Source organism: uncultured Veillonella sp. (assembly GCF_963522475.1).
Classification (GTDB): domain Bacteria; phylum Bacillota; class Negativicutes; order Veillonellales; family Veillonellaceae; genus Veillonella.
In genome coordinates, this window is the sequence record NZ_CAUQYW010000006.1 from 1 (window position 1) to 57,671 (window position 57,671).

At 39.0% G+C, this 57,671-nt stretch carries 57 protein-coding genes (1 of these 57 running past the window's edge); 3 read left to right on the forward strand and 54 right to left on the reverse strand.

What is annotated here, in order from left to right; all coding sequences use genetic code 11:
• Positions 1 to 720: 720 nt before the first annotated feature.
• The 25 genes from secF to ylxM form a co-directional block, all read right to left on the reverse strand.
• The gene (secF, locus tag RWP19_RS04690; RefSeq protein ID WP_314356664.1) at positions 721 to 1,617 is read right to left on the reverse strand and encodes a protein translocase subunit SecF; all 897 of its coding nucleotides are present in this window, start codon (positions 1,615 to 1,617) and stop codon (positions 721 to 723) included.
• A complete protein-coding gene (gene secD / locus RWP19_RS04695) occupies positions 1,614 to 2,888 on the reverse strand; it encodes a protein translocase subunit SecD (RefSeq protein ID WP_105086237.1) in 1,275 nt (424 codons plus the stop codon). Before secD ends, secF begins: the two co-directional genes overlap by 4 nt.
• 21 nt (positions 2,889 to 2,909) lie before the next feature.
• The gene (locus tag RWP19_RS04700) at positions 2,910 to 3,476 is read right to left on the reverse strand and encodes a 5-formyltetrahydrofolate cyclo-ligase (RefSeq protein ID WP_314356665.1); all 567 of its coding nucleotides are present in this window, start codon (positions 3,474 to 3,476) and stop codon (positions 2,910 to 2,912) included.
• A complete protein-coding gene (gene yajC, locus RWP19_RS04705) occupies positions 3,476 to 3,766 on the reverse strand; it encodes a preprotein translocase subunit YajC (RefSeq protein WP_314356666.1) in 291 nt (96 codons plus the stop codon). The genes RWP19_RS04700 and yajC overlap by 1 nt, the downstream gene beginning before the upstream one ends.
• A 73-nt stretch (positions 3,767 to 3,839) precedes the next feature.
• Positions 3,840 to 4,955, reverse strand: coding sequence for a tRNA guanosine(34) transglycosylase Tgt (gene tgt / locus RWP19_RS04710; RefSeq protein WP_105086235.1), 1,116 nt, complete (start codon positions 4,953 to 4,955; stop codon positions 3,840 to 3,842).
• 8 nt (positions 4,956 to 4,963) lie between these two features.
• Positions 4,964 to 5,989 (reverse strand): tRNA preQ1(34) S-adenosylmethionine ribosyltransferase-isomerase QueA, encoded by a 1,026-nt coding sequence (gene queA / locus RWP19_RS04715; RefSeq protein WP_314356667.1) that lies wholly within the window; start codon positions 5,987 to 5,989, stop codon positions 4,964 to 4,966.
• 11 nt (positions 5,990 to 6,000) lie between these two features.
• Positions 6,001 to 7,605, reverse strand: a complete 1,605-nt coding sequence (locus RWP19_RS04720; RefSeq protein WP_314356668.1) for a SpoIID/LytB domain-containing protein — start codon at positions 7,603 to 7,605, stop codon at positions 6,001 to 6,003.
• Between the two features lie 2 nt (positions 7,606 to 7,607).
• Positions 7,608 to 8,612 carry a Holliday junction branch migration DNA helicase RuvB gene (gene ruvB, locus RWP19_RS04725; protein WP_314356669.1) on the reverse strand — a complete coding sequence of 335 codons (1,005 nt, stop codon included), beginning with the start codon at positions 8,610 to 8,612 and terminating at the stop codon, positions 7,608 to 7,610.
• 2 nt (positions 8,613 to 8,614) lie between these two features.
• Positions 8,615 to 9,223: a Holliday junction branch migration protein RuvA gene (gene ruvA / locus RWP19_RS04730; protein WP_314356670.1), complete on the reverse strand. Its 609-nt coding sequence runs from the start codon at positions 9,221 to 9,223 to the stop codon at positions 8,615 to 8,617.
• Positions 9,223 to 9,717 carry a crossover junction endodeoxyribonuclease RuvC gene (gene ruvC, locus RWP19_RS04735; RefSeq protein WP_314356671.1) on the reverse strand — a complete coding sequence of 165 codons (495 nt, stop codon included), beginning with the start codon at positions 9,715 to 9,717 and terminating at the stop codon, positions 9,223 to 9,225. The genes ruvA and ruvC overlap by 1 nt, the downstream gene beginning before the upstream one ends.
• Positions 9,718 to 9,921: 204 nt before the next feature.
• Positions 9,922 to 10,659, reverse strand: coding sequence for a YebC/PmpR family DNA-binding transcriptional regulator (locus RWP19_RS04740; protein WP_314356672.1), 738 nt, complete (start codon positions 10,657 to 10,659; stop codon positions 9,922 to 9,924).
• A gap of 9 nt (positions 10,660 to 10,668) precedes the next feature.
• Positions 10,669 to 11,241: an RNA methyltransferase gene (locus tag RWP19_RS04745; protein WP_314356673.1), complete on the reverse strand. Its 573-nt coding sequence runs from the start codon at positions 11,239 to 11,241 to the stop codon at positions 10,669 to 10,671.
• Positions 11,242 to 11,298: 57 nt separating this feature from the next.
• Positions 11,299 to 11,859 (reverse strand): hypothetical protein, encoded by a 561-nt coding sequence (locus tag RWP19_RS04750; protein ID WP_119206522.1) that lies wholly within the window; start codon positions 11,857 to 11,859, stop codon positions 11,299 to 11,301.
• Between the two features lie 11 nt (positions 11,860 to 11,870).
• Positions 11,871 to 12,302 carry a DUF350 domain-containing protein gene (locus tag RWP19_RS04755; protein ID WP_005377920.1) on the reverse strand — a complete coding sequence of 144 codons (432 nt, stop codon included), beginning with the start codon at positions 12,300 to 12,302 and terminating at the stop codon, positions 11,871 to 11,873.
• A 10-nt stretch (positions 12,303 to 12,312) separates the two neighbouring features.
• On the reverse strand, positions 12,313 to 13,383 hold the full coding sequence (locus RWP19_RS04760; RefSeq protein ID WP_314356674.1) for a hypothetical protein: 1,071 nt from the start codon (positions 13,381 to 13,383) through the stop codon (positions 12,313 to 12,315).
• A gap of 104 nt (positions 13,384 to 13,487) precedes the next feature.
• Positions 13,488 to 14,795, reverse strand: coding sequence for a glutathionylspermidine synthase family protein (locus RWP19_RS04765; RefSeq protein WP_314356675.1), 1,308 nt, complete (start codon positions 14,793 to 14,795; stop codon positions 13,488 to 13,490).
• A gap of 14 nt (positions 14,796 to 14,809) precedes the next feature.
• Entirely contained in the window at positions 14,810 to 15,382 is a 573-nt protein-coding gene (locus tag RWP19_RS04770; RefSeq protein ID WP_314356676.1) for a hypothetical protein, read from the reverse strand.
• A gap of 44 nt (positions 15,383 to 15,426) precedes the next feature.
• Positions 15,427 to 16,473: a DUF4178 domain-containing protein gene (locus RWP19_RS04775; RefSeq protein ID WP_314356677.1), complete on the reverse strand. Its 1,047-nt coding sequence runs from the start codon at positions 16,471 to 16,473 to the stop codon at positions 15,427 to 15,429.
• The gene (gene trmD / locus RWP19_RS04780; protein WP_314356678.1) at positions 16,470 to 17,285 is read right to left on the reverse strand and encodes a tRNA (guanosine(37)-N1)-methyltransferase TrmD; all 816 of its coding nucleotides are present in this window, start codon (positions 17,283 to 17,285) and stop codon (positions 16,470 to 16,472) included. Before trmD ends, RWP19_RS04775 begins: the two co-directional genes overlap by 4 nt.
• Before the next feature lie 120 nt (positions 17,286 to 17,405).
• Positions 17,406 to 17,903: a ribosome maturation factor RimM gene (gene rimM, locus RWP19_RS04785; protein WP_314356679.1), complete on the reverse strand. Its 498-nt coding sequence runs from the start codon at positions 17,901 to 17,903 to the stop codon at positions 17,406 to 17,408.
• Positions 17,903 to 18,310, reverse strand: a complete 408-nt coding sequence (locus RWP19_RS04790) for a YlqD family protein (protein WP_105086221.1) — start codon at positions 18,308 to 18,310, stop codon at positions 17,903 to 17,905. The genes rimM and RWP19_RS04790 overlap by 1 nt, the downstream gene beginning before the upstream one ends.
• Before the next feature lie 14 nt (positions 18,311 to 18,324).
• A complete protein-coding gene (locus RWP19_RS04795) occupies positions 18,325 to 18,552 on the reverse strand; it encodes a KH domain-containing protein (RefSeq protein ID WP_009352618.1) in 228 nt (75 codons plus the stop codon).
• A gap of 21 nt (positions 18,553 to 18,573) precedes the next feature.
• Positions 18,574 to 18,837 carry a 30S ribosomal protein S16 gene (rpsP, locus tag RWP19_RS04800; RefSeq protein WP_004695565.1) on the reverse strand — a complete coding sequence of 88 codons (264 nt, stop codon included), beginning with the start codon at positions 18,835 to 18,837 and terminating at the stop codon, positions 18,574 to 18,576.
• Between the two features lie 59 nt (positions 18,838 to 18,896).
• Positions 18,897 to 20,249, reverse strand: a complete 1,353-nt coding sequence (ffh, locus tag RWP19_RS04805; RefSeq protein ID WP_105090322.1) for a signal recognition particle protein — start codon at positions 20,247 to 20,249, stop codon at positions 18,897 to 18,899.
• Positions 20,239 to 20,574 (reverse strand): YlxM family DNA-binding protein, encoded by a 336-nt coding sequence (gene ylxM, locus RWP19_RS04810; RefSeq protein WP_295210781.1) that lies wholly within the window; start codon positions 20,572 to 20,574, stop codon positions 20,239 to 20,241. Before ylxM ends, ffh begins: the two co-directional genes overlap by 11 nt.
• A gap of 188 nt (positions 20,575 to 20,762) precedes the next feature.
• Here ylxM and RWP19_RS04815 point away from each other — a divergent pair, with 188 nt between their 5' ends.
• Complete coding sequence (locus tag RWP19_RS04815; RefSeq protein WP_314356680.1) at positions 20,763 to 22,088, forward strand: FAD-containing oxidoreductase; 1,326 nt, start codon at positions 20,763 to 20,765, stop codon at positions 22,086 to 22,088.
• 195 nt (positions 22,089 to 22,283) lie between these two features.
• Here the strand turns inward: RWP19_RS04815 and RWP19_RS04820 are convergent, their stop codons facing one another.
• Positions 22,284 to 22,811: an ECF transporter S component gene (locus RWP19_RS04820; RefSeq protein ID WP_314356681.1), complete on the reverse strand. Its 528-nt coding sequence runs from the start codon at positions 22,809 to 22,811 to the stop codon at positions 22,284 to 22,286.
• 175 nt (positions 22,812 to 22,986) lie between these two features.
• Positions 22,987 to 25,161 (reverse strand): heavy metal translocating P-type ATPase, encoded by a 2,175-nt coding sequence (locus RWP19_RS04825; RefSeq protein WP_314356682.1) that lies wholly within the window; start codon positions 25,159 to 25,161, stop codon positions 22,987 to 22,989.
• 337 nt (positions 25,162 to 25,498) lie between these two features.
• Between RWP19_RS04825 and RWP19_RS04830 the strand changes: the two genes are divergently transcribed.
• Positions 25,499 to 26,152 (forward strand): YigZ family protein, encoded by a 654-nt coding sequence (locus RWP19_RS04830; protein WP_314356683.1) that lies wholly within the window; start codon positions 25,499 to 25,501, stop codon positions 26,150 to 26,152.
• 23 nt (positions 26,153 to 26,175) lie between these two features.
• Here the strand turns inward: RWP19_RS04830 and RWP19_RS04835 are convergent, their stop codons facing one another.
• Positions 26,176 to 26,364 (reverse strand): hypothetical protein, encoded by a 189-nt coding sequence (locus tag RWP19_RS04835; protein ID WP_295209091.1) that lies wholly within the window; start codon positions 26,362 to 26,364, stop codon positions 26,176 to 26,178.
• 196 nt (positions 26,365 to 26,560) lie between these two features.
• Here RWP19_RS04835 and RWP19_RS04840 point away from each other — a divergent pair, with 196 nt between their 5' ends.
• Positions 26,561 to 27,451, forward strand: coding sequence for a LysR family transcriptional regulator (locus RWP19_RS04840; protein ID WP_295209092.1), 891 nt, complete (start codon positions 26,561 to 26,563; stop codon positions 27,449 to 27,451).
• A 207-nt stretch (positions 27,452 to 27,658) separates the two neighbouring features.
• On the opposite strand, the gene RWP19_RS04845 is transcribed toward RWP19_RS04840, so the two are convergent.
• From RWP19_RS04845 to kdsB, 26 genes are all read right to left on the reverse strand, one after another.
• Positions 27,659 to 28,609, reverse strand: a complete 951-nt coding sequence (locus RWP19_RS04845; protein ID WP_314356684.1) for a dihydroorotate dehydrogenase — start codon at positions 28,607 to 28,609, stop codon at positions 27,659 to 27,661.
• Complete coding sequence (locus RWP19_RS04850; protein ID WP_314356685.1) at positions 28,609 to 29,376, reverse strand: dihydroorotate dehydrogenase electron transfer subunit; 768 nt, start codon at positions 29,374 to 29,376, stop codon at positions 28,609 to 28,611. Before RWP19_RS04850 ends, RWP19_RS04845 begins: the two co-directional genes overlap by 1 nt.
• A gap of 4 nt (positions 29,377 to 29,380) precedes the next feature.
• Complete coding sequence (carB, locus tag RWP19_RS04855) at positions 29,381 to 32,581, reverse strand: carbamoyl-phosphate synthase large subunit (RefSeq protein WP_314356686.1); 3,201 nt, start codon at positions 32,579 to 32,581, stop codon at positions 29,381 to 29,383.
• Position 32,582: 1 nt separating this feature from the next.
• Positions 32,583 to 33,650: a glutamine-hydrolyzing carbamoyl-phosphate synthase small subunit gene (gene carA / locus RWP19_RS04860; RefSeq protein WP_314356687.1), complete on the reverse strand. Its 1,068-nt coding sequence runs from the start codon at positions 33,648 to 33,650 to the stop codon at positions 32,583 to 32,585.
• Entirely contained in the window at positions 33,647 to 34,936 is a 1,290-nt protein-coding gene (locus RWP19_RS04865) for a dihydroorotase (RefSeq protein ID WP_314356688.1), read from the reverse strand. Before RWP19_RS04865 ends, carA begins: the two co-directional genes overlap by 4 nt.
• Positions 34,920 to 35,870 carry an aspartate carbamoyltransferase catalytic subunit gene (locus RWP19_RS04870; RefSeq protein ID WP_295209109.1) on the reverse strand — a complete coding sequence of 317 codons (951 nt, stop codon included), beginning with the start codon at positions 35,868 to 35,870 and terminating at the stop codon, positions 34,920 to 34,922. Before RWP19_RS04870 ends, RWP19_RS04865 begins: the two co-directional genes overlap by 17 nt.
• A 354-nt stretch (positions 35,871 to 36,224) precedes the next feature.
• The gene (locus RWP19_RS04875; protein ID WP_314356689.1) at positions 36,225 to 39,272 is read right to left on the reverse strand and encodes an ATPase; all 3,048 of its coding nucleotides are present in this window, start codon (positions 39,270 to 39,272) and stop codon (positions 36,225 to 36,227) included.
• A gap of 12 nt (positions 39,273 to 39,284) precedes the next feature.
• Complete coding sequence (whiA, locus tag RWP19_RS04880) at positions 39,285 to 40,232, reverse strand: DNA-binding protein WhiA (RefSeq protein WP_295209112.1); 948 nt, start codon at positions 40,230 to 40,232, stop codon at positions 39,285 to 39,287.
• Between the two features lie 15 nt (positions 40,233 to 40,247).
• Complete coding sequence (yvcK, locus tag RWP19_RS04885; RefSeq protein ID WP_314356690.1) at positions 40,248 to 41,597, reverse strand: uridine diphosphate-N-acetylglucosamine-binding protein YvcK; 1,350 nt, start codon at positions 41,595 to 41,597, stop codon at positions 40,248 to 40,250.
• A 12-nt stretch (positions 41,598 to 41,609) separates the two neighbouring features.
• Positions 41,610 to 42,524 carry an RNase adapter RapZ gene (rapZ, locus tag RWP19_RS04890; protein WP_295257978.1) on the reverse strand — a complete coding sequence of 305 codons (915 nt, stop codon included), beginning with the start codon at positions 42,522 to 42,524 and terminating at the stop codon, positions 41,610 to 41,612.
• Positions 42,525 to 42,536: 12 nt separating this feature from the next.
• Positions 42,537 to 43,349, reverse strand: coding sequence for a Cof-type HAD-IIB family hydrolase (locus RWP19_RS04895; RefSeq protein WP_314356691.1), 813 nt, complete (start codon positions 43,347 to 43,349; stop codon positions 42,537 to 42,539).
• Positions 43,350 to 43,637: 288 nt separating this feature from the next.
• Positions 43,638 to 44,849 carry a putative porin gene (locus tag RWP19_RS04900; protein ID WP_314356692.1) on the reverse strand — a complete coding sequence of 404 codons (1,212 nt, stop codon included), beginning with the start codon at positions 44,847 to 44,849 and terminating at the stop codon, positions 43,638 to 43,640.
• 605 nt (positions 44,850 to 45,454) lie between these two features.
• Positions 45,455 to 46,717, reverse strand: a complete 1,263-nt coding sequence (locus RWP19_RS04905; RefSeq protein ID WP_314356693.1) for an S-layer homology domain-containing protein — start codon at positions 46,715 to 46,717, stop codon at positions 45,455 to 45,457.
• A 611-nt stretch (positions 46,718 to 47,328) separates the two neighbouring features.
• Entirely contained in the window at positions 47,329 to 47,901 is a 573-nt protein-coding gene (lepB, locus tag RWP19_RS04910; RefSeq protein ID WP_314356694.1) for a signal peptidase I, read from the reverse strand.
• Between the two features lie 9 nt (positions 47,902 to 47,910).
• Positions 47,911 to 48,780 carry a YitT family protein gene (locus tag RWP19_RS04915; RefSeq protein WP_314356695.1) on the reverse strand — a complete coding sequence of 290 codons (870 nt, stop codon included), beginning with the start codon at positions 48,778 to 48,780 and terminating at the stop codon, positions 47,911 to 47,913.
• A complete protein-coding gene (locus RWP19_RS04920) occupies positions 48,770 to 49,297 on the reverse strand; it encodes a hypothetical protein (protein ID WP_314356696.1) in 528 nt (175 codons plus the stop codon). Before RWP19_RS04920 ends, RWP19_RS04915 begins: the two co-directional genes overlap by 11 nt.
• 115 nt (positions 49,298 to 49,412) lie before the next feature.
• Positions 49,413 to 50,627, reverse strand: coding sequence for a DUF3084 domain-containing protein (locus RWP19_RS04925; RefSeq protein ID WP_295207197.1), 1,215 nt, complete (start codon positions 50,625 to 50,627; stop codon positions 49,413 to 49,415).
• Positions 50,628 to 50,657: 30 nt separating this feature from the next.
• Positions 50,658 to 51,749, reverse strand: coding sequence for an LptF/LptG family permease (locus RWP19_RS04930; protein ID WP_314356697.1), 1,092 nt, complete (start codon positions 51,747 to 51,749; stop codon positions 50,658 to 50,660).
• A gap of 9 nt (positions 51,750 to 51,758) precedes the next feature.
• Positions 51,759 to 52,478, reverse strand: a complete 720-nt coding sequence (gene lptB / locus RWP19_RS04935) for an LPS export ABC transporter ATP-binding protein (protein WP_314356698.1) — start codon at positions 52,476 to 52,478, stop codon at positions 51,759 to 51,761.
• Between the two features lie 9 nt (positions 52,479 to 52,487).
• On the reverse strand, positions 52,488 to 53,207 hold the full coding sequence (locus tag RWP19_RS04940; RefSeq protein WP_295207202.1) for an LptA/OstA family protein: 720 nt from the start codon (positions 53,205 to 53,207) through the stop codon (positions 52,488 to 52,490).
• Positions 53,208 to 53,221: 14 nt separating this feature from the next.
• Positions 53,222 to 53,758, reverse strand: a complete 537-nt coding sequence (gene lptC, locus RWP19_RS04945) for an LPS export ABC transporter periplasmic protein LptC (RefSeq protein ID WP_295288237.1) — start codon at positions 53,756 to 53,758, stop codon at positions 53,222 to 53,224.
• Positions 53,748 to 54,677 carry a lysophospholipid acyltransferase family protein gene (locus RWP19_RS04950; RefSeq protein ID WP_314356700.1) on the reverse strand — a complete coding sequence of 310 codons (930 nt, stop codon included), beginning with the start codon at positions 54,675 to 54,677 and terminating at the stop codon, positions 53,748 to 53,750. Before RWP19_RS04950 ends, lptC begins: the two co-directional genes overlap by 11 nt.
• 14 nt (positions 54,678 to 54,691) lie before the next feature.
• Positions 54,692 to 55,213: an HAD-IIIA family hydrolase gene (locus RWP19_RS04955; RefSeq protein ID WP_314356701.1), complete on the reverse strand. Its 522-nt coding sequence runs from the start codon at positions 55,211 to 55,213 to the stop codon at positions 54,692 to 54,694.
• Positions 55,213 to 56,184 carry a KpsF/GutQ family sugar-phosphate isomerase gene (locus RWP19_RS04960; protein ID WP_314356703.1) on the reverse strand — a complete coding sequence of 324 codons (972 nt, stop codon included), beginning with the start codon at positions 56,182 to 56,184 and terminating at the stop codon, positions 55,213 to 55,215. Before RWP19_RS04960 ends, RWP19_RS04955 begins: the two co-directional genes overlap by 1 nt.
• A gap of 11 nt (positions 56,185 to 56,195) precedes the next feature.
• Positions 56,196 to 57,014, reverse strand: coding sequence for a 3-deoxy-8-phosphooctulonate synthase (gene kdsA / locus RWP19_RS04965; RefSeq protein WP_295288232.1), 819 nt, complete (start codon positions 57,012 to 57,014; stop codon positions 56,196 to 56,198).
• Positions 57,015 to 57,671, reverse strand: the 3' portion of a protein-coding gene (kdsB, locus tag RWP19_RS04970) for a 3-deoxy-manno-octulosonate cytidylyltransferase (protein WP_314356704.1). It continues 75 nt past the right edge of the window; only the last 657 of its 732 coding nucleotides appear in the window; its start codon lies off the right edge, out of view; its stop codon occupies positions 57,015 to 57,017.

The following is a 57,671-nucleotide window of genomic DNA, read 5'->3' on the forward strand; positions in this document are numbered from 1 at the left end:
TCAATCATATGATTGATTACCTATCATTGTTCAGTTTTCAAAGATCTGTACCAGTTTCCACCACCTTCTTTCGAAGTGTTTCATTAACTGGCGACTTGATTATTCTATCAAGTTCAGCTCATTACGTCAAGCACTTTTTAAAACTTTTTTCAGAAGTTTTTTTGTGCTCATCGTTTGTGCTGTGTCCTAACGACTTGTATTAGTATAGCACAAATAAAATAATCGTCAACATATAAAAACCTTATTTTTACAACTTCATTTTAACTTCACCACACCTCATCATAAGTACGCCTTAATTCCTAATTAATTTAGGCTTTTAATTGTATAACATCTTTTTTCAATTACTTTAGTTCATTTTATTTTTAACTAACTTTCGCTAATTACTACTAATGCTAAAAAATCCTTATAGAATACTTTCAAAAGTATCCTATAAGGATTTATGATTTTATCTAAATCTACGAAGAGAAACTTTCACCAATAAAATTCCTATGTTACTTTGCTATTATATGCCTCAATTCTATAGAATTCAATAAGATTAGCTTATTATTTTTATATTATAAGTACAACTATCCTAAAAACTCTATTCTTTTATTCTTCTTTTCTCCTTTCAACATATTACACCAGATAAAAAGAACCTCTCTAGACTGTATGCTAGAGAGGTTCAATACTTTCACCATTATTATAGTAAAAGTAGTTCATATATTATTGTTGATTAATATATTATTGTTGATTGCGGATATCGTTTTTGTTGCGACTCTTCCACATAACCCATAAGGATGTAGCTACACAGATAGAGGAGTACGCACCACTAGCAAAACCGATAATCATACAAAGAGCAAAATTCTTTGTAGTGTCCCCACCGAACAGATAAAGAGATACACAGGCGAACATAACTGTCGCCAATGTATAGAAACTACGGTGAATACTTTGTGTAATAGATGCATTCGCAAGATCTGCAAATGTATCAGAACGTTTATGTGTATGTGTATTTTCACGAACACGGTCAAAGATAACTACAGATTCATTCATGGAGTAACCTACAACCGTAAGAATAGCAGCAAGGAAAGACGCATCAATTTCCAATTGGAAATAAGAGAATACGCCAAGGACCATGATTAAATCGTGGAAAATAGCAACAAGAGCAGAAATAGCAACTTTATATTCAAAACGATAAGAAATATACAATGCTAATGCTGCGAAGGCTATAACAAGATTTAACAACGCATGTTCTGTAACTTCAGAACCAATTACAGCACCTACAGTTTCAATACGTTTAACTGTATTATTACCAATAGATTTAGTCAAGGATTCAACTACAGCTGCACTTTCACTAGACTCAAGATTACGTGTACGAATCATTACGTCTTCGCCAGCTGTTTCACCAGTCGTATCACCAGAAAGCTGAATTTGGGAGTTTTCAAGATTATATTCTTTTAAAACGTCACGAACTTGACTAACTTCTACAGGTTGATCAAATACAACTTCTACAATGGTACCACCAGTATAGTCAATACCAAAGTTAAAACCTTTAGTAAAGATAGAAATCAAACTGATAATAACAAGCGTGGAGGAAATAGCAAACCACCAACGATGATGTTTAATTACGTCTAATGTCATTTGCGTTTACCTCCTTTCAAAGATTTTGGTGCAAATGCGTCAGCACTTGTGCTTGGAGAGATATTCGCACCAAACCAGAATGGATGGTTCGTAAAGTTACAGTCAATAAGTAAGCGCAACAAGAAATGACTCACTGTAATCGCTGTAAACATACTTACAACAACACCTACGCCTAAGCTGATAGCGAAGCCTTTTACTGGACCAGAACCTAAGATTGTCAAGATACCAGCCGTAATAATAACGGATACGTTCGCATCAGTAATTGTTGCTAATGCACGGCTAAAACCAGCTTCCATGGCTACACGCATAGATTTACCAGAGAACACCTCTTCTTTAAAACGTTCAAAGATAAGAATATTCGCATCTACTGCCACACCCATGGACAAGATAATACCAGCAATACCTGGCAATGTCATTGTAGCATTAAATCCTTTGCCCAATACAAGCAATAAAAGCATAACATATACAAGTAATGCAATATTAGCTACGATACCAGAAAAACGATATAAGATAACCAAGAAAATCATGATCATCGCAATACCAGCGCTGAAGGCTACAACAGATTTATCTTTGGAGTCTTGCCCCAAAGAAGGACCTACAGTACGAACTTCCAATACATTAATTTTAACAGGCAATGCACCAGAACGTAACAAAATAGCCAAGTCTTTAGCTTCTTCTAAGCTTTGACTACCAGAAATTGTTGCTTTACCACCTGTAATTGCTTGTTGCACTACAGGATTAGTCAATTCTTTACCATCCAAAGTGATGGCAATGCGACGGCCAATATTTTTAGATGTTAAATCCGCAAATTTCTTAGCCCCTTCATCGCTTAATTCAATAGCAACGAGTGGTTGTTTATTTTGGCCTAACTCTTCTTTCGCATCTTTTAAATCATCACCAGTCATAACAGTTTGACCTTGGTCATTTTTAAATTCCAAGACCGCTGTTTTACCGATACGTTTAATCGCTTCATCAGGATCTTTTACACCTGGCAATTCGATAATAATACGGCGAGCACCTTCACGTTGTACCAATGGTTCAGACAAACCCATTTCATTAATACGACGTTCTAAGATTTGCTTCGCCCGTTCCACTGCATCATTGTCAGCTTGACCAGTTGCAGAATCCTCTGCTTCCAATACGATATGCGTACCACCTTGTAAGTCTAGGCCTTGTTTCAAAGAACCTGCTAAAGGTTGAATGAAATACGCAAATAATCCAATGATGGCAGCAATGACTACTAAAAACTTGATAATAGCTTTACCGTTCAAAATAGTTGCTCCCTTCTACTACTATACGCAATGTATAACACCTTGCTCCGTTACAATCTTATTCATCCGTTGGTCCAATCCATCCATAGGGATTGGTTCATCCCAAATTTGGACACTCCAACATACGCCCATATATGTACTTGGTGAAAGTTCCTTGAGAAATCGATCATAATACCCATTCCCCATCCCCATGCGACCACCTTGACGGTCAAAGCCAGCACCAGGCACTAAAATCAAATCCAGGTCATGTGGATTAATAACCTCGTATGGCTCAGAGGGAATGCGTATATTTAACACACCCCGAGTGATAGATTCTAGAGACTTAAGACAAACTGCAATCATAGTCGTCTTATCTGTACATACTGGAACATATACGGATTTACCATGTTCTAAAGCATGACGTATAACATCGTCTAAATCGGCCTCCTTGGGCATCGCCAAATAGGCCATAATGCTATTGGCTGATTTATATTCAGGAGTATTGACGATTTGCTCCGTCAACATTGATGTCCATGTATTACAATCAGCAACGGATAAAGCAGCGCGCTGGGACTTGCACGCCCGGCGCACTGCTTCCTTTGTATTCATTATTTTTCTTCCTTATTTTTCTTGGAAAGTACGTTAGCAATGGCAGTACGAGCAAATGTTAACTCTACTTTTTCAGATACTTGTACTTTTACTTTTTCGTCATCAAGTTCAATGATTTCACCATAAATGCCGCCAATTGTAACGATTTTTTGGCCTTTCTTTAAGCTACCTAACAAGTTAGCCCGTTCTTTTTGCTGTTTCTTTTGTGGACGCCACAATAAGAAGTAAAAGATTACGACCATCAATAGAATTGGCCAGCTCGTTTGCAACACTTGTAAAATATCTTCCATGTTATCCTCCTATACAAAAAATGTATTCTTTTCTAGTATATCTACCTAATATAAATTTGACTAGACTTAATTACTACTTTTTAAAGCTATCCCAGAATTGCATTCTAAATTGAGGGAATCGATCCTCTAAAATAGCTTGTCTCATTTGACGCATAAACTCTAACAAGAAATAAAGATTATGATACGTTACGAGACGCAATGCTAAGATTTCTTCCGCCTTATATAAATGACGAATATAAGCGCGAGAGTAATTTTTACATGTATAACATTGACACCCTTCTTCTAAAGGGCCCCAGTCGTGAGCAAATTGCGCGTTTCGAATGTTAAGGCGACCTTTCCAAGTCATAGCCATACCATTTCGAGCCACCCGCGTCGGATATACACAGTCAAACATATCAATACCACGTGCTACACCTTCTACAAGACAATCCGCCGTACCGACGCCCATTAAATAACGAGCCTTGTTAGTTGGTAATAATGGCGTAGTATATTCTAAAATCTCATTCATCAAATCATGAGGCTCTCCGACGGATAACCCACCGATACTATAACCTTCAAAGTCCATAGCTACAAGTTCTTCCGCACTTTGCTTGCGCAAGTCTTTATACATGCCACCTTGAACAATACCAAACATACCTTGACGATCATGCGCTTTACGAGCCTCTTGGCAACGATGAGCCCAACGTGTGGTACGTGCTGTTGAGCGCTTCGCATAATCATGATCCGCTGGATACGGAATACATTCATCAAAGGCCATCGCAATATCAGATCCTAATTGCTCTTGTACCTTTGTGGCAACCTCAGGAGATAAGAACTGTTTAGAACCATCAATATGAGATCTAAAGGTTACACCTTCCTCAGTAATTTTACGCATGTCACCTAAGCTAAATACTTGGAACCCACCGCTATCAGTCAGAATAGCTTGATCCCAATTCATAAACTTATGCAACCCACCTGCTTCTTCCACAAGCTCAGGACCAGGACGAAGGAATAAATGGTATGTATTACTCAAGATGACTTGAGAACCCATTGCCTTTAACTCTTCAGGTGTCATAGTTTTAACTGTCGCTTGTGTACCTACAGGCATAAACATAGGCGTTTGGAAGGTACCATGTGGCGTATGCAATAAACCTGCACGTGCCCCCGTATGAGGACATGTCTTTTGTAATTCATAAGTAATACTTGGCATAGTCCCTCCTAACGTATAAACATAGCATCGCCAAAGCTAAAGAAACGATAACGTTCACGAACAGCTTCTTCGTAGGCCGCTAAACAATGTTCACGACCAGCTAATGCACTGATCAACATTAACAATGTAGATTGAGGCAAATGGAAGTTTGTTACCAATGCATCAATCATCTTAAATTTATAACCAGGATAGATAAAGATTTGAGTCCATCCACTAATACCTTGTAATATACCGTCATCATTTGTAGCAGACTCGAGTGTACGTACAGATGTAGTACCTACCGCAATAATACGGCGTCCGTTTTTCTTAGCTGCATTAATACGGTCAGCGGTTTCTTGAGATACAACGAAGAACTCACTATGCATCTCATGATCTTCAATCGTCTCCGCCGATACAGGTCTAAACGTACCAAGACCAACATGCAAGGTAACAAACTCGAGATCAACACCTTTAGCTTTTATCTTTTCTAATAGTTCAGGCGTAAAGTGAAGCCCCGCCGTTGGTGCTGCAGCGGAACCTTTTTCCTTTGCATATACAGTTTGATAACGATCTTTATCTTCTAACTTTTCATGAATATATGGAGGTAATGGCATTTCACCAATGTCTTGTATAACATCATCAAATACACTGTTACAAGTGAATTCAATGATACGACCTCCAAACTCAGTTTTATCTATAACGGTCCCACTTAATCGGTCATCAAACTCGATAACTTGACCAATAGGACATTTTTTACCAGGTTTTACAAGACATTCCCAACGGTTTTCACCGCATGGAGTGAGGAGCAATACCTCTACCTTGCCACCAGAACCTTGCCGTTGACCATATAATCTTGCAGGAATAACCTTTGTATTATTAAATACAAGTACATCCCCTTCATGGAGCTCATCTAGCAAATCGTAAAAATGCTCTTTATGCGCAACCTCACCGTTAACCTTATCCAAGGTTAACAGTCTCGCAGTATCGCGAGGTTCTACAGGATGTTGAGCAATTAGTTCCTCTGGCAATTCATAATCAAAATCTGTAACTTTCATCGTAATCCTTATTAGTACATTTTCTTTAATGTAATGCCACTATAGTAGTGACGCAAAATAGTTTGGTAATAATTTGTATCCCCTGGAGTAGCACGTTTCGCCATCTCTGCAGCACCCCATTGAGACATACCGAGACCATGCCCCCAACCGTGGCCTTTAATGTAGACAGTATCATTACTACCAGTAAAATTATGGTATGCCTTACCCACACTGTTTGCAGGATTATGATTTACATAGAAATCAAAAAGTGTAGATTTTAAGCCTAAAATACTGCGTAAAGAATCTCCATCAATTGTTGTCTTCCCTGAGGTACCTATAAAAGTAGCACTCTTGATACGACCAGACACACCACGGTCAGATGTTTGTTGACCTGGCTTACCAAGTGGTGTCAATTGAATACTCTTCAATTTGCCAACCCCTTTACTTGCTGCATTAAGCTTACTTTCAAGAGCTTGACGGGAAGTGGTAACTGTCCAGTTCGATGTAGATGTACCAGTGCTAAAATCCTTTACCCCCTTCAAATATGGTACATCACTGCCCCATACATTGACACTATCCTCTGTATAGCCACCGCCATCCGAATGGAATAAAGCATTAATAGGGCGTTGATTATATAGCATAACCATCCCCTTTGTTTTATTAACCGCATTCGTAGTAGCTTGCGTTTCACCACTAACACCATTATATACTTGATGATCTGTAGACGTGCTCACATCATACAATTTCCCTTTATTTTCTTCCATTGTATGAAGCGCATAAGTGCGAGCGGCTACAGCTTGTGCTTCTAATGCTGCTGCAGGCCAAGACGGAACGACTTCCTGTGGAACTACGCCATAAAGATAATCTTCAAGTGGTACAGAGTTAATAACCATCATTTTACCGTTGTTAGCACGTAATGTAAGTCCACCGCGATAACCTTTACCTTCAAACAAAAATGGCGCATCACTATTAGCAGGTTTTAAGGTAACCACACTATCAATGGCCTTGCCATTAACAGCAATTTTACCACCTCGAACGCCAACAGAGGTTCCACGATTTGCATTAATAGTACTAGCTTGACCATTAGAGCTGTTTAAAACAACCATATTAGCTGTAGACGTAACAGTAGCATCAGAGCTACGGCTGCCTAATAGAACACGCACATTCGGTACATACTCTACTCGTGTTGTAGCTGGTGTCACTACGGAGCCTACCTTATTACGTGTAATAGTAGCTGTATTAGCATGAATACTATTGGCATCAGATGTTTTACTAACCTTAGATGTAGTAGGCTTTATCGTTGTACTCTTAGCACTAGTAACTGTAGATTTTGCTACAGGCTTTTGAACAGATGTTTTTTTTACTGTTGTTACAGTCCTAGAAGCATTTGACTTCGATGTCACTTTTGCCACAGGCTTTGGAGCCGGTTTAGTTACAAGAGGTCTAAAAGTTGACTTCTTCGTCATATTTACTTTTAATACATTGGTTGTAGATACTGTTGATTTTGGAATTGGTTTTTTAGTCACAACTGCACTCTTATGTTGCAATGTGGCTCCTTCTGCGACAGAAGCACCGCCAATATTTACACCTAAAAACAAAGTAGCCATGATCATCAATTGTAATCGTTTTGTTTTCATTTTTATTTCCCTGTCTGTGAAATACCTAAATGCTCATAGGCTAATTTAGTGGCCACCCTCCCACGTGGTGTGCGTCCTAAAAATCCTAATTGCATTAAATATGGTTCATACACATCTTCGATGGTATCTCTCTCTTCACTGATAGCGGCCGCAATAGTATCGATACCTACTGGACCACCATCATATTTTTCAATAATACACTCCAACACACGTCGATCGATTCGATCGAGTCCTTCTTTATCTATATATAAACGTTGTAACGCATCATCTGCAATGTCTTGAGTGATAACCCCATCACCAATAACTTGTGCAAAATCACGCACCCGTTTAAGTAGACGATTTGCGATACGTGGCGTTCCCCTAGAACGACGCGCAATTTCGCTAGCCCCAGTTAGCTCAATACCTATATTGAGTATTTCTGCAGCTCGAGTCACAATAAACTCTAATTCTGATTGTTTATAATATTCCAACCGATTAATAATACCAAAACGGTCCCTTAAAGGTGCCGCCAAAGCCCCGGCCCGTGTAGTGGCACCTACCAAAGTAAACTTTGGCAAATCAATGCGCACCGTTCGAGCACTTGGGCCCTTACCGATGATGATATCGATAGCATAGTCCTCCATTGCAGAGTACAATACTTCCTCTACACTACGAGACAAGCGATGAATTTCATCGATAAATAGTACATCGTGATCATCTAAATTTGTTAAAATCGCAGCCAAGTCACCAGACTTTTCAATGGCAGGACCAGAGGTTATGCGAAAATTAACACCCAATTCATTCGCAATAATTCCTGCCAAAGTAGTCTTCCCAAGACCTGGTGGACCATAGAGCAATACGTGATCTAAGGCTTCACCACGTTGCTTAGCCGCCTGAATATACACATTTAGATTACCTTTAGCCTCTTCTTGACCTACATACTCATTAAAGAACTTTGGTCGTAGGCTATATTGCCACATATCTTCTTCGTGCTCGCCATTTCCGACAAGGCGTACTTCTTCGTTCATCCTTATCGTCCTTTCCCAAGCTCAATCAAGCTGACTTTAATCAACTCAGATACATCGCGTTTACCATCATCTAAAGACTCTACAATATCAGATACATCTCGTTCTGAATAACCTAGCGATACGAGAGCTTCAATAGCCTCACCGGCAGCACCACTAGCGGCAACACCAATCGGCTGTATGGCTGCTGGAGATTCTGCAGATATATGCGTCATTTTCGCTAACTTATCCTTTAACTCCAGAACAAGTCGCTCTGCAGATTTCTTACCAATGCCAGGCAATTTGGTTAATTGCTGTACTTGGCCATTAATAACAGCTAATTTGAAAGACTCCGGCGTCATACCAGACAAAATGCCAAGCCCCACCTTAGGTCCTATACCTGAAACAGAAATGAGTAAAATGAACAACTCATACTCCTCTTCCGTCCAAAAACCATAGAGTTGCATTGCATCTTCCCGCACATTCAAATACGTAAATAGCGTTGCCTCATGACCTTCAATCAATTGTTGACGCGTAGTGGTCGACACATAAACGCGATACCCTACGCCATGTACATCTACGTAACAAGACTCTTTAAAGAGATGTGTTACGATGCCCCGTACATACCCTATCATTACACCAACCTCTTCAATCTATCATTGTGAGAACTATGGGCCGTACAGATGGCAACAGCTAATGCGTCCGCCGTATCATCGGGCTTAATTTTCTCACGAATCCCCAAAATATTCATCGTCATATAAATAACCTGATTCTTATCAGCCTTACCGTAACCTGTGACAGCTTGCTTGATTTGTAGCGGTGTATATTCATAGATAGAAATTCGTTGTTGCTCAGCCGCTAATAATATAACGCCTCGAGCTTGACCAACCTTAATAGCGGTCGTTACATTACGATTGAAGAACAATTCCTCTACGCCGAACTTATCCGGCTTAAATTCCTCTAGAATATCACTTAGGTCATTAAATAAAATTTCCAACCGCTGTGAATCGGTTAATTCCTTAGGAGTTGTAATAGCCCCATAGGCTACAGGTGTTAATTTACTCCCCTTCACGTCAATAATGCCATATCCACATATAGCCGTGCCTGGGTCAATACCTATAATTCGCACCTTAACCCCCTTAGTTTAAAAATGAGATAAGCTGTCGCCTACCTCCATTACATAATCTATTTCATTATAGCACAATACCACATCGAAGTTCATGAATTTCAATATAAAATTTATAAGAAATCTATTAGTATTCTTAACATTTACAGAAACTCTAAATTTCATGAATCAACAAAAAGGGAGCACCCCTCAGAGTGCTCCTTAATATTATTCTTCTTCGTCGTCTGGCAAAATACCGTTGTGATATACGTTTTGTACATCATCAAGATCGTCCAATACGTCGAGCATTTTTTGCATTTTTACAGCGTCATCACCAGATAATTCGATAGTTGTATCCGGAATCATAGTAATCTTCGCTACTTCTGTTTCGATACCCACATCAGCCAATGCTTGTTCTACCGCATCAAAATCTTCTGGTGTTGTATAAATTTCAAACACATCATCTTCCGCCTTGAGGTCTTCTGCACCCGCATCAAGAGCCAACAATGTCAATTCATCTTCATCGTGACCTGCTTTATCGATAACGAATACACCTTTAGATTTAAACATCCAACCTACACAACCGCTTTCACCAAGATTACCACCTTGTTTAGAAAAGGCATGACGCACATCAGCGGCCGCACGGTTACGATTATCCGTCATAACCTCTACAGTAACAGCCACACCAGCTGGACCATAACCTTCATATATGATTTCTTCGTATGCGTTCATATCCGTAGCACCAACGCCTTTATCGATGGCACGTTGAATATTATCCTTAGGAATATTGTTTTCACGAGCTTTTTGCAAAGCCAATTTTAAACGCATATTACCTGTTGGATCAGCACCACCCATGCGTGCTGCCACGGTAATTTCGCGACCGATTTTCGTAGCTAATTTAGCCTTCAACGCATCAGTTTTGCCTTTTTTATGTTTAATATTTGCCCATTTTGAATGTCCTGACATAGACGCCTCCTATTTATTCCACCATGCCTCGCCCCGCAATCGATCTAAGATGATTGAAACGGCACTACGCACAGATAAATGATTGTATTCACCATGGCCATATATAGGTTCTAAAATATAGTCAAAGCTTTCCATCGTTTCTTTTGTCATACCATAACCGGTACCAAATAATACTAACACAGGGCGGCCCTCATTTTCAAGATGTTCACGCATCCGTGCATAGGAAATTGTATTATCGTAGGTCCGAGCATCTGTTGTAGCTACAATAGGTTTCATACCTTCTATATCCTCAATTGTTCTCACAACTACCGCAATTGAATTAACCAGTTCTACACCGCTGAAAGCATCTTTTCTGTCCGGATTATAGGTACTACCAAAGCCTGACTTCCAATGCTCCATAATGGTAGCTGCTAATTCTCGTTGAGCTGGTATATTATGAATCACGAAATATTTAGATACATCATAGGTGATAGATGCGCGTGCAATATCGTGAATATCATAATTGGTAATGGCCGTCGTTATCACATCTTTATGCTTATTCATAATCGGATAATGAACGAGCCCAATATATAAATTTGCCAATGCTAAATCTCCTAATTTCTAAACAACTTCCATCTGCATATAGTGTCATCGCATCCATTATGAAGCACTAGACCGTGCACCAGCACTGCCAAAGCCAGACTTTTGCCCTATAGATGATGCTTTCTTACTTCTATTATTCTCATAACTACGAAAGCTTCTTCCACCTCCATAGCCATGTATAGTTGATCCTGATGACGTATATTCATTAGGTTGTTCATACGGTTTTAATGGCGATACCGCGCGATACGTCATAGTTCGTCCATCCATACGTGCCGTAGGAGGATTAAACCCATGAAATATATAATACCCAGCTGCAATAGTTGGTAACAAACTTGCCAAACCAGCATCCCACACTAAGTTTCCACCATTATCACGGTGAAAGGTAACTGAACGATTATCATCATACAAGGCGGTTTCTTTTCCATCACCATGGTTTAAAAGAGAATACCGATTACCTTGACTATCCTTTAATCGAACCTCTCCCTCATTTGCCTCTGGATAAACCTTATCACACACAGCATAAGAGATATCGTTCCAGTAGGAATACACACCTACAAGACCAGCAACTGCGGCGAAAGCACCTGTAAGGTATATGGTTTTCTTACTTGGCTTATACATAAAACGCTCCCTTAGTGCACAGCACCGCTAATAACAAGAGCAAGACCTACGAAAATGCCAAATACAAGAATACCAGCCGCTGTATTACCACGCATAATTTCTTCGGATAATTTATATTTACGATGCCAAATATTGATAAACATATAGCCCGTTACAAATAGTATAATACCTAGCACAGCGTATACAACACTGGCTACAATGCCATGTAACAGGGACGTATCAGCCGTAGTCACGGCTGGTGACATAATAACAGCGCGCAAAATTTCACCGATACCGATAAATGATCCCGCTGAAAGCCACGCCACAGCACAGTTACCACGCTTAATTTCTTCACTAAATTTTCCAGGCACGAAGAAATCGATAACCGTGTTCGCTGTCAACATCAGTATAATACCAAAACAAGCATAAAAAATTGTCAATAATACATCTGGTATATAAATCATAATAAGCCTCCTAATAATATAATTTTGTATTGGATGTGTTGCCAGAATTAGTGGTAGGATATAATCGCTCGCGTCCACTATTATCCCGTAAACGTACCATAGTCGCATAAGAATCAAGTATATGGGAACTGATTAATGTACGATCAATAATTTTCCAATCCTCTTGTGTCAATTTTGATTGTTCACATATCTTAACCTTAGTTTGTCCATCCGTATTGGTAATGATATACACCAAGTCCCCTGAATAAAAGACAATAACTTCATGTCCCTCTTCTAAGTTATCCCGCTCATTGTTAATATCACCATTCACAGAATCAATCAAGTCTAATGCGGTACTAACAGGATCTAGTGTAGACGTGTATGCATATTCGCTATCCGAATCTGTTTTTGTATAATATGCAGATGTATCATGCATATGTTCTTTTGCCGTATAAGGCACTCCAACCATAGCTCGTATACTATGCCAAGACAAATCATCGTCCGACCAAAACAGAAACAGTAAAAATAGTACAGCATACCCTACTCCAACAGCAATAGAGCCAAACTTCTTTTTCATAGATTTGTTACGCATCTTTTGCTTAATAGCTTGAGCAGCGGCATCATTACAAAGACGAATATTCACCAATGGCACTCGTGACCCTTCGGCAAAGATTTTTTCACCTTCAAACCACTCTTCTTCAAAGAATACACTAACACCACCTTCACAAGGTAACTGATATTCTCTATATCCTGCGCGATCCCCTACGGAGGCACCACTTTCACCATCCACATCGACAACCTTTTCTAAGCCGATTTGATGTAATGTAAAATCTTTCCCCGGCCGTGTATGAAAAGATGTTCTGGATACGGTACACCAGTCATTATCATTATACTCAATGGTTAACCATATTTTATCGATTCCCTCAACAGCCTCTAGTCCATATTCATGCCAATAATCACCAGGTGATTTTGTCATAGACGGCTGGCCCCTATAGGATTGTTCCTTATCTGCTTTTGGAATAATCTCTATATATTTAATTTTCTCAGTGATTACATAACGGCTGCCATGAACCTCTAGGACATCATAACAATTAAACTCCATACGCACCCTCTCTAAAGTAGACGTAACCACGACCACTACGAAGTACACCTATTATTCTTTGTTTAACCATACTCTATATGGTCAAAAATTACATAGTATTTCACTTACTCTATTAGTAATGGTACAAAGTATGCTTCTGTACCAGCTATCTCCTCTGGGGAAAAACGGCACCCTACTGCAGATGCTTGATCACCAAGCATAAAACAGGATACAGTTAAAAATCCATCTTTCGTTCCACAATCCACTGTATGAGTAACACGTTTCTGCTGTATAAAGTCTTGATACATGACCTTTTTACTATCGCGACAAACGATATTATCATAGTTATCAACTAGCTTTTCCATGTAAAGCTCAGATGTATCACCACGCTTTTGAACAACTTGTACATGCCTTCCTTCACGCCCCCAAATCTCCTTTTGAATATAAAGGCCATCATCAAGAGAGGAAAAATCATTTTCAAAATAGGATGGTGCCAAATAACGCTCGATGATATCTCGATCTGGTTTCGTAAAAAATTGTTCTATTAAATACAATGCATATACTAAGGACATAAATGATTTGTTTTGTAAAATAATGGACTCTGGCGGATTAAAAAGAGCAAATCTATTCTCCTCGTAAAGATCTAAAAACATCTCACCCAAAGGTTCATTATCTGGTGTTTGTTCATCAATCAAAAGTTCCATGGGATGCAATCGATATAATAGAGTCGCATGACTACCATCTTCTAAAGGAATGCCCTCATCATCAATCTTCATATCATAAAAAGATATGAAGCGCGTGTCTGCCTCAGGACAGGCTGTTTTTAATTCCTTCATAAGGAATTGTGTTGTACCGTAGTCCTCAAAATAATCATGAAAACAAGAGAATACAAAGGGATTCTTAGGTAGGCTCTCTCTATTTGCCCGCATAGATTCATATTGGTTTCTACCATACTTAGCAGATAAAACAGCATCATACATGCGCTTAAAAAATGTATGTAATTCTTTTCGGCATTCTATATTAGGATGTTTTCGTCCTACATAATTAGCTGCAACTTCATTGGCATAATAGCTTTCAATAAGAAAACATGGCGTATCTGCATTAAGTTCTACCATCCGCAAATTGCCATTTACATCGAGAACAAAATCAAAGCGAGATAACCACGTCGGTAACCCTAAGGCATTCGACTTATGTAAATAAGGAATTAAATTGTCTGGCATATCCATATTTCGAGCAAAGTCATCTGGTGCCATTTGAAATACTTTTGCAGCTTTACAAAATATTTGAAATAATCTACGTGAAGCATGGCGAATTTCATCGTAAAAGTCGGATGAAAAGGCCTGCATAGACAAAGAAGGATACCGATCATCATACCCTTCATATTCCACGAAATTAAATATATTTCTATCAAGCTCATCAATATAGGATTTCATTGTTCATCCTTTCATTAAGAGGCACCGCTCGAAGTTCGTGCCCCTACACTACCAAAGCCATACTTTTCACCAATTCTATGTGCTCGATTACTCGTTTTAGTATTGTAACGATTTCTAGTCATCTCATTAATAGTCCTAGCCACTCTTGCACTATTAGATTTGCTAGCGCCTGTATTTGCATCAAAAGGTGTAAGTGGCGATGTAGCACGATAGGTCATACTGGGTGCATCCATATATGCCGTTGGAGCTGAGAAGCCATGGAACGCATAGTAACCTACCGCCAAAGTTGGAATCAAACTGGCTAAGCCTGCATCCCATATAATATTGCCTTTCTCATCACGATGAAAGGTAACAGACTTCTCAGCATCATCATAAAGTGCAGTTTCTTTTCCATCACCATGATTAATCAAGGTATAGCTTTTACCTTCATCATCAACGAGCCGCACTTCACCATTATTCGATTCTGGTTTGACCACATCACATAGAGCATAGCTAACATCGTCCCAATACGAATAAGCGCCTACTAGAGCTGCTATAGATGTAAAGGCTATGGCTATGTAAACAGTATTCTTACTTGGTTCATACATATAATATTCCTTCGTTTGATTTCGTAACTGAAATCAATACCATATCAATCTTTTATTATATTTGATAACGTCTTACGCCCCTGCTTATTCTTTAACTCCACCATATACGCATATCGTAACAATATTTCACTGTCATTTCTAATAGTCGCTATACGTCTATCCTCCGAATCTGACAAGTTTTTTAATTGCCCCACTTCAACATACGTAGTGCCATTAACCACACTAATAACAGATACTTCTTTAGTCGTATAAATAACAATCCACTGCTCAGGGGACTTAGTATCTTGTTTAATGGTATAAACCTTACCATACACAGCATCGATAAGATCGATAGCCGTTGCATTAGGATCTTGCTTTGACGTATATACCATCAAACCGTCTTTTGTACCTTGCGGTTCATAATAATAGGAATCTTTAATGCGCTCTTCCATGGTATATGGGAATCCTACTTCATCACGCAATTCATGCCAAGACATATCTCCTATAAATAAATATCCAAAAAAGAATAAAATGATTCCCCAACTCAGCCCCAATCGTGTCCATTCTTTTCTGCGAGCTGCATTACGAATCTTTTTACTCGCTGTTTGAGCAGCCTGATCTCGCCGTCGATGTACATCAGACAAACGAATCCGCTCACCTTGAGCATAATCCGTCAAACCACCATGCCAGTCCTCAATAAAGAATACATAGGTTTTATCCTTTTTAATTGATCTATATTCTTTATAATCTGCTTCGTCGCCACTTCTAGCCTTCGATTGCCCCTCCACAGCTACGACACGTTCTATGCCTTTATCATGTAGTCTATATCCTGCAGGAGGAGTTGAACGTAAAACTGTTTCAGAAAAAGTGCAATATTCTTTTTCACCGTTTACAATGGTAAGCCATTTTTTATCCGTCCCATTAACGGGCATAAGGCCATATTCGGTCCAAGACTGAGCTCCTTTGGAAACACCTAGTTCTTTTTTATAATTTTCATCATTAAGATCATAACGTATTGTTTTATCAACGATAAACTCTTGATAAGAAATGACCTCCCCGACTACATATCGTTTGCCCTGAATCTCTACAACATCATAACACTTAAATTTCATAGCCTAGACTCTTCTGAAATAATTTCTTTTAACAGTTTAATTTCCTCTTTTGTTAATGATCGTTCTAATAAGTCAGGTCGCAACAAGCGGGTTCGTTTCAGTGCTTCTTTTTGGCGCCATGCAGCAATATTTTTATGATGACCACTGCGTAATACATCTGGTACAGTCCAACCTCTAAATTCTGGTGGTTTTGTATATTGTGGGCATTCTAAAAGGGGCTCATAAAAAGAATCCTCTTGTGCCCCACTAGCAGCCCCCAGTACGCCAGGAATCATACGAGCTACTGCATCGGCTACAACCATAGCTGGCAACTCGCCACCAGTTAATACATAATCCCCAATGGAAATGGTTTCATCCACTAGATGCTCCTCTACACGATAGTCTACACCTTCATAATGACCACAAATGAGCACCAATTGATCGTACGTCGCTAGTTCACGAGCCTTTTCTTGTGTAAAAGGTTGACCTGTAGGTCCCATAAAAATAACACGACGTCGTATACTTTCACTAGGATTACCAATAAGGCTCATTTCATCACACATCTCATCTGTGGAATAGGCGCTATTAATATCGCTATCATATTGAGCAATAACAGATTCTACCGCTTCAAAAATGGGAGGTGCCATCATAAGCATACCCGCACCGCCACCATACGGCGTATCATCTACTTGACCGTGTTTATTATGGCTAAAATCACGAGGATTAGTTACCCCCATAGATAAACGCTCCGCTTCAATAGCCCGTTTTATGATGGAATGACTAAAAAAAGCATCAAAAAACTCAGGGAATAAAGATACGATATCAATACGCATAGACCATCCTCTGTACTTATTAACTCACATAAACTCATTAGTATTATCTATATATAGCTATATTATATAACTTTTACCATAATATACCTATATGTAGATAAAATAAAACCGCCTAACGGATTATATCCATTCAGGCGGATCTACGATCATTAATTTATGTTCCACATCGATGTCTTTAACGACCTCTTCAATGGCTGCAAATAATTGATCTGGTTCCCCATCTTTGGAAACCACATAGACATCATTAGCACCAGGTTGCAATACATCAGTCACTGTGCCAAGCACATTTCCCTTTGTATCTTGTACTTCAAGACCAATGATATCAAAGATGTAATAGCGACCTTCTGGTAATTCTACCAAATCTTCACGACGTACTTGAATCTCTTTCTTAGCGAATAATTCCGCACCGTTGCGATCAGGAATTTCCTTAAAGGATGCTAGTACAAATTGTTTATGAAATCGTGCGGATGCAACGTGGTATTCTTTACCATCGATGTAACAGACATCCATATGCATAAACCGTTCTGGAAAATCGGTTCTAGGCATAATACGAAGATCACCCCGCACGCCGTGCGGGGCGATGATAACACCTATTGTGATGAAATCGTTATGCTTCATTATTGACGAAACGCAACGATTTTACCGTCTTCTAATAGGATTTCAGCGCCCATCATGGCATCCAAATTATCCCCGATTTTAACGGTAACTGTTTGCTCTAATGTGCCTTGAGGAATTTCAGTTCCCAAAGACAATTCTTGAGCATCTTTCAATTTAGCTGTTACTTCTTCTTTGAAAGCCAAGCGTTTATTTTTCTCTTCGTCGATTTGTTGACGAATCGCAGTAAGACTTGTAGCATCAACTTTAGCCGCATCAGCCAAAATACGTTGAGCTTGGAACTCAATTGCTTCCAAATCTTTATTCACCATATCAAGGCGAGTTTCAAGATCGGATACAATTTTCGCTTTCAAGTCTTCTGTTACTTTTGCTTTTACTGCTACAGGGACACGTAATGTCATTTCTTCCATTGGAATACTCCCTTTTAGACAATATCAACAGATATCTTTTTGTTCTCTTTAATAGCCGCCGCTTTCACCACAGCGCGAATCGCTTTCGCAATTCGTCCTTGCTTTCCGATGACTTTGCCCATATCCTCTGGGGCTACGTGAAGTTCGTAAACTTCCATATTCCCCTTTTGGACCATGGTAACAGATACGGCATCTGGCTGCTTCACTAATGATTTCGCAATTAATGAAATTAATTCTATCATCACAGTATGCCTCTCTATTAATTACTTTTTAGCATCAGCAAATTTTTGCATAACGCCTTGTTTTTTGAACAAGGAGCGAACAGTGTCAGTAGGCTGAGCACCTTTAGCTAACCAAGCCAAAGCTTTTTCTTCGTCTACATTAACGATAGCTGGTTGTTTAGTAGCATCATATTGACCAATAGTGTCAACAGGACGACCTTCACGTGGAGCACGTGCGTCAGCAACAACGATACGGTAAAAAGGAGCTTTTTTAGCACCTAAACGAGTCAAACGAATTTTTAACATGTGAAATTCACCTCCTTATACTGATATGGGTGGACAGGTTCAGCGCCCCTGCCCATGTATTACATAAACGGTAATTTAGGCATTCCAGGGAAGCCGCCCTTACCGCCACGTAAACCTTGCATGCGCTTCATCATCTTCCGCGCTTCTTCAAATTGTTTCAACAAGCGATTGACATCTTGTACCTGTGTACCAGAACCTAATGCAATACGCTTGCGGCGAGAACCATTAAGAATACTTGGATTTTCTCGCTCTGCTGCCGTCATGGATGTAATGATGGCCTCAATGCGGCGCACCTCTTTACTATTCAAATCGAGATCTTTTAATTGATCCTTAATTTGACCCATACCTGGCAACATACCAATAATATTTTGTAATGGCCCTAACTTTCTCACTTGATTCATCTGTTTCAAGAAGTCATCCAAGGTGAAATTGTTTTTCGCCATTTTCTTAGCCATTTCACGAGCTTCTTCTTCGTCGATAGCGCCTTGAACATTTTCGATTAATGTTTTAAAATCACCCAAGTCGAGAATCCGAGAAGCCATACGATCTGGATAGAATACATCGAAACCATCCATTTTTTCGCTCACACCAGTAAACTTGATTGGTAAACCTGTTACAGCTTTGATGGATAACGCAGCACCACCGCGCGCATCACCATCGAGTTTAGTAAGGATAACGCCATCAACGCCTAATTTTTCATTAAACGTTTGTGCTGTTGTTACCGCATCCTGACCGATCATGGAGTCTACAACGAGTAGAATTTCATGAGGTCGAACAGCTGCTTTGATGTTGGACAACTCGTCCATAAGGACTTCGTCAATAGCCAAGCGACCAGCTGTATCGATGATAACAACATCTTTCAACATATGCGTGCTTTGTTCTACGGCGCGGCGCGCAATGTCTACTGGATTAGCACCAGGTGTTTCATCAGCAAATACTGGGATGTCGATCTGCTTACCTACAACTTGCAATTGAGTAATCGCGGCTGGACGATATACGTCGGCAGCTACGAGCATTGGATGTTTACCTTGTTTGCGAAGGTATACTGCCAATTTACCAGCTGTTGTAGTCTTACCAGCACCTTGTAAACCAACAAGCATAATAATTGTTGGTGGCTTGCTGGAAATCATGATACGACTTTGTGTACCACCCAATAAGGCTGTTAACTCATCATTTACGATTTTAATAACTGTTTGCGCAGGATTTAAAGAACCGAATACCTCTTCACCGAGGGCCTTTTCCTTAATGGACTTCACAAAGTCCTTCGCAACCATAAAGTTAACGTCCGCTTCTAATAGTGCTGTACGTACTTGACGCAACGCAAGATTGACATCATCTTCAGTAATTTTACCCTTCCCTTTCAAGGATTGAAAGGCTTCTTGCAGTTTTTCTGACAAGCTATCAAATGCCATAATATCCCTCCATTTGCGCCAATACTTTTTGTACCTTGGTTTCAGCTAACACCTCTTCAGGCAAGTTTTCTTTCAACTGTGAAAGCAAACCTTCACGTTGCTCATATTGTTCTACCAAGTGCAATTTTGATTCGTAATCATTTAAAATGTGTCGAGCACGCTGTAAGTTATCGTGTACAGCCTGTCGTGATACGCCTAATTCCTCAGCAATCTCGCCAAGGGACATATCGTCTTCGTGGTGAAGTTGTAAGGACAGCCGTTGCTTGTCCGTCAATAGTGGACCATAGAAATCTAAAAGCAAACTGATAAGTACTCGTTCTTCCATTTCGCCACCTCCATCACTGTCAAGTCATATTACTTTACATATGGTACAGTATAAAAAAAGATGTGTCAAGTAGAAATACTTAACATCTAAATTATAGAGAATTATTTTCATATTTTACTTTTATATCTACTGTAATATGCTATAATAAATATATCTAACATTTTCAATATAAAAACAGGAGGTATTGTATGAATACCAAACATTATGATCTTATTGTCCTAGGTTTTGGCAAAGCCGGTAAAACATTAGCAGCTAAATTTGGCTCCATGGGCAAAGCCGTAGCTATGATTGAAGAAAACCCACTCATGTATGGTGGCACATGTATTAATATCGCATGTATACCTACCAAGACGATGATTATAGCCGCATCAAAAGGATTATCTTACGATCAAGTATTAAACCAACGCGAGGTAGTTACATCTCGTTTACGCAATAAAAACTTCGCTATGTTAGACACTAATGAACATATCGATGTATATACTGGACATGGTGAATTCATTAGTAATAAAGAAATCGCCGTTACAGCTGGGGAAGATAAAATCATCTTATCTGGTGAAACAATTATTATTAACACTGGTGCTGTAGCGATTAAGCCTAACATTGATGGCATCGACACAGCAACAGGCTTCTATAATAGCACAGAAATCCAACAATTATCGCCTCAACCAAGTACACTAGGCGTTATCGGTGCTGGTCCTATCGGCCTTGAATTTGCCAGCCTATATGCTAAACTAGGTACAAAGGTAACCGTATTCAATATTGAATCTAGCATCTTAAAACGGGAGGAACCGATTGTACAAGAATTAGCTAACGAGTACTTGACTGAGCAAGGTATTACTATTCTTAACGATGTAACATTAAACTCTGTATCTAATGATGGCAACAAACCTGTTATTACTGCAAATAGTCAAAACTATACGTTTGATGCTGTTTTATATGCTACAGGTCGCAAACCAAATACAGCTAACATCGGTTTAGAAAATACGGATATTACTACTAACGAACGCGGTGCTATCGTAGTGAATGATACGTGTGAAAGCTCCGTTTCTAGCGTATATGCAGTAGGCGATGTAAATGGTGGTCCTCAATTTACGTATATTTCTCTCGATGACTTCCGCATTGTATTTGGTGCTCTTACAGGTAATGGCCAATACACATTAAAAGATCGCAAAAATATTCCTTACACAACATTCTTAACACCTCCACTGGCTCGTGTAGGTCTCACAGAAGAAGATGCTATCAACAAAGGATATACAGTTAAAACTAAAGAAATGCTCGTAGCTACCATGCCAAGAGCTCATGTAAACGACTATTTAAAAGGTGCTTTTAAAATTGTAGTAAATGCAGATAACGATTTAATCCTCGGTGCTACACTTTATTCTCAAGGTGCTGAAGAGTTGATTAATCTCATTAAAATGGCTATGGATAACAACATTCCATATACATATTTCAAAAATCAAATCTTCACACATCCTACCATGGCAGAAAACCTAAACGACCTTTGTAACTTTTAATGCCATAAACAAAATCAATAAACAAATGATGTAAAACGAAAAGAAAAGGACGCTCATTAGTTAATATATATGCTAATGAGCGCCCTTTTACTATTTAGAAAATTAAGGTGCGATTTATATCCCCTGACTTGAGATACTACAGATTATAATGACAATATTCTACTATATCCATTCCAAGAATATAACCATACTCCATTATTTTTTTGTAAATAGTCTACGTACTACCTTTTGTAATTTTGGTGTCAATATAATAGCCACCACAATACCTGCAGCACTTGTAATCAAGGAGTATTGAATTTTGCTAGCTGCTACGGCTGCACTTTCAAGAACAAACCACCATGCTAAGAAATAGCCAAATGCAGTCCAAATTGTACCAATAATAAGAGCAATCAAAATGCGTGTAACGGATGCTGTCGGCTTTGTAATGGATGGAGGCAAGTAACCTGCTGTCATACCACCTACAATAAAACCTGCAATACCTTTAATAAAGAAAGAGAATATAATGTATTGCGTATGTCCACCAAAAAGATCAAATAATGCGGAACCAATAGCAGCACCTAAACCACCATATAAACCACCAAAGAGAATAGATGTGGTAAAGAGAGCAGCGGAACCTAAATGAACCATGGCCCCACCTGGTATTTCAATGCGAATCGTTGTTGCTACTGCACATAGGGCAGCAATAAATCCAATATATACAATATCGCGCGTGTTTAATTTCATAATCTAGCTCCTCTCTTTTAGCTGAATAACTATATTTAGTATAACAAATCTCACTCAGTCTAAAAACACCGATTTCGCAGGAATTAAATAACAAAGCACCTATACCATGGTATAGGTGCTTTATAAACTTTAATCAACTCTATCAAATATTATATGTTATGAGATACAAGTTAAATTAAATCTTAGCTCGTTTCAAACGTAAAGAGTTACTTACAACTGTTACTGAGCTAAATGCCATTGCTGTACCTGCAATCATAGGATTTAATGCACCGATAGCAGCCAATGGAATACCAATGCAGTTAAAGATCAATGCCCAGAATAGATTTTGTTTAATATTAGTCATAGTCTTACGACTGAGGCGTACTGCTTGTACTAATGTGTGTAAATCATTTCTTACAAGAACGATATCTGCTGCCTCTACGGCAATATCTGTACCACTACCGATAGCAAAACCAATATCTGCCGTTACAAGAGCTGGTGCATCATTGATACCATCACCAACCATGCCCACTACCAGACCTTTATCTTGTAACTCTTTTACCTTGCTAGCTTTATCTTGAGGCAAGACTTCTGCAATAACGTGAGTAATACCTGCTTGTTTAGCAATATATTGAGCTGTACGACGATTATCACCGGTAAGCATCCACACATCGATACCTTGAGACTGTAATTCTTTTACAACCTCAATAGTTTCAGGACGTAATTCATCTTCTACAGCCCATAATGCACTGATGACACCATCTACAGCGAGAACAGACACGGAAGCACCCTGTTCTTCATAGTGTAGAATATCATCTTGTACTTTACTTAAATCATAGCCTAATTCAGACATCCACCGACTATGACCAAGTTGTACAGATACACCTTGATAAGCACCTTGCAAACCTTTACCAGGAACATCACCAAAGCTTTCTAATTCTATAGCTTTACCTTTATAACCATGATCTTCGCCATAATAAACCATGGCCTTAGCAATTGGATGAGATGTACCACTTTCAAGGGCCATCATAAGGGACATATTTCTACTTTCATCACCATTATAGTTCTTGAAAGCCGTTACATCGAGAACACCTTGTGTAAGAGTGCCAGTTTTATCCATAACGATGGCATCGAGTTTACCAGCTTTTTCAAGATATTCCGCACTCTTGATGAGAACACCATGCTCCGCACCTACCCCAGAGCCTACCATAATAGATGTTGGTGTAGCGAGCCCCAGTGCACAAGGACAAGCGATAACAAGCACTGCTGTAGCATTAATGAGAGCTACATTAATAGAGTCGCCCATAATGAAGTACCATACGAGGCCGGTCAAAACAGCAAGGCCGATAACAGTAGGCACGAAGTATTGAGCTACGATATCTGCAATACGTTGAATGCTTGCTTTAGAGGTTTGCGCTTCCTCTACGACCTTGATGATTTGAGAGAGCATTGTATCGGAGCCGATACGTTTTGCTTCCATTGTGAAAGCACCGCTCAAGTTAATAGTCGCCCCGATAACATCAGATCCCACTTGTTTTTCTACAGGCAAGCTTTCACCGGTAAGCATAGCTTCGTCTACAGTAGTATAGCCTTCAGTAATAGTACCATCGACTGGAATTTTTTCACCTGCCCGAACTTGTAAGATATCACCTGCTACAACCTTAGATGTAGGAATATCTACAAACTCACCATCACGCAATACATGGGCTGTTGCTGGTTGCAAGGCAATCAATTTTTGAAGTGCTTCAGAGGTACGCCCCTTAGCTATTTCTTCTAACAGCTTGCCAAGAAGAATAAATGTAATGAGCCAAGCAGAGGTTTCAAAGTAAATGCCCTGAGGCCCAAGTTCTGGATGGAACTGCCAGTTAAAAATACTAAATAGATAAGCAACAGTCGTACCCATTACAACGAGAACATCCATGGTAAGGGCACCATTCTTCACCGCACTCCACGCACTCTTATAGAACATAAGGCCCGGACCGAACTGAGCAATGGTAGCAAGAATGAACTCTACCCATACTGGCAACGCTTGAATGCCAAAGCGATGTAATGTCATATTAATCATCATCGGTATAGCCATACAAGCAGCAATGATAAGACGTGTAATATGAGGTTTTAAATTAACCTTTTCTATTTCTTGTTTTGTTTCATCTGCCTCTGCAGCACCAAAACCAATATTCGTAATGGCATCAATAATTTGTTGTGCTTCTACATTAGAGCCGTCTTTGTATTCAACGCTGCCCTTACGAGTGAGTAGATTAACCTTTACAGATTCTACGCCATCAATCTTGGAAACAACATTTTCAACCCGTTTTACACAAGCAGCACAGTGCATACCTGTAATATCAAACTCTTGTTTCTTCTTGCTCATAGTGTCACTTCTTTCTACCTGAATCTTCAAAAATATGCGTTCATATATATCCATGTAAATTACAATCTAATAACAGATATATCATACATCGCTAACAAAGTATTTTATAAACAAATATCATCTAATTGATAAACACTTTTACATGAGTATTCATTCATGCATCTACAATTAATAATAACATAAATTCTCATTAAGTCAATATCCTACCAAATATAGAGGTATATTCCGTTTTTCTAGGGGAATAAACCTTTTAACACCTATACATTGAATGAAAAAATAGATTATAATAAAGTGATGATGAATAAACATAAACGTCAATTCAAAAGGAGGTGAATCTATGTGTGAATCAATAAGCCCTATAGTAGAATTTACTTCAATATCGAAGGAATTTCGCCATGAATATATTGTTGAGAAATCACGTTTTATCACAACAATATGCCCTTGTTCTACGGAAGAAGAGGCACAAGCTTTTATTAACCGCATCAACAAAGAATATTGGGATGCACGCCATAATTGTACAGCCTTTGCTTTAGGACCAAAACAAGAACAACAACGGTCTTCTGACAATGGAGAGCCATCTGGTACCGCAGGAAAACCTATGTTAGAAGTACTCAAAAAAACCGGTATTACCAACGTAGCTGTCGTAGTAACGCGCTATTTTGGAGGTATCAAACTAGGCGCAGGTGGTTTGATTCGCGCATACTCACACTCCGTTGCAGAAACCTTACGTCTTGCCCCTAAAGAACTACACACAACACGAACACAACTGCAAACAACCATAGACTATTCACTATATGGTGCGGTAGAAAGATATGTGCAAGATCAAAAACTACATTATGAAGCAAGCTTTGGCGAACACGTGGATATAACACTCCTTATACCACCTACTGATGTAGATCACATACAAAAAGAGCTCCAAGACATGAGTCATGGAGCTGCTACTTGTACTATATTAAATTCTATTGAAGTGGTACTACCACTAGATATATAATCTAGCCAGTATTCACCAAGCAATTAATTGTCGCTATGAACTAATCCACTTACGCCTTGACCAAGTTCATGACGTTTTTCTGTAGTTAAAGGATGAGGCCACACGCGTTCTAATTGTTTTTTACGACTAAGACCTGTATTATGTGCAGTCATTAATCTACGTGCTTCCCAGTTACGAATTGCTTTGCTTAATGTTCTTTTTACTACGCCCATGATAGTACCTACTTTCTTAATCACTGTTATTATATTAATAATTGTAATAAGAATAGAAAGTTTATTTTAAACACATTTCTCTTTCTCTTACCTTTATTAATATAGTATATATACTATTCGATCAAATGTGAAATTACTCTTACTTAGTTCGTTATAAATTTTATTTATCTTATTTTGTGTATAATAGGGAGATTCTATGGATACATCTTACTACCACAATTTTATTACCCTCGTTCAAACGGGCAATATGACGCAGGCCGCAGAGATTCTTCATATTACACAACCGGCTTTAAGTAAACAATTAAAATATTTAGAAGCTGAATTTGGAGCTCAACTCATCAATATCAAGCGCGGTCAACGAGGTTCAAATTTACAACTGACTGACGCTGGTAAGATTTTTTATGAAAAAGCTCAACAATTATGCTCTATTGAAGAATCTACATATAATGCCGTACAACAGTTAAATTCACGCATTGAAGGCACATTGCGAATTGCTACTTCTGCGTCTCGTTCCACACCAATCGTACAACAATATTTACCAGCCTTTTCCATGAAATACCCATCAGTACATTTCGAAATCTATGAAGGATTAATGACTAATGTGGTAAATCAACTTATTAATGGTAATGCTGAGCTGGGAATTGCAAATATCCAAATGGTAGATACTGACAAATTTGATATTCTTCTTACCCAAGAAGAACACCTATATGCTATTTTCCGCCGTGACGTATTCTGGATAGATCGTGAACATGATACTATCACTTGGGATGATATCAAAAAATGCCCATTATCCCTCTCCGGCGGCTCTGTGCGAATGATTATGCAATCTAGCTTGACAGATATGGACCAACTCAATGCGGTCGCTATTACTACAACTAAGAGTTCTGCCATCGAATGGGCATCCTCTGGTAGAACCGTATCTTTAGTTCCTATGGATGGCAAAGAACTCATTAATCATCGTAAAATGGCCCGCATTAAATTACCAGAATTCTCTGGAGATTTCAAAAAAGCATTTATTACCCTCAAAGGACATGCTTTATCTCCGGTAGCACAGCAATTTATTGATTTCTATAAAGCATATGTATAATTAAAGTTCTACATATGATTACTATTATGATATCAACAGTTTCCACGATTGGCACCTACGCTATGTTATATACCAATACAATACATAAGAAAAGACCTAGTACATTATGTACTAGGTCTATTCTTTATCATCTTAATATGTATGGTAAGCCATCTAATATGCACAAGTAAACTTTTAATCGTTACATTTACTAGCTACAAACTATTACTACCCTTGATGTACAGCACCTACTATATCAGTAATACTATTAAGATTATATTGTTCCACATAATCGCCCATTTCACGAGCAATACGAGAAATCGCCGTCGGATCCACCATTGTAGCAACCCCAACTTGAACGGCTTGTGCACCAGCCATCATAAATTCAATTGCATCAGTGCCTGTCATAATGCCACCAAGACCCATAATAGGAATATCGACCCCTTTATACACTTGGTGCACCATGCGGAGCGCAACCGGTTTAACAGCTGGTCCAGATAAACCACCATAAATATTACCCAATACAGGTTTACGACGATGGATATCGATAGCCATACCAAGAATGGTATTAATGAGACTGACCCCATCACCGCCACCAGCTTCTACAGCTTTTGCGATTTCCACAATATCCGTAACATTTGGTGAAAGTTTTACAATAACGGGTTTATCTGTTACTTTACGAACCGCTTTTGTTACCTGTTCTACTACCTTTGGATCTATACCAAAAGCCATGCCTTCACAGGCAACATTTGGACAAGATACATTAACTTCAAGGCCTGCAATACCATCTACAGATAGTGTTTCTGCCATCCATGCAAATTCCTCTACCGTACCAGCAGACATATTCGCTAGCAATGGTACATCATATTTCTTGAGGTCTGGCAAAATATCTGTAACAAAGTGTTCTGCCCCTGGATTTTCAAGTCCAATACAGTTTAATACACCAGATGGTGTTTCTGCAATACGAGTTCCTGGATTACCATGACGACCTTTAGGCGTTAATCCCTTTACAGAAATAGCACCTACTTCATTACTAAGGTCTAAATAACCAGCATACTCAGGACCATTACCAAAGGTACCCGATGCAGCGATAATAGGATTTTTCATCTTAATCCCGCAATAATCTACAGCAAGCGTTGGATTAGGCGTAACGGTGTTATTTAAATCGCGTTCACTCATTAAAAGAACACCTCCTCAGCTGGGAATACAGGACCATCTTTACAAACTTTATAACGTTTGCCACCAGCACCATCACAAGCGCAGCCTAAGCAACCGCCTGTACCACATCCCATGCGTTCTTCAAGAGATACTTGGCATGGTACATTGAGCTCTTTAGCAACTTGTGCGACACCCTTCATCATCGGTGTAGGACCACAAGTCATAACAGATGTGAACGTATTAGCGTTAATAAGTTCGGGCATGATCGCTGTAGGGAAACCTTTTGTACCTACACTACCATCATCAGTAGTGATATGCACCTCTACAGACATATCTTTGAATAAGTCTGCCCAGAAGGTTTCACTTTCATTTCTAAAGCCCAAAATAACTTGTGCTTCTTCACCGTTTTGCAAGTGAGACGCGATACATAGCATCGGTGCAATACCAACACCACCACCAACGAGTAGCATATTATTAGATGTTACAAATGGTTCACCCAAAGGTCCTAAACAATCTAATGTATCACCAGGCACGAGACGTGTCATAATTTCAGTCCCCTTGCCTACGACGCGATACAAAAGGGTAATAGTCCCCTTTTGTGCATCGAATCCAGCATAGCTGATAGGGCGACGCAATAATGGCGCCGTAGAGTTCGCTACGCGAACATTACAAAACTGACCTACCTTTGCTTCTGCTGCCTGTTTTGGTGCATGAATATCCATAATCCACACATCAGAGCCTATTTGCTTATTGCGAACGACTTCGCCCTGTTCTACATAGCCACTCATGGTTTTACTCCAATTCAAAATCTTGTAATGCTTCTACATTGTAGTTCGCATCATCTTTACGGTTTGCTACAACGCGCAATACTTCGCGAGCTGTATCAAGACTTGTTAAGCATGGTGTACCCATTTCTACAGCAAGACGACGCAATTGGAAGCCTTCACGTTCAGGACGTTTACCTGCAGTCAATGTATTAAGTACAAGATCAACTTTGTCTTGACGAATGTGGTCAGCACAGTTGTCATCACCTTCAGAGATTTTGTTAACTACCTTGCAGTCAACGCCATGTTCTTTGAAGTATTTACCAGTACCACCAGTTGCTTCAATGTGGTAGCCCAATTCAATAAAGCCTTTTGCTAATTGACTAGCTTCCTCTTTATCGCGATCTGCAACAGTCATAAGGATTGTACCATCTTCTGGGATACGCATGTTAGCACCATTGATTGCTTTAAACAAAGCTTCAGAATATGTGCGACCAATACCCATAACTTCACCAGTAGATTTCATTTCTGGTCCAAGAGCAATTTCTACAAGGCCCATTTTGGAGAAAGAGAATACAGGTGCTTTTACAGCTACATATGGTTTGTTAGGTACAAGACCAAGTGGCAAGCCTAATTCTTTTAAGCTTTCACCAAGGGCAATTCGTGTTGCACATTCAACCATATTGATACCTGTAACCTTAGAAATGAATGGTACAGTACGGCTAGAACGTGGGTTAACTTCGATAACATTAAGTTCCCCATCAGCCACGATATATTGAATATTAAGAACACCTTTAACATTAAGGCCAATTGCAATACGGCGTGTATAATCAACAATTTGATCGATAATTTCTTGACTTAAATGTTGCGCTGGATAAACGGCCATGGAGTCACCAGAGTGAACACCGGCGCGTTCGATTTGTTCCATAATGCCAGGGATACAAACATCAGTACCATCGGAAATAGCGTCAACCTCTACCTCCATACCAACCATGTAACGGTCGATAAGTACTGGATGTTCCTTAGATGCTACTACGGCTTCCTTCATGTATACATCGAGTTCTTTATCGTTGTATACGATTTCCATAGCACGACCGCCCAATACATAAGAAGGACGAACGATTAATGGATATTTTAAGTTTTTAGCAGCCGCTTGCGCTTCTTCATCAGAAGTTACAAGAGCACCTACAGGACGAGGAATACCAAGTTTTGCCAATAATTCATCAAAACGTTCACGGTCTTCTGCCATGTCGATGCTATCTACGGATGTGCCAAGAATTTTTACACCGCGCTTAGCCAACGGACCCGCTAAGTTGATAGCTGTTTGACCACCAAATTGAGCAATAACACCAGCTGGTTTTTCTTTATCAATGATTTCCATTACATCGTCCACAGTTAATGGTTCGAAGTACAAGGAATCAGAAATATCAAAGTCTGTGGACACTGTTTCTGGGTTATTGTTGATCATAATGGATTGGTAACCCGCTTTACGAAGTGCCCAAGAGGAATGTACAGAGCAGTAGTCAAACTCTACACCTTGACCGATACGAATTGGACCAGAACCAAGTACTACAACGGATTTTTCACCTAATGGTTTAACTTCGTCTTCTTGTGCATAAGCACTATAATAGTATGGTGTTTTAGATTCGAATTCTGCAGCACATGTATCTACATATTTATATGTTGGAAGAATATTCCATTCTTTGCGTTTTGCACGAACGTCTTCTACAGTTGTATTAGCATAACGAGCAATAACAGAATCAGTAAAGGAATAACGTTTTGCTTTGCGCAATACCTCTTCTGTTAAGCCATGTTCTGCCAATGCTTTTTCAACATTAACAATATTTTTGATTTTTTCAATAAAGAATGTATCAATTTTTGTAATGTAATGGATTTTTTCTACACTAATACCCTTGCGAAGTGCTTCTGCTACAACATAGATACGTTCATCATCTACTAAATGCAAACGTTCAATCAATTGTTCCATGGACTCATGAGCGATTTTCTTAAGCTCAATATGATCTAAACCAATTTCCAAAGAACGAATTGCTTTGAGCAAAGACCCTTCTAAAGAACGGTCGATAGCCATAACTTCACCAGTAGCCTTCATTTGAGTGCCCAATGTACGGTCAGCCAAATTGAATTTTTCAAATGGCCAACGTGGGAACTTAGTTACTACATAGTCAAGTGTCGGTTCGAAGCAAGCTTTTGTTTCACCAGTTACAGCATTTGTAATTTGGTCTAATGTCATACCTACTGCAATTTTTGCAGCTACCTTTGCAATTGGATAACCGGTTGCTTTAGATGCTAATGCAGAAGAACGAGATACACGAGGATTTACTTCGATAACGATATATTCGTTGCTATCTGGATTCAATGCATATTGTACGTTACAACCACCTTCGATTTTCAAGTACCGAATGATATCAACAGATGCCGTACGAAGCATTTGGTATTGAATATCGTTCAATGTTTGGCTTGGTGCTACAACGATAGAGTCACCAGTATGTACACCTACAGGATCGATATTCTCCATGTTACATACGATGATACAGTTATCTGCACTATCGCGCATGACTTCGTATTCGATTTCTTTCCAACCTGCCACAGAACGTTCTGCCAAGATTTGGTGGATTGGTGAAAGTTTTAAACCACGACGAGTGATTTCATACATTTCATCTTCGTTATGTGCAATACCACCACCAGTACCGCCCAATGTGTATGCAGGGCGAATGATAATAGGATAACCGATACGATTTGCGAAAGCTACAGCTTCTTCAAGGTCATTGAAGATATCAGATTCAGGAACTGGTTGATTGATTTCCTTCATTGCTTCCTTGAAGAGTTCACGGTCTTCTGCATGTTTAATAGCTTCTAGTGTTGTACCAAGCAATTTAACACCATACTCTTCGAGTACACCTGCTTCGGATAATTGAACGGCCATATTTAGACCTACTTGGCCACCCAATGTTGCCAATAAGCCCCAAGGGCGTTCTTTTTTAATAACTTCTGTTACGAATTCAAGGCTAATAGGTTCTACATATACACGGTCTGCAATATCTGTATCTGTCATGATTGTTGCAGGGTTAGAGTTAACCAATACTACCTTGTAGCCTTCTTCACGAAGGGAACGGCACGCTTGTGTACCAGCATAGTCAAACTCTGCTGCTTGGCCGATAATAATTGGACCAGAACCAATTACGAGTACTTTTTTTGCTTCTGTGGTCATATTATTTTCCCTTTCTCATCAAGTCTTCAAATTCATCAAACAAATATAGATTATCAGTAGGTCCAGGGGACGCTTCTGGGTGATACTGTACGGAGAAGATTGGCAACTCTTTGTGGCGCATACCTTCCACAGTACCATCATTTACACTACGATGTGTAATTTCTACAAAGTCTGGCAAGGAAGTATCATCTACTGCATAGCCATGGTTTTGAGATGTAATATATACACGGCCTGTACGTAAATCTTGTACTGGATGATTAGAGCCACGGTGACCAAACTTCAATTTAAATGTTGTACCACCATAAGCTTGCGCCAATACTTGATGACCCATGCAAATGCCGAAGATTGGTTTTTTGCCGAACAATTTTTTTACCTCTTCTACGGCATAGCCAAGATCTTGAGGGTCTCCAGGGCCATTGGATAAGAATACACCATCTGGATTTGCTGCTAACACATCTTCAGCTTTAGCATCTGCAGGGAATACTGTAAGACGGCAACCAGCAGCTTCTAAAGAGCGAAGGATATTTTCCTTTACACCATAGTCCATTACAGCCACATGGAACTCAGCATTTTTATCGCCACGCATACCTTGCCATTTTGTAGTTACACGCATAACTTGATCTGTTGGCAAGTCTTGTTTAAATAATTTTTGAATATCTTCCATAGGGTAGTCAGAACGTACAAGTACGCCTTTCATTACACCATGGTTACGTAGAACACGTGTAATAGCACGTGTATCTACATCATAAAGGCAAGGGATGCCGTGTAAACGAAGATACTCGCTAAATAGGCCTTCATTTTGCCAGTTAGATGGAAAATCACACAATTCGCCTACGATAAAACCCTTACAATATGGTTTAGGACCTTGAGTAATAGCATTTAATGTACCATAGTTACCAACCAATGGATATGTTAATGTAATAATTTGATCCGCATAAGACGGGTCTGTCAAGATTTCTTGATAGCCTGTCATACCTGTATTGAATACAACTTCCCCAACTGTTGGAGCGCCGCCTAATAAGGAACCTTCAAATACGGAACCGTCTTCTAGTACTAACTTGCCTTTCATTGTAGGACTACGCCCTCCTTCATAACAATCTCACCGTCAACTACAGTAAGTTTCGCTTTACCAGTAACCATCATGCCATCAAATGGGCTAACTTTACCTTTTGTATAGAATTGATTTCTATCTACAGTCCATTGTTCTGTAGTAGAGAATACTGTAATATCCGCTGGTTTACCAACTTCTAAAATACCTGCATCTAAATGCATCAATTCAGCAGGACGTGTACTCATGTAATACACCACTTGATCGATGCTGAGTTTATCTGGACCGTAAGCATTTGTAATAACGCCAGCCAAAGACGTTTCAAGACCGCTAAAACCATTTGGAGCACAGCAGAACTCATGGTCTTTCTCCTCAAACGCATGAGGTGCATGGTCTGTAATAATTGCATCGATAGTGCCATCTTTCAAACCTTCTAGTAATGCTTGACGATGATCTTCAGAACGAATTGGTGGTGCCATTTTGAAAGCCGGGTTATATTCGCGCAAATATTCGTCAGTAAAGGATAGATGTTGACTCGTTACTTCACAAGTTACATTAATACCTTTTGCCTTTGCACGGCGTACCATATCCACTGTATTTTTACTACTTACGTGAGCGATATGGATATGACCACCTGTCATTTCCGCTAGTAAAATATCACGAGCTACAGCCAAATCTTCAGCTACAGCGGGACGCCCGATAACACCCATTTCATAAGATACAAAGCCTTCATGCATGTGACCATTCTTAGTCAATGTAATATCTTCAGCATGATCAATAACCATTTTATTAAACATGGAAGAGTATTCCAGCGCACGGCGCATAAATGCGGCATTTTCTACATAATGGCCATCATCAGAGTACGCTACAACACCTGCCTCTGCCATATCTCCTAATTCAGCAAGTTCTTTACCTTCAAGGTTCTTAGATACAGCACCGATGAATTCTACTTTTACTACACCCGTAAGTTCAGCTTGTTTTTTCAAGCCTCGTACAAGAGCCGCATTATCTACTACTGGTGTTGTATTCGCCATAGTCACAACACGTGTAAAACCACCAGCTGCTGCCGCTTGTGTACCGGAGTGGAAATCTTCTTTCGCTTCTTGTCCTGGTTCACGCAAATGTGTATGAATATCGATAAGGCCAGGTGCCACGATAAGACCTGTAGCATCATATACTTCAGCACCATCCGCACTCAAATTTTGACCGATGGCTACAATCTTACCATCTTTTACAAGAACGTCTGCTACTTCATGTTGTTGTTTTGCCGGATTAACTACCGTACCATTTTTAATAAGCAAGCTCACTACCGTCACCTCCATGAATTGTTAAGTACAATACAGCCATACGAACGGATACACCATTACGCACTTGTTCTTGAATTACTGATTGATCCCAGTAAGCTACATCTGGGGAGATTTCAAGGCCACGGTTCATTGGACCTGGATGCATAACCATAACATCATCTTTTGCAAGACTCAATACATCTTTATTGATACCAAAAATACGTGCATATTCTCGATTTGTTGGATATAAAGCGGAGTGAATACGTTCTAATTGAATACGAAGCACATTGACAACATCTGCATCCTTCACAGCTTCACGAACATCATGATGAATAGTAACACCCATTTTTTCAAGTTCAGGATAGAGCATCGTACGAGGACCAGCTAGATGAACATCAGCCCCCATTTTTGTAAGACCATAAATATCTGATCTTGCTACACGACTATGCATAATATCCCCAACAATTACGACTTTTTTACCTTCTAGAGAGCCTTTTTGTTCAATAATAGAGAACATATCGAGCAGTGCTTGAGTAGGATGTTCATGGGCACCATCGCCAGCATTGATGATGATAGGATCAACCGCTTTTGTCGCATATAGTGGCGCTCCTTCTGCACTACTACGCATAACAATTGCATCAGTCCCCATATAGGATAAAGTTAACAATGTATCGCGGAAGCTTTCACCTTTGCCCATAGAGGAACCACTTGGAGTAATATTGATTACATCAGCCCCTAAATATTTACCTGCTAATTCAAACGAACTACGCGTACGTGTACTAGGCTCCATGAATAGATTGATAATTGCCTTACCTTTCAAGTAAGGAATTTTTTTGTCATCAGACAAAACAACCTTTTTCATCTTTTTCGCCACATCAAGAATCAATTTAATTTCTTCAGGTGTAGCATGTTGTAATCCTAACAAATGTTTGCCATGCAAGCTCACTTGTCCCATGATTGCCTCCTAACTCATTTAACAAAAAAGACCTTTTGCCCAGGGCAAAAGGTCGCATAGTTTGCACAAAGAAGCCCTTGAGGGCGCTTCAACTATATGTCCTTTATCAGCCTCTCTGGACCAATTTAAAAGGTATTGTAAAATGCACTGGTCTCTCGTACCATTTCATTGCATTATCTTTATTTATTGTACTGAATCTACCCCTGAAAGTCAATGTAAAAGCAAAAGTTCATACGTATTTTAAAAAGAGGACAAGCCCAATAAACTAGCTTGTCCTCTTTATACTTCGACAACCATTTCCACTTAAGAAATCTATGATTAACTATAAATTATTTTTATTATTATAATCAAATTTTATCGCCCCATAGGGTTCAATTTTGATGAATTTTGATCATCGCTTTGTTGGCCTTGCTGTGAATCAGGTGGTACTTGGCCTTGTTGATCATAGATCATTGGATTTTGCTGTGCAGGTTGTTGATTTTGTTGAAGTTGACGCTGATTACGACGACGTGTATTTTGAGATGCAGTCGGTCTAGGTTTAGTTAACTCATCAATAGATACAGCATTTGGAATAGTTACACTTGGTGCATCCTTATGTACATCATCAAGTTCACTGAAGGAAGGTCCTGTTTTAGCAGCTTGTGCAGCTTTACGTTCCGCTTCAATTTGTTGACGAGCAAGCTCTGCATGACGACGAGCATTTTCTTGTTGTTCTTTAACGCGTTGAATCGCTTCAGCTCGTTCTTGTGCTTTACGTTCAACTTCAGCTTGTGCAAGAGCTTGTTGACGTGCTTCTTCCGCTTTACGTTCCGCTTCTAAATGAGCTTGATAACGTTCTTCAGCAATACGTTTTGCCTCTGCTGCTTGGCGCTCAGCTTCTGCTCTTTCTGCAGCCAACCTAGCTTGCTCTGCTTTACGTGCCTCGGCAGCTACACGTGCCTCTTCTGCTTTGCGGGCTTTCTCTGCTCGATTAGCCTCTTCTATGCGACGTGCTTCCTCTGCTCTACGAGCCTCTTCTGCACGTTTCGCTTCCGCTGCGATTCGTGCTTCCTCTGCCTTACGAAGTTCTTCTGCCCGTTTCGCTTCTGCTGCGATTCGAGCTTCCTCTGCTTTACGCAATTCTTCCTGACGTTTTGCTTCAGCCGCAACGCGTGCTTCTTCAGCTTTACGGGCAGCTTCAATTCTGGCCTCTTCAGCTTTACGCGCTTCTTCTGCTCGTTTTGCTTCTGCTGCAACGCGAGCTTCCTCTGCTTTACGTGCCTCTTCTATACGAGCCTCTTCGGCCTTACGCGCCTCTTCTGCTCGGCGTGCTTCTTCTGCTTTTCTAGCGGCTTCAATACGTTGTGCTTCTAAGGCAGCTTTTGCCTCTGCCGCTTTTCGAGCATCCTCTTGACGTTTTGCTTCTAATGCAGCCTGTTCAGCTGCACGTTGTGCTTCTAGTGCCGCTTTTGCTTCTGCTACTTTACGTGCTTCCTCGGCACGGCGTGCTTCTAATGCTTCTTGTTCTGCTTTTCGTTGCGCTTCTAAACGCGCTTTTGCTTCAGCAGCTAAGCGTTCTTCTTCAGCTTTTTTCGCCTCTAATGCTGCCTTTTCTGCTGCCCGTTGTGCTTCAAAACGAGCCTTAGCTTCTGCGGCTTGTCTAGCTTCTTCAGCTTTACGAGCGGCTTCAATGCGAGCAGCTTCAATTCTGCGTTCTTCTTCAGCCTTACGTGCTTCAGCTACTTTTCGATCAAGCTCAGCTTTTCTTTCAGCGTCCAATCGTTTAGCTTCTTCTGTTTGTCGCATCTCCTCAGCTTTTTTAGCTTCCAAGGCAGCTTTTTCTTTTGCAGCTTGAGCCTCTTGAGCCGCCTTCAATTCGGCCGCTTTGCGATCCGCCTCAGCTTTCTCTGCTAACTTGCGTTCCACTTCAGCATGTTTTGCTTCTGCTGCTTTACGCGCCAATTCTGCCTTTTCCGCTGCTACACGAGCTTCCTCAGCCTTCTTACGAGCTAACACTTCTTCTGCATCTTTTGCTTTTTTGAGCTGCCCCTCTTTTTTAGCATCTGCCACAGCTTTATTACTCAATTTTTTTGTTTCTTCATGAGCAATTGTTTCTGCTTGTTTAGATGGAGTCATAGCTGATTTAGAACTATCTACAGTTCCTTTATTGGTATCTTTACCGTTTATAGGACCTACAGGAATTTGTGTGCCACTTTGAGTTGGGTGCCCTAAAGTGTCAGTTACATCTTTTGGTACATTGACCGCAATAGTCTGATGTTTTTGTGGATTTGCAAGAGATTCAGGAATCAATAAGAATCGAATCGGCAAATTAGATGCTCCAGCAGGCATAAAATTCAAGGTTAATAAATCCCCTGCATTATAATTGCCCATAAGACGACTATCTAATATAGTACCGTCCCCTAAGGCAGTGATGCCATCGGCACCACCAATATGATAGGTCCGTGTATCTATTTGGCCTCTACGAGCACCCTGTTGGTGAAGTGCTTTTACCGTAAAGGAACCGGAATATGGTCCACCAAGAGGGTTAAAATACAATCTAAATGGTTCATTACCTTTGGTAGGAATTTTTAAAGTATATGAAACACCATAATTACCACGGTCACGAACAAATGATTTATTTTGCATTTCATCTACACCATTGATAAACGCATCCTCTTTGTCGTTACCAATTTCAACGAAGGCACCACCTAATGTAGTATCAAAAGGTGTGGTAACCTCCATATTACGCTTAGCCCCCGTATATGTACCGCGTAATTGAATTTCATCAATAGGTAAATTCTTAGCCCAATGAGATGCATCAATGGCATCCATACCCATAGGTAGCATCATAACACGGGCAAAGATTGGTGCCTCTGTTTTGATATCTACAATACCAGTAAATAAAGCATCTTGATATACTGGAGTATTTTCCAGATCAGTAAAGATTAACTGACGTCCTTGTGGTGGAATACTTAACGAATATAAAGGTCTCGCATTAGGACTTTCATCTAAAGGATGTTCTAAATCTTTACGGGATAAATCACGACCAGCCGCAAAATAATCTGGTGTAGCCACCGATTTTAACTGTCTCATCACATGAACAGTATTAGGATACGCTGTTTGGTTTTCTAATACGATAGCAATCTTATGGGGCTGATCCATTTCATTTACATGATAAAAGTAAATACGTCCGTTCCCATTAATTGTACCAGCGCTAAGCGTGCCACCTACGGGCCCAACATATTCAGGGCTATCCGATAATAACAATGTATCTGTTTGAGATACTAAACTTGGTGGTAACGGAGAAAACTGAAAATATCCAATTGATTGTAAATCTATATCACGAGCCTCTACATGGCCTGTAAGAGCTGCCATGGCGGCCATCGCCGCAGCTACACAATATTTTGATTTATAAGAAAACATAAATTAATACCTCTATATTTCTTCAAGCCCCATCGGGTCATACGTAAGTGCTAATGCTTCGATTTTTTTTAAACGATGGCCAATACCCGACTTGGATAATTCTCCATCCATCAATTCTTCAAGCTCTTTCAAGCTCGCTTCTGGATTGTCCCATCTCAATCTAGCTACAATTCGTAATTTTTCAGGCAATTCGTCTATACCAATTTCTCTATCAATGATTCGAATCGCTTTTACCTGACGTACCGCAGCATCTACAACCTTTTGCAAATTAGCAGTCTCACAATTTACTTGTCGATTAATTTGATTACGTACGGTCTTCATAATGCGCACATTTTCAAACTCCATCAGTGCTGATTGTGCCCCCATAATTTGTAAGCAATCTGTTACTGCATCACCTTCTTTAAGGTATACCACATACTCTTCCTTTCGCTCGGTTAAGCCTGCATGAATATGAAAGAGTCGTAACACATGGATAATTTCCTTAGCAAAATTCTCATTACCAGTCATAAACTCGAGATGATAGTCGCTTTGTGGTTTATTAACAGAGCCCCCACCTAAAAAGGCGCCCCGTAAAAAGGCACGACGTGCCTCCATAGATTTAAGCCAACTGCGAGGAATTTGCTCAGTTACTGGCCATAGAGCAAGATCTTCTAAAGCCTGTCGCCCTTCTATAGAGGGCTCCACCGATAAGGTGTACATATTTTTCTTACGCAAGTTTAACCCTTGTCGTACTAATACATTGGTAGGTAATTCATATTGTTTTTTTAATATGCCTAACAATCGACGAGCTACTGCATTATTTGCAGTAGCTAATCTAATACCAACAGCACCTTTCATTCCCAGAATGATAGAACCACCCATGCGCAATAAACAAGACGCTTCAATTTTCATGGCCACATCTGTATCACTAGAGGATTCATATTGGCATAATTCATTTTTTACATCTTCAGCAAATGACATAGGTATCCCTTCTCATTAATGATCATCACGTTGGAGATAATACTCTAAGATATGTGGTTCAGTATCTGATTGCATAGCATGAACAATATCCATAATTACTTTACCTAGCCGCTCAGGATCATGAACAGCCGGCTTTTTAGGACTTATCAATGTAGCTCGAATCGTACGAATCCCTTTAGCTTGTAGCTTCTTAGTATCTAATGCCACCGGTTCAGAACCTACTGCACTATACTGCTCAACCATTTGAATTGGTAATGGACCATCATTAGCCAGTACGGTATCCACAATACCTTCACCACCATGAGCAATGAGAGCCTCTACATGATCACTTAACGTATAGCCTGTCGTTTCTCCAGGTTGAGTCATAACATTAGCAATGTAAATTTTATTGGCTTTACTTGCTCTTACATGAGAAGCTAGCTTATCAGTCAATAAATTAGGAATAATACTAGTATATAAACTACCAGGTCCAAAGATAATTACATCTGCTTCATCGATAGCACGCAAAGCAGCCCCCTCTGGTTTAGGCTGTGCAGGTTCACTATACATATGGCGAATACGTTTACCCGAGTTAGGAATATTACTTTCCCCTTCTACAGTGGTACCATCTGTCATCTCTGCTATCAACTTAACAAACTCTGTAGATGAAGGAATTACACGGCCTCGTACACGTAATAACTTACTTGCCGCTTCAAGTGCTTCCTCCACATCGCCATCATATACTTGAGCCAATGCTGTAATAAAAAGATTACCAAAACTATGACCAGATAGTTCATTTTTCCCTTCAAAGCGATAACGGAAAAGATTTTCCATAACCCCTTCTTGTTCTGCTAATGCAACCAAGCAGTTCCTCAAATCACCAGGGGCAATCATTTTAAAGTCTTCACGTAAACGACCAGATGAACCACCATCATCAGCAACTGTAACAATAGCAGATAAATTAGATGTGTGTGTTTTCAATCCACGCAACAAATTAGAAAGCCCTGTACCACCGCCGATAACAACAATTTTAGGACCTTTATCTAAGCGTATATTTTGGAAAATAATATCCGATACTTTACTATCAGGATTAGGTAATACAGCGCGAATAATCGTTTTAACAACCTTACTAGTACCGATTAACATAAGAACGGCACCAATCGACAACATAACAGCACCCACAGCAATGAGTACATTATAATTGTAAAAGCCCGTCATATTATAGGAAAAGGCTAGTACAATATCTTCAAGAACAGCAAGCCATTGATAGTTAAACATCAAAGAAATGCCAATGATTAAAAGACCTACACCACAACTAAAGAGGGCAAGCCAACGTTTTATATTTAGGCCCGGAATAAGCCACCGAAACCATCTTTTTCGTAACATAAAGACCCCTATCTAGTTACCAAGTGTTTTAATCTCATGAGGATTATAATCTTCTTCTACATTGTTTTTCATCATATCACGATGTTCTACAGAAACACGATACCCCTTTTCTAAGAGATGAGAATATAATGCTTCTGCCATGGCCACAGATCTATGCATACCTCCAGTACAACCTACAGCCACGATAAATTGAGATTTTCCCTCTTGCTCATAATTAGGCACAAGAAAATCAATGGTATCAAAGTATCGTTTTTTAAATTCCTCTGTAACTTCAAAGGAATGAATGTATTCATTTACAGCTTTTACACGGCCTGTTTTATGCCGAAAATCTGGAATATAGAATGGATTTGGTAAAAATCGTACATCCCAAACCATATCAGCATCTAGGGGAATACCATATTTAAAGCCAAAGCTTACAACTGTAATAGACATGCCAAGGCCTTCATCCACCTGAGTAAAACGAGTTTTTAAATACTCTTTAAGACTGGCAGTTTTCATATTTGTTGTATCAATAATGAAGTCTGCTTTATGACGTACAGAATTTAAAATTTGGCGTTCCTCTTTTAATCCTGTAGTGATTAGTCCATCTGGAGCCAATGGATGGCTACGACGACTTTCTTTATATCGTCTAATTAAAGTCTCATCAGTAGCATCCATAAAGACGATTTCATAATTTACCTTCATTTCTCGTAAAGTTTCAAGAGAAGAAGAAAGGGCTTCAAAAAATTCACCACCGCGAATATCTACGACTAAAGCTACACGGTTTGTACGTTCTCCACCTTGTCGACAAATTTCACTTAACTTAGGAATAAGTACAGGCGGAATATTATCTATACATAGATAGCCCATATCTTCTAAAGCTTGTAGTACCTGGGTCTTACCGGCACCAGACATGCCTGTAACAATTAATAAACGAAATGCTTCCATAGTTTTACTCCATTATAAAAGATTCTTTTCTATCCAGTGAGCTACACCATCTTCATTATGATGGCCACATACTTCATGAGCCACAGATTTAACATGTTCCGTAGCATTTGAAACGGCTACCGAATATCCCGTTTCACTTAACATAGAAATATCATTTTCGGCATTACCAAAGGAAATTATATTTGCTAAATCAATATGATTATCTATAGCTAATCGGGCTAATGCACACCCTTTTGATACATTAGGTGCAGTAATTTCAAGGAAATCTCGTTGACTACGTACCAATGTAACTTCATTACCAACTAAAGGCATTAAGATTTCAATAATTCGATCAATGCCCTCTTCTGTATCAATGGCAATAAGCTTATTAGGTTCAGAAGAAAGTGTATAGATTGCATCACCTAAAAATTCAGCTACAGCCCCAGTTTGATGTTCATAACGATCAGATTGCCAGTTTTTATGATGACATAGCAAATGATCATTCACATAAGCTTGTATATGCCAATTATATTGTTGACCGAGTTGAAAAATATGATGCACTACATCTATAGGAACTGTTTGTTCAAATAGCTTATGTCCCGTTTCCAACTCCTGAATTAATCCACCAGAAAACAGAATCATAGGAACATTGCCAAGGTGTAATGCAGAACCAATTGGTTTTGCTGTCTGATACATACGTCCCGTAGCAATTGTTATACAAATTCCCTTCTCTTGTAAACGATGTAATACATTCACTGTATACTCAGAAACAGTATTATCACTTCGTACCAAGGTTTCATCACAATCTATAGCCACCATTTTAACATGAGAAAAAGAAGGATTCATTCTTACCTCCTTTACAAGAAAATCTAATACTCTTTATTATACCATTTATATAGCTTATATAGATAGAAATATACAGTAATACATCAATATAAAATGGAATTTCAAAACACATGAGTCAACTTTATTAGTAACCAAATTTATTAGTAATAAATATTACATGAAATTACTCAGTATATTACTAAAATAGCATAATAAAGGGTATTCTATATCAATTTATTATAGGAATATATATTAATCACAAAAAAAGAGACTCCCGAAGGAGTCTCTTTTATATAGTTAACTATCAAATTAGAATTTGTAGTTAAGGTCTGCACGGTAGAAGTCGGAAAGATCGTTACCAGCTTGGTCTTTCCAGTCGAAGCCGTAGTTAGCAGACAAGCCAACGTTGTTTTGCAATGCATAGTTAACGGAAGCCATCCAACCTTTAGCATCTGTAGGGTAGATGTGGTTGTAAGTAGTATCAACGATAGGAGCATTAGCTTTAGCGTTGAAGTATTGGCCTTTAACATCCCAAGAACCTTTTTTAGCGATGTTGTAGTCGCCATAGCCAAGACCTGCAGTCCAAGCTTGAGAGTCGTCAACGTGGGAATCTTTCAACCATTCGCCACCAACCCAAACTTTGTCGAAGTTAGCATTAGCGTTGAAGCCGTAGATATTTTTGTAACCATTAGTGCTATCTTGGTTTACGCGATCGTAGAAACCACCAACCATAGTGTGTTTACCTACTTTACCGTTCAAGCCAAGGTAAGTGTTAGTTACATTTTGATCTTTAGTCAAGCCAGCTGCTTCACCGGATACCATGTAACCGTAAGCTGCTTGAGCTTGGATTTTGTCGTTGCCAGCGTTCAATTGAGCACCGTCGAAAGTACCATCAAATGCTAAGCCGCCACCGATAACTTGGTTAAAACGACCAGCTTTCAAGGATACACGTTCGCCGAATTTATGGTTAACATAAGCGCGGTCAATTGTAGCGTTTGCATTACCTTTAGTAGTGGAGTCACCTAATTCGAAGTTGCCAGAAGTTACACGAACTACAGCGTCAGTGCGGTCGTTTACTTTTGCGTTGAATTGTACACGTGCACGAGCGTCGAATTTGGAGTCAGCATGTTCAGCATCTTGGTAACGAAGACGAGCATCACCAGTAACTTTTACGTTACCTACGCGGTCTTCCAAGCGAGCTACACGAACGCCCAAGTTATTCAATTCGTTGGAGAATTCGTCAGCCAAACGGTTGATCATAGCTTGTTGTTCAGCGTTAGCGCGGTCTTGGTTAGCCATAGCTTTAGCTACCATTTGAGCCATTTCGTAACGAGTGATGTTGTTTTGGCCTTTGAAAGTGCCATCTGGGTAACCATTAACGATACCAGCGTTTGCCAATTGGGAAACTGCTTGATATGCCCAAGAATCTGGAGTTACATCGGAGAATGGGTTAGCTGCGAATGCAGTAGTTACACCCAAAACTGCTGTTGCTGCAAAGATTGCTGCGAATTGTTTTTTCATAGTTGAATTCCTTCTTTCTGAAAAATAGAAATATAAAATGTTACAAGTCATAACATTCACATTCTACTCTGTTCTTCAGATTAAGAATTTTTGGGAGTGTCCACGTTTCCTCGCCACATTCTGCATCGAAGTTCTTCGTTTCATGTGTTTGTTACTTCTTGTAGGGTGATATTAGCATAACCTAATTTTCGTGTAAACCCTTTTTTCTCAATTCCATTCTCATTATAAAAATTTTATAATTTAAAATGCCCTCAAATTTAGATATTATCTAGTTTTATAGATGATATTTTTTTTACTAAAAATATCAAAATTTATCTATTTTCATAATAAATGAGATTTATTATCACATTTATTATGAAGTATATCTAATTAATATACTACTTATTAATTATCATTAGGTGTTTTTATGTATAAATGGTTCATAAATACCTCATACAATATATTGTGTAATACTTATCTTTATATACTAATCTAATTAAATTTGAATATTTACTATATATGAATTTATTCTACTATATATATACTATTATATACAAAATAAAATATTATATATTTTTATACAACAAAAAAGACTTCCGAAGAAGTCTTTTTTGTTTGTGAGGGAATTAGAATTTGTAGTTTAATTCTGCGCGGTAGAAATCGGAGAGATCGTTACCTTTTTGGTCCTTAGAGTTGAAACCATAACCAGCAGATAAGCCTACGTTATCTTGTACTGCGTAGTTTACGCTAGCCATATAACCTTTGTAACCATTAGATGTATTAGTTAAATCATAAGCTTGATCCCAAGTGGAGCTTACGATTGGCGCATTAGCTTTTTGGTTGAAGTATTGACCTTTCACATCCCATGTACCTTTTTTAGCGATGTCGTAATTACCATAACCAACACCAGCTGTCCAAGCTTGGGAATCATTTACGTTGGAAGCTTTCAACCATTCACCACCAACCCAAACTTTGTCTTTACGGAAGTCTGCATTGAAGCCATATACATCTTGGCTATCAGAGTTTACTGTGGAACCGTTATGGTTCAAGTTACCGCTAGATAATTTGGAGTAGAAGCCACCAACTGTAGATTCTTGACCAACTTTACCTTTAACACCTACATATGCAACGGAAGGATTATCGGATTTGGAGTTGCCATCAGCAGCGCCTTCCATCATATAACCATAAGCACCTTGTACTTGAACTTTGTCATTACCTACGTTCAATTGAGCACCATCAAATGTATCATCGTACATTAAACCGCTACCAATTGTTTGTTGGAAACGACCACCTTTTGCGGATACATGATTACCAAATTTATGATCTACATATGCACGATCGATTGTTGCATCAGCACCTTTTGTAGAATCCCCGAATTCATAACCACCTTTTACACGAACAACAGCTTCAGTTTTATCATTTACTTTACCATTGAATTGAACACGTGCACGGCCATCTGTTAAGGATTTGCTGTTAGCTTTGTAAACGCCTTTATCTTCAGATCCTTGATAACGAATACGAGCATCACCAGTAACTTTAACATTACCTACGCGATCTTCCAAACGAGATACGCGAACACCCAAGCTGTTCAACTCATTGGAGAACTCATCTGCCAAGCGGTTAATCATTGCTTGTTGTTCTGCATTAGCACGATCTTGGTTAGCCATTGCTTTAGCTACCATTTGAGCCATTTCATAACGAGTGATATTGTTTTGGCCTTTGAAAGTACCATCTGGATAACCATTAACGATACCAGATTGTGCTAGTTGGGATACTGCTTGGTATGCCCAGCTATCTGGAGTTACATCGGAGAATGGGTTAGCAGCGAATGCTGTTGTTACACCTAATACTGCTGTTGCTGCAAAAATTGTTGCGAATTGTTTTTTCATAATGAATTCCTTCTTTCTTATAAATAAGAATTTATAGTATCAGAAGACGTTCACTGTATAAGCGGTATAACTATGAAAGATATATTAGGAGTGTCCACGTTTCCTCGACTATATTATCTATCACAGCCTCACCTCTTTATTAGTGGTGCCTTGCTGTGATTAGAATATATCACCGTCTAATTTTTTTGTAAAGCATTTTATACAACTAAATTTTATGAAATTTCTTTCATGAATAAAAATAAACTTATAAACATAGATTTCACCTGTATTTCTCGAAATTAAATTTTGTACAATTTCATTTTATTTATCTAAAATTCATGTATTTTAGACGATAAATCTACAACTTTTAATTATTATAAATAATAAATTTTACATTATTTGATATGTTTTATTAATATATACACCTAAAATATAATTAGATTCCCTTATTCTATTATTGATATCTATATTTTATTTTTCTAATTTCTATTAGTAATAACCTTATCAATGCCATTCATCATATATTTTCCCTTAAATTATGTCATTAAAAATATTAAGCTATAAATAACTATTATATAAATACAAAAAGCCTCTCTATAGTAATTACTACTATAGAGAGGCTTTTTAAAGCATTAAATTGCATAGGATACAAACCCAAGCACATGATCAACTGGAACAGGACCAATAAAACGACTATCACTGGAATGATTTCTGTTATCTCCCATCACAAATACATGACCTTCAGGAACTGTAACAGATGTAGAACGTGTATAATTCATTATTGTATCTTTAGTATATGGTTCTTGTAATTCTTCACCATTACGCCATACATGACCATCCTTAAATTCCAATACATCACCAGGACGTCCAATAACGCGTTTTACCCAAACATCATTTGTTTGTGCCGCTTTATTAAATACCGATGCATAGTTCATTAATGGTTCTTCTACATCATCTACCCAAGTACGTGCACGATTAACGCGACTATCAATGATTACAATTTGTCCATAATTTGGCATTTCATTCATAATATGATGCCACTTTGTTACGATTAAATATTGACCATTGTGTAATGTATCCTCCATTGATTCACCAGATACGCGTGTTGGTTGAATCAAGAAAATATGAATTACCATGGCTATAATTAATGCCAATACAATGGCATAAATCCAATCTAATATTTCTTTTACTATTTTATTACTCATATTAACCCCTTAATGACCTTTTTTTGTAAATCTACCACCGAATACATCATGTACATCTTGAATTGTAATAAATGCCGATGGATCTACTTCATAAACAGTATTTTTTAACCTCATAATTTCAAGTCTTGTTACTACAGAATATAAAACATGCTTAGGTTGCTTTAAATAGCCCCCTTCACCATACATAATTGTAACACCACGATTAAGGTTCGCATTTAATGCATCCGCAATATTCTTAGAGTTCTCTGCATCTGTAATAATCATTACCCCTTTAGATTCATCAAGACCTGTAATTGTAATATCAATCATCTTATAAGCAATGAAATAAGCGATTAAGGAATACATAGCGCTATTCCAACTATATACAAATCCTGCAGCACCGAGAATAATAAGATTCATGGCCATTACGATTTCACCAACTGAGAACGTAGAGCGCCTATCAAATATAATTGCTACTATTTCAGAACCATCCAAAGAACCGCCATTACGTATAATCAAACCTACCCCAATACCTAAAATGATACCACCAAAGATAGCACCCAAAAACGGATCCGATGTAATTGGTGTAAAATCATGAGCAAAGGTTGAAAAAATAGCCATCCATACGATAGAGAAGAGTGTAGAAAAGGTAAAATTTTTGCCGTTAGCTCTATAACCAAGATATAAGAAAGGCAAGTTAAAGAGTACGACAAAAATACTAAATGAAATTCCAGAAAGCTCTGCAGCCATCAAAGAAATACCAACTACACCACCATCGATAATACTATTCGGTACTAAAAATAAATCTAAGCCTATAGTGTAAATTAGGGCGCCTAAAATCATCATTAAGCAACGCATAATAAAATTTGACCAGTTATGAGTTGAAGTTTCATTTTTCATGCACTTCTCCTTTACCGTACAACTGTTCCATAGCATGTAATCTTTTTTCTTCTAACACACTAGCGTCCATCGCATCATCATGTATGTTTTTAGCAGCTTGGCTCAACTGTTTTGTATACCGCAAGCCAATAACAAATGCGGTCAAATCATCTACAGGTTCTGGAGGAAATTGCATAGACGTAGGAATAATTCTACGCCATCCTGTAGGAGGATTATATTTCCAATATAGTTTTCTAGCCTCCTCCGTACTATGCGACTCATCAATTAAGCTAGTCGTAATTCTATGATTTCGTCCAATTTGTTGAAGAGATGGATACAAATATTTATGATTTGTACCATTTCCACATACAATATGAACAATTCCATAATATTCAGTTAATGTTTTTTCAATTTCATGGTTGAATTGTTTTGTCATAATAATTTTACGACAAACCATAGTACCAGACGGTGTTAAAATTGCCACACCAGTTTTCTCATTACCTGGATCTACAGCCAAAATGTATGTAGTATCAGTCATATAACTATCCTCGTTTAAAATACAGTAGTTATATTTTAACACAAAACGAAGGTCTTATGTAAAAATTTACATAAGACCTTCTTTTAAAATATATAAAACCAAATTACTATTCATATTAATAAGCTGGCATTTTTGCCTTATCATTAAAAACAGGCATTTGGGTAATACGCAACTTAAGATGTACAGGCCCCGATGAATAAGTATCACCATCAACATACGCTTCTACATGAACCTTCCCATTAATAGTCGCAACACGTCGAATAGCAGTAAATAAATCATCCCCTGGTATCGTTCCGATATCCCCAGATAAGGAATCTGGAATGATGCCTTTCGCTCTCGCCTTTTCATTGACTTGCTTTAAAAATTGAAGCATAGCAGATTGAGCATTAGGTCCTCCATCCATTACAGCAGAGTGGATTACTTCTCCATTTTTAAATATAAATTGTTGCGGATACACTTGAATAACTGCCACTGCAGGTTCTCCAGCAATAATATTTCCAGCAGCCACAACTTGAACGACCATTGGAGTCTTTGCACTATTAAGCTTTTGTGTAGCAACCTCAATATTTTGGCGATCTACATATACAACAGCTTGACCTTGGTCTTCTATACCTAGTCGACGTAGTACCAATTTATTGGTGTCATCAATAATATTTTTAATAGCTGCTTGACTATCTTCTTCACTTAAACCTGGTCGAACAACAGCTTGTGCCAATAATTGATCAACTTGGAAAAGAATAGTTCCTTCACGCAAATGAATTATACCATTTTGCAACTGTTCTTGTGTTGTTTGGAGTTGCTTAATATGAGCTTCCATCTTAGCTCTTGTTGCTTCTAAATCAGCTAACTTTTTAGATACTTCATCATATGAAGCTTGAAGTGTTGCTAATTCAGCTTCAGTCGCATCTTTAGCAGCCTGCGCACTAGCTAATTCAGCCTTTGTAACTTCAACTTCGCTGCGAATTTGTTCTATTTCAGCCATTCGTTCTGCTAACTCTTTTTTATTTTGTTCAAGCAAAGCTTGCCCACGAATAAGCTCTTGTGTCTTAGCGGCTACCTCATCATTGAGTTGCTTCATATCAGCTCGCAATTGATCCATCCCAAAGAGAGCTGTTCTTACGCTTTGAGAGGTAATAGTTAATACACCTACCGTAGCAGCTGCAACTAGTAAACCCGTTACGATAGTAACAATAATCGATGTGTGCTTAGGCCTTAATCCAAAGAGGGACATGCGACGCTTACCAACTTTAGTGCCTAACTTATCCCCCATGTAGGCAATAAGTCCACCCATAAGGGCAATAATAACTAATATTTTAACACCTACTAACATCGAGTCCCTCCTTTCTTAAGTTACAATTATCTATTTAGATACACGCCAGTTTAAGTATAAGCCAGCTATTATTCCTAATGTATCCGGAATTAATGCTGCAAATACAGTCGGCAATGCACCACCTTTACCTAATGCACCAGCAAATGTCATCACCCCATAATAAATAAAGATGATTAAAATACTGATACCAAAACCAATAGATGAGCTAGAACGTTGCTTTTGAAGACCTAATGGAGCACCTACAAGAGCAAATACAAAGCTAGCTAATGGAATAGTAAAACGTTGATACATTTCCATTTCTAATTTATTTGAATTCGTATAAGCAGCCTTATACGCTTTAATTTGATGACGTAATTCTTTGATTGTTAGTTCTTCTGGTTTACGTTGATCTTGTTGAATATCTTTTGGCGCAGACTTAATTGGCAAGGATTGCTCCTTGAACTTCATTGTACGTTCTACACCATCACCAGCAGAAATATCATAAATGATACCGTTTTGCATCACCCAATATTGACCATTCCAAACAGCAGTATCTGCATTTTCAACCTGTTGTAACTTGCCGCCTTCACCAAACTGTTGCACCGTAATCATGCTCAACTTTTTAGTCTCCGCATCATAGCTTTTAGCATACATTAATGTGCCTAAATCATTACCATTCATTGTTTTTAAAACGATATGATTTTGTGTTTGAGGCGATGCATTTTTCATAATCTGTTCGCGCACAATCGTTTGATACATATTATTTGTGCGTGGTACAACAAATTCATTAAATGCAACAGCACCAATTGAGATAATTAGAGCTATGATGTATACCGGCATCGCTAAACGTAAAAAGCTAAGACCACCAGCACGCATAACAACAATCTCACTAGTACTACTCAATCGACTAAAGGTCATAAGTGAAGCCAATAGTACTGACATTGGGAATGTTAAGATAACAATGCTTGGCAATGCCAACACAAAAGCTTTCATAACGAGAACTAGCGGTGCCCCATATTCAGTAATATATTGAGCAATTCTAAACAATGTGCCTGTGCCAATAAAAATACTGGTAAAAGCAAATACCCCAAATAGAAATGGGCCTACAAAGGCTTTTAATATATATTTATCTAATAATCTCATAGTCCCCTCCTACAATCTAAAGTTATCCCCTAAGTAATGCTCACGAGCGATTGGGTCGTTTGCAATTTCTTCAGGGGTGCCTTCTAGGAGGATCTTACCACTACTTAAAATATAAGCCTTGTCTACAATCCCCAATGTTTCGCGCACATTGTGATCCGTAATCAGGATACCAATGCCGCGATTTTTAACATGCAAAATGATTTGTTGAATATCTGCAACCGCGATAGGGTCGACGCCAGCAAAAGGTTCATCGAGAAGAATAAAATTCGGTTCTAACGCAAGGCAACGAGCAATTTCTACACGGCGGCGTTCACCACCAGATAGTTGCATCCCCATACGCTCCCGAACATGACCGATATGAAATTCTTCAATAAGAGATTCCACTATAGCTTCAATTTCATCAGATTTCTTTGATGTTGTTTGTAACATTGCACGAATATTATCCTCAACAGTCATGGATCGAAAAATTGATGCTTCTTGAGGAAGATACCCAATACCTTCAGCAGCACGTTTATACATTGGAATATTCGTAATATCCTTGCCATCAACGGTAATGATGCCAGAACTAGGTCGTTCAATGCCTACAATCATATAGAATGACGTAGTCTTCCCTGCCCCATTAGGACCTAGGAGCCCAACGACCTGCCCCTTATCAACGCGTAAACTAACTCCGTCTACGACATTGCGACCGCTAAAGGTTTTGACTAAGTTTTTGGTTTCTATATACATATTTAATCCTTATTGATTTGGAACAATGATAAGCGTACTACGACCACCTAATGTTTCAGCAGAATCATCAGCAAGACGAATTTTAAGCTCTGGTGCATTGAGTACATTACCATTTTGAACAGCATGAGCAGAGCCAGATAATAGTACAACCCCATCATTTTGATTAGGTGTTTGCGTATAGGTAGCGCGCTCCGCAGAGCCAGATACGTTTCGTTCTGGATTAGAGAATGTCACATCCCCTTGTGCTACTGCACGAATTTCTTTTAGCCAACCTTCAACTTGATTACCTGTCAAAGTAGTGCCTTCTGCAATTAAACGAGCGTTGCCAGATACAAGGCCATACTCAGTATCTGTATTATATTCAACTTTATCGCCAAAAATTTGACGATCACTACGTTGTAAATGAACACCGCCATTAGCAGTGAATTTATTATTATTGTAGCTGTGCACTGATTGTGCAGACATAGCCATATCAGAACCAATCATAGATACGCCACCATCAAGATTTGCTTCCTGAGTTTTTGTATTATACCATCCATTAGCACCAGTCATCGTTTTATCAGCTTGAGTAATTACTACATTACCTTTTGCATCAGCACGCCCCGTATTGCCATCATAAGATAATGTATCTGCGCTAATAGTCAAAGGATCATTTGCGGCCCAAGCTGTAACAGATGCTGTCATAAGCATAGCCAAAATAGCCATACCAATCTGTTTTTTCTTATTCATTATATTTCCTCGCATTACTTCTTCGTTAACTTTGCATTACCAATAGCTTTAATTTTCTTCAAGGACATATTTCCTTCAAGTTTATCACCAGTTAATGTTATATCTTTACTGTTATAGGTAAAGGCAGATTTAGATGTCAACGTTTTCGTCTTATTATCAAAGTGAAGTGCATCAGTTTTAAACTCAGCTCCATCAGTATTTGTGGCTGTAACACCTTGATCAATATCAAGGGAGTTGCGATCACCGGTCAATACAGCATGAGGTGCTGTGATTGTTGTAGTTACATCATCTTGATAGAAAAGACCTTTTAAATTGGTCAGGACAATAGCTTTTGTACGTGGATCATATTCAATCTTTTCAGCTGATAATGCCCACACTAGCTTACCATCTTTTTCCTCTTGTAGGTCGGCTCCTTGGAAGTTAACAAGTTGTCCATTCTGATTTTGAGTAGTACCCACATCACCAGAGTCTTTCATAATATATATAATTAGACCAATTAGAGCCAACACTATAGCGGCCACTATGGCAATTAATTTTTTATTATTTTTCATGTGCCCTCTCCCGTGCAGCTATCTTCTTATCATAATCAATAATTTGGTCCATCCTAGTCATCCAACGATGTTGGAACCAAAGCCACTCATCTGGATGCTCACGAATAAAAGCTTCTGTAACACGTACACATTCCTCAGTTAGACGATACATATCTGCATCTTCATCACCTGTATCAATATAATATAAGGCTGGTAGAATGTGAACAATATGACCACCTTCAGGCTTGCGGGATGCAAAAATTGGAACTACTGGTGAGCCAAATTTTTTGGCAAATGTAGCAGGACCTATAACCGCTGAAGACTCCTGTCCCAAAAATGGAATAGGTAATCCATTAATATAGCCATCTTGGTCTGCTAAAAAACCAAGTAATTTTTTCTTTTTTAATGCCTTAGCAGCAGAAACAATTTCATTACCACCGCTAGCAAACACATCAAGCCCTACCATCTCACGATATTCATTCATAAGACGAGTAAATTGAGCATTAGGTTGTTTCTTAACAATTGTAGTAGATGGGTACCCATGAGCAGCCATAGCGCCTCCCATCCATTCCCAGTTGCCAATATGACCAGTAAGAACTATGACACCTTTATCGTTAGCGATGGCTTTCTCTAAATGTTCTACCCCTCGCATTTCAATATATTTATTGATAAAAGATTTTGTTAGATTTGGCATGTACAAGACTTCCATAACACTACGGCCAAGATTCTTAAACAATTTTTCAATCAATTGTTCCGCTTCTTGATCATTCATGTTCATGCCAATCTTTATATTCTTTATACCTCTGAGTTTTTGCTTCTTCGCTATAAGACCATATACTGGCCCTAAACTAGCGCCTATGAGCAAAATGAGCTTGTATGGCAGTCGGCAAACAAGCCAGCTAATACCTTTAACTAAATGGTATTGCCATTCGTTATTCATTCTGCCCACCTCCTTTATTGTCCATGAGCATGGGCCTCTCGTGCATAGTCTGCTACAATAGTTTCCCACAGTCCTTGATTCTTCAAGATATATTCTACAGCCTCTCTAACAGCACCATGGCCACCATTGACAGTAGAAATAAATTTAGCTAATTGTTTAACCTCTGATACCGCATTATTTGGTGCCATCGGTAGACCTACAATTTGGAGTGCTCCTAAATCATTTAGGTCATCCCCCATATACGCAATCGACTCTAATTTAATTTGATATTCCTCACAAAGGGTTCTTAATGCTTCTGTTTTATTGGCATGGCCCATAAGTAGTGCATCAAAATGAAGCTCTTTAGCGCGTCGCTCAACCATCGGAGATATCCGGGCTGTAATAATAGCAAGCTTAAGTCCTGCTTTTCGAGCTGCCGTTAAGCCTAAGCCATCTTTTACAGAAAAAGACTTAATCTCTTCCCCACTTGATGTATAGATTAGAGTACCATCAGATAGCACACCATCAACATCAAGAACTATCCATTGAATATTCATTACACAATGCCTCTACGCAATAAATCCGTAATATGAACAATGCCTAGACATTTGTTATCTGTATCTACAACTGGTAACACAGTAATAGGGCGAGGTTGGTTTTTCTCCATTAAATGAAGAGCTTCAGCCGCTAATTTATCCTTTGTAATCGTACGAGGCATAGAGGTCATCATATCCTCCACAGGCCATTCTAGAAAATTACTACCAGAATCTAATCCGCGACGCACATCACCATCGGTAACAAGGCCGAATAAATGACCTTCTTCATCGATAACATTGGTAGCACCTAAACCTTTTTCAGTCATTACAAAGAGTGCATCTCGAACTGTTGCACCTTTGAATACCGTAGGATTATCATCTCCACCATGCATAATATTTTCTACAGTCAACAATAATTTACGACCAAGAGACCCACCTGGATGGAATACAGCAAAGTTTTCAGGTGTAAAATGATGTCGTTCTAATAAACATACAGCTAATGCATCTCCTAATGCTAAAGCAACAGTAGTACTTGTAGTTGGCGCTAAACCCAATGGACAAGCTTCACGTTCTACCTCTGCTAGCAATACAATATCGGAGTTCTTAGCCAATGTAGATTCCGGTTTACCTACAACGCAAATTAATTTAGCACCAATGCGACGTAAAGATGGCAAAATACTAATGATTTCACCTGTTTCACCACTATTAGAAAAAGCTAATACTACATCATCTTCCGTAATCATGCCAAGATCGCCATGCACACCTTCACCGGGATGCATAAATAGTGCTGGTGTACCAGTACTAGCCAAGGTAGCCGCAATTTTACGACCAATATGACCAGATTTTCCCATCCCAGTACATACTACACGCCCCTTACAAGCCAAAATCATATTTACAGCATTTACAAAGTTGTGATCCAAACGAGAACTTAATTCTTCAATAGCACGTGCTTCCTCATGAAGCACCTGTGCTGCTTGTTCTAAAATAGTCACAAATACCGCCCCTAACCTTTAACGATTTTATCAATAGCTACTAAATCGCGTAGCACAGCTTCAAATTGATCTAAATACAACATGTTTGGACCATCAGATAATGCTTCCTCTGGGTTATCATGTACTTCAAAGAATAGGCCATCTACGCCGCTAGCTACAGCCGCGCGAGCCAAGTTAGGTACAAATTCACGATTACCGCTAGATTTAGTACCTGCACCACCTGGTAATTGAACGCTATGAGTAGCATCAAAGATTACTGGATAATCAAAAGCGCGCATAATTGGGAACGATCTCATATCTACTACGAGGTTGTTATAGCCAAAGCTAAAACCGCGTTCTGTAAGCATAAGATTTTCGTTACCAGTTTCTTTCATTTTATTAAGAACATTTTCCATATCCTTAGGAGCCATAAATTGACCTTTTTTTACATTTACGCATTTACCAGTTTTAGCAGCCCCATATACAAGGTCTGTTTGGCGACATAAGAATGCAGGAATTTGAAGAATATCTAATACTTCAGCAGCAGGCTCAATTTGCTCGATAGAGTGAATGTCACTTACAATAGGCACATTAAGTTCCTTCTTGATAGATGCAAGCATTTTTAGGCCTTCCTCTAAACCTGGGCCACGAAATGAACCAAAACTAGAACGATTGGCTTTATCGAAAGATGCTTTAAAGATGTAAGGAACGCCTAAACGATGACAAATTTCTTTTGCTCGTTTACCAATAGTTAAGGTACGATCATAGTCCTCAATAACACAAGGACCTGCAAGGACGAAGAGACCTTTGCCGCCACCAACTGTAATATCTTTAATTTGAACTGTTTTCATTTATTTCTCCTCTTGCTCGTAAATTGCATTTACACGAGCTAAGTCTTCAGGTGTATCAACACCAATAAATCGTTTATCCGTAAGAATAACACGAATAGTGTAGCCATTTTCAAGAGCTCGCAATTGCTCTAACGATTCAGTTTTTTCCGCAGGAGTCGGTTCCATCTTTGCATAGTTTAATAAAAAATCTCTACGATATGCATAGATACCAATATGTTTAAGTGGAGCACGTACAAAATCATGGCGAGGATAGGGAATTAAAGATCTAGAAAAATACATTGCATCATTGCGATTATTTAAAATAACCTTCACCGCTGATGGCTCATCATATTCATCTTCCAACAAAGGAGTAGCTACGGTTGCCATTTGTAAGTTTGGATCCTCTTCAAAAAGTTGGGCCAAATCATCTATAAGTTTAGGCTCAATCATAGGTTCATCACCTTGAACATTAATAATGACATCTAAGCCAGTATAATAACTAGCAACCTCCGCTAATCGATCCGTTCCTGTAGGGTGATCAGGATCTGTCATCATAACAGTTCCCCCAAAGTTTTGAACTGCAGAATATACACGATCATCATCAGTAGCAACAATAGTACATTCTGTCTTTGTCGCTTGTGACACCCGTGCATAAACCCTTTCAATCATTGGTTTACC

Excerpts from the sequence above, each read along its gene's own strand:
- ylxM (WP_295210781.1), bottom strand. The coding sequence starts at position 20,574 with ATGGAAGAACGAGTACTTATCAGTTTGCTTTTAGATTTCTATGGTCCA.
- RWP19_RS04720 (WP_314356668.1), bottom strand. The coding sequence starts at position 7,605 with ATGAAAACAAAACGATTACAATTGATGATCATGGCTACTTTGTTTTTA.
- RWP19_RS04840 (WP_295209092.1), top strand. The coding sequence starts at position 26,561 with ATGGATACATCTTACTACCACAATTTTATTACCCTCGTTCAAACGGGC.
- carB (WP_314356686.1), bottom strand. The coding sequence starts at position 32,581 with ATGACCACAGAAGCAAAAAAAGTACTCGTAATTGGTTCTGGTCCAATT.
- rapZ (WP_295257978.1), bottom strand. The coding sequence starts at position 42,524 with ATGGAAGCATTTCGTTTATTAATTGTTACAGGCATGTCTGGTGCCGGT.
- secF (WP_314356664.1), bottom strand. The coding sequence starts at position 1,617 with ATGACATTAGACGTAATTAAACATCATCGTTGGTGGTTTGCTATTTCC.
- RWP19_RS04700 (WP_314356665.1), bottom strand. The coding sequence starts at position 3,476 with ATGAATACAAAGGAAGCAGTGCGCCGGGCGTGCAAGTCCCAGCGCGCT.
- yajC (WP_314356666.1), bottom strand. The coding sequence starts at position 3,766 with ATGGAAGATATTTTACAAGTGTTGCAAACGAGCTGGCCAATTCTATTG.
- RWP19_RS04950 (WP_314356700.1), bottom strand. The coding sequence starts at position 54,677 with ATGAATAACGAATGGCAATACCATTTAGTTAAAGGTATTAGCTGGCTT.
- lptB (WP_314356698.1), bottom strand. The coding sequence starts at position 52,478 with ATGTATATAGAAACCAAAAACTTAGTCAAAACCTTTAGCGGTCGCAAT.
- queA (WP_314356667.1), bottom strand. The coding sequence starts at position 5,989 with ATGAAAGTTACAGATTTTGATTATGAATTGCCAGAGGAACTAATTGCT.
- RWP19_RS04915 (WP_314356695.1), bottom strand. The coding sequence starts at position 48,780 with ATGAAAAATGAAACTTCAACTCATAACTGGTCAAATTTTATTATGCGT.
- RWP19_RS04870 (WP_295209109.1), bottom strand. The coding sequence starts at position 35,870 with ATGGGACAAGTGAGCTTGCATGGCAAACATTTGTTAGGATTACAACAT.
- RWP19_RS04775 (WP_314356677.1), bottom strand. The coding sequence starts at position 16,473 with ATGAAATTTAAGTGTTATGATGTTGTAGAGATTCAGGGCAAACGATAT.
- ruvB (WP_314356669.1), bottom strand. The coding sequence starts at position 8,612 with ATGAACGAAGAAGTACGCCTTGTCGGAAATGGCGAGCACGAAGAAGAT.
- RWP19_RS04790 (WP_105086221.1), bottom strand. The coding sequence starts at position 18,310 with ATGGAAGAAATGACATTACGTGTCCCTGTAGCAGTAAAAGCAAAAGTA.
- RWP19_RS04955 (WP_314356701.1), bottom strand. The coding sequence starts at position 55,213 with ATGAATATTCAATGGATAGTTCTTGATGTTGATGGTGTGCTATCTGAT.
- rimM (WP_314356679.1), bottom strand. The coding sequence starts at position 17,903 with ATGAAGCATAACGATTTCATCACAATAGGTGTTATCATCGCCCCGCAC.
- whiA (WP_295209112.1), bottom strand. The coding sequence starts at position 40,232 with ATGTCATTTGCTGAAGATGTAAAAAATGAATTATGCCAATATGAATCC.
- RWP19_RS04900 (WP_314356692.1), bottom strand. The coding sequence starts at position 44,849 with ATGAAAAAACAATTCGCAGCAATCTTTGCAGCAACAGCAGTTTTGGGT.
- ruvA (WP_314356670.1), bottom strand. The coding sequence starts at position 9,223 with ATGATAGGGTATGTACGGGGCATCGTAACACATCTCTTTAAAGAGTCT.
- ffh (WP_105090322.1), bottom strand. The coding sequence starts at position 20,249 with ATGGCATTTGATAGCTTGTCAGAAAAACTGCAAGAAGCCTTTCAATCC.
- RWP19_RS04820 (WP_314356681.1), bottom strand. The coding sequence starts at position 22,811 with ATGAAATTAAACACGCGCGATATTGTATATATTGGATTTATTGCTGCC.
- RWP19_RS04795 (WP_009352618.1), bottom strand. The coding sequence starts at position 18,552 with ATGATAGAATTAATTTCATTAATTGCGAAATCATTAGTGAAGCAGCCA.
- RWP19_RS04895 (WP_314356691.1), bottom strand. The coding sequence starts at position 43,349 with ATGAATCCTTCTTTTTCTCATGTTAAAATGGTGGCTATAGATTGTGAT.
- RWP19_RS04925 (WP_295207197.1), bottom strand. The coding sequence starts at position 50,627 with ATGTTAGTAGGTGTTAAAATATTAGTTATTATTGCCCTTATGGGTGGA.
- RWP19_RS04940 (WP_295207202.1), bottom strand. The coding sequence starts at position 53,207 with ATGAATAAGAAAAAACAGATTGGTATGGCTATTTTGGCTATGCTTATG.
- rpsP (WP_004695565.1), bottom strand. The coding sequence starts at position 18,837 with ATGTTAAAAATTCGTTTGACTCGTTTAGGTGCTAAAAAAGCTCCTTTT.
- carA (WP_314356687.1), bottom strand. The coding sequence starts at position 33,650 with ATGAAAGGCAAGTTAGTACTAGAAGACGGTTCCGTATTTGAAGGTTCC.
- RWP19_RS04765 (WP_314356675.1), bottom strand. The coding sequence starts at position 14,795 with ATGAAATCCTATATTGATGAGCTTGATAGAAATATATTTAATTTCGTG.
- RWP19_RS04815 (WP_314356680.1), top strand. The coding sequence starts at position 20,763 with ATGAATACCAAACATTATGATCTTATTGTCCTAGGTTTTGGCAAAGCC.
- yvcK (WP_314356690.1), bottom strand. The coding sequence starts at position 41,597 with ATGTTACGAAAAAGATGGTTTCGGTGGCTTATTCCGGGCCTAAATATA.
- RWP19_RS04875 (WP_314356689.1), bottom strand. The coding sequence starts at position 39,272 with ATGTTTTCTTATAAATCAAAATATTGTGTAGCTGCGGCGATGGCCGCC.
- RWP19_RS04905 (WP_314356693.1), bottom strand. The coding sequence starts at position 46,717 with ATGAAAAAACAATTCGCAACAATTTTTGCAGCAACAGCAGTATTAGGT.
- RWP19_RS04740 (WP_314356672.1), bottom strand. The coding sequence starts at position 10,659 with ATGTCAGGACATTCAAAATGGGCAAATATTAAACATAAAAAAGGCAAA.
- kdsA (WP_295288232.1), bottom strand. The coding sequence starts at position 57,014 with ATGAAAACAGTTCAAATTAAAGATATTACAGTTGGTGGCGGCAAAGGT.
- RWP19_RS04770 (WP_314356676.1), bottom strand. The coding sequence starts at position 15,382 with ATGTATGAACCAAGTAAGAATACTGTTTACATAGCCATAGCCTTTACA.
- RWP19_RS04830 (WP_314356683.1), top strand. The coding sequence starts at position 25,499 with ATGTGTGAATCAATAAGCCCTATAGTAGAATTTACTTCAATATCGAAG.
- RWP19_RS04845 (WP_314356684.1), bottom strand. The coding sequence starts at position 28,609 with ATGAGTGAACGCGATTTAAATAACACCGTTACGCCTAATCCAACGCTT.
- RWP19_RS04825 (WP_314356682.1), bottom strand. The coding sequence starts at position 25,161 with ATGAGCAAGAAGAAACAAGAGTTTGATATTACAGGTATGCACTGTGCT.
- RWP19_RS04835 (WP_295209091.1), bottom strand. The coding sequence starts at position 26,364 with ATGGGCGTAGTAAAAAGAACATTAAGCAAAGCAATTCGTAACTGGGAA.
- RWP19_RS04930 (WP_314356697.1), bottom strand. The coding sequence starts at position 51,749 with ATGAGATTATTAGATAAATATATATTAAAAGCCTTTGTAGGCCCATTT.
- RWP19_RS04850 (WP_314356685.1), bottom strand. The coding sequence starts at position 29,376 with ATGAGTGGCTATGTAGAACAGGGCGAAGTCGTTCGCAATAAGCAAATA.
- lepB (WP_314356694.1), bottom strand. The coding sequence starts at position 47,901 with ATGAGTAATAAAATAGTAAAAGAAATATTAGATTGGATTTATGCCATT.
- lptC (WP_295288237.1), bottom strand. The coding sequence starts at position 53,758 with ATGAAAAATAATAAAAAATTAATTGCCATAGTGGCCGCTATAGTGTTG.
- RWP19_RS04920 (WP_314356696.1), bottom strand. The coding sequence starts at position 49,297 with ATGACTGATACTACATACATTTTGGCTGTAGATCCAGGTAATGAGAAA.
- RWP19_RS04760 (WP_314356674.1), bottom strand. The coding sequence starts at position 13,383 with ATGGAGTTTAATTGTTATGATGTCCTAGAGGTTCATGGCAGCCGTTAT.
- tgt (WP_105086235.1), bottom strand. The coding sequence starts at position 4,955 with ATGCCAAGTATTACTTATGAATTACAAAAGACATGTCCTCATACGGGG.
- RWP19_RS04750 (WP_119206522.1), bottom strand. The coding sequence starts at position 11,859 with ATGTATAAGCCAAGTAAGAAAACCATATACCTTACAGGTGCTTTCGCC.
- trmD (WP_314356678.1), bottom strand. The coding sequence starts at position 17,285 with ATGCGTATTGATATCGTATCTTTATTCCCTGAGTTTTTTGATGCTTTT.
- RWP19_RS04755 (WP_005377920.1), bottom strand. The coding sequence starts at position 12,302 with ATGATTTATATACCAGATGTATTATTGACAATTTTTTATGCTTGTTTT.